At 30.5% G+C, this 53,644-nt stretch carries 53 protein-coding genes and 1 other annotated feature (1 of these 54 running past the window's edge); of the genes, 51 read left to right on the top strand and 2 right to left on the bottom strand.

Going from position 1 to position 53,644, the window contains the following annotated elements:
- The 17 genes from DW911_RS02345 to DW911_RS02425 form a co-directional block, all read left to right on the top strand.
- A protein-coding gene (locus DW911_RS02345; protein WP_118432624.1) for a ribose-phosphate diphosphokinase crosses the window boundary here: on the top strand, positions 1-611 show its 3' portion. Its footprint begins 346 nt before the window's first position; 611 of the gene's 957 nt are visible here — the last part of the coding sequence; its start codon lies off the left edge, out of view; its stop codon occupies positions 609-611.
- A 198-nt stretch (positions 612-809) separates the two neighbouring features.
- Positions 810-1,541, top strand: coding sequence for an NEAT domain-containing protein (locus DW911_RS02350; RefSeq protein WP_118432625.1), 732 nt, complete (start codon positions 810-812; stop codon positions 1,539-1,541).
- 50 nt (positions 1,542-1,591) lie between these two features.
- Entirely contained in the window at positions 1,592-2,464 is an 873-nt protein-coding gene (locus DW911_RS02355) for a heme-binding Shp domain-containing protein (protein WP_118432626.1), read from the top strand.
- Positions 2,442-3,329, top strand: coding sequence for a heme ABC transporter substrate-binding protein IsdE (isdE, locus tag DW911_RS02360; RefSeq protein ID WP_118432627.1), 888 nt, complete (start codon positions 2,442-2,444; stop codon positions 3,327-3,329). Before DW911_RS02355 ends, isdE begins: the two co-directional genes overlap by 23 nt.
- Positions 3,316-4,293 (top strand): FecCD family ABC transporter permease, encoded by a 978-nt coding sequence (locus tag DW911_RS02365; protein WP_118607416.1) that lies wholly within the window; start codon positions 3,316-3,318, stop codon positions 4,291-4,293. The genes isdE and DW911_RS02365 overlap by 14 nt, the downstream gene beginning before the upstream one ends.
- On the top strand, positions 4,283-5,056 hold the full coding sequence (locus tag DW911_RS02370; RefSeq protein ID WP_118432629.1) for an ABC transporter ATP-binding protein: 774 nt from the start codon (positions 4,283-4,285) through the stop codon (positions 5,054-5,056). The genes DW911_RS02365 and DW911_RS02370 overlap by 11 nt, the downstream gene beginning before the upstream one ends.
- 225 nt (positions 5,057-5,281) lie before the next feature.
- Positions 5,282-6,040: a TatD family hydrolase gene (locus DW911_RS02375; RefSeq protein ID WP_118432630.1), complete on the top strand. Its 759-nt coding sequence runs from the start codon at positions 5,282-5,284 to the stop codon at positions 6,038-6,040.
- Positions 6,041-6,051: 11 nt separating this feature from the next.
- Positions 6,052-6,981, top strand: a complete 930-nt coding sequence (locus tag DW911_RS02380; protein WP_118432631.1) for a G5 domain-containing protein — start codon at positions 6,052-6,054, stop codon at positions 6,979-6,981.
- A gap of 94 nt (positions 6,982-7,075) precedes the next feature.
- Positions 7,076-7,693 (top strand): RpiB/LacA/LacB family sugar-phosphate isomerase, encoded by a 618-nt coding sequence (locus DW911_RS02385; RefSeq protein WP_118432632.1) that lies wholly within the window; start codon positions 7,076-7,078, stop codon positions 7,691-7,693.
- 80 nt (positions 7,694-7,773) lie between these two features.
- Complete coding sequence (gene mnmG, locus DW911_RS02390) at positions 7,774-9,648, top strand: tRNA uridine-5-carboxymethylaminomethyl(34) synthesis enzyme MnmG (RefSeq protein ID WP_118432633.1); 1,875 nt, start codon at positions 7,774-7,776, stop codon at positions 9,646-9,648.
- On the top strand, positions 9,638-10,342 hold the full coding sequence (gene rsmG / locus DW911_RS02395; RefSeq protein WP_118432634.1) for a 16S rRNA (guanine(527)-N(7))-methyltransferase RsmG: 705 nt from the start codon (positions 9,638-9,640) through the stop codon (positions 10,340-10,342). Before mnmG ends, rsmG begins: the two co-directional genes overlap by 11 nt.
- 11 nt (positions 10,343-10,353) lie before the next feature.
- Positions 10,354-11,115, top strand: a complete 762-nt coding sequence (gene noc, locus DW911_RS02400) for a nucleoid occlusion protein (RefSeq protein ID WP_118607417.1) — start codon at positions 10,354-10,356, stop codon at positions 11,113-11,115.
- 132 nt (positions 11,116-11,247) lie between these two features.
- Positions 11,248-12,573 carry an MATE family efflux transporter gene (locus tag DW911_RS02405; protein ID WP_118432636.1) on the top strand — a complete coding sequence of 442 codons (1,326 nt, stop codon included), beginning with the start codon at positions 11,248-11,250 and terminating at the stop codon, positions 12,571-12,573.
- Between the two features lie 81 nt (positions 12,574-12,654).
- Positions 12,655-13,008, top strand: coding sequence for a CidA/LrgA family protein (locus DW911_RS02410; RefSeq protein WP_118432637.1), 354 nt, complete (start codon positions 12,655-12,657; stop codon positions 13,006-13,008).
- Positions 13,008-13,700, top strand: coding sequence for an LrgB family protein (locus tag DW911_RS02415; protein ID WP_118432638.1), 693 nt, complete (start codon positions 13,008-13,010; stop codon positions 13,698-13,700). Before DW911_RS02410 ends, DW911_RS02415 begins: the two co-directional genes overlap by 1 nt.
- A gap of 82 nt (positions 13,701-13,782) precedes the next feature.
- The gene (rfbD, locus tag DW911_RS02420; protein ID WP_118432639.1) at positions 13,783-14,646 is read left to right on the top strand and encodes a dTDP-4-dehydrorhamnose reductase; all 864 of its coding nucleotides are present in this window, start codon (positions 13,783-13,785) and stop codon (positions 14,644-14,646) included.
- On the top strand, positions 14,627-15,892 hold the full coding sequence (locus DW911_RS02425; RefSeq protein WP_118432640.1) for a dicarboxylate/amino acid:cation symporter: 1,266 nt from the start codon (positions 14,627-14,629) through the stop codon (positions 15,890-15,892). The genes rfbD and DW911_RS02425 overlap by 20 nt, the downstream gene beginning before the upstream one ends.
- Positions 15,893-15,925: 33 nt before the next feature.
- On the opposite strand, the gene DW911_RS02430 is transcribed toward DW911_RS02425, so the two are convergent.
- Both DW911_RS02430 and DW911_RS02435 read right to left on the bottom strand, forming a co-directional pair.
- Entirely contained in the window at positions 15,926-16,207 is a 282-nt protein-coding gene (locus tag DW911_RS02430) for a GIY-YIG nuclease family protein (RefSeq protein WP_199589091.1), read from the bottom strand.
- Positions 16,170-16,682, bottom strand: coding sequence for a dUTP diphosphatase (locus DW911_RS02435; protein ID WP_118607419.1), 513 nt, complete (start codon positions 16,680-16,682; stop codon positions 16,170-16,172). Before DW911_RS02435 ends, DW911_RS02430 begins: the two co-directional genes overlap by 38 nt.
- 185 nt (positions 16,683-16,867) lie before the next feature.
- On the opposite strand from DW911_RS02435, the gene trhA reads away from it, so the two are divergent.
- The 34 genes from trhA to DW911_RS10950 all read left to right on the top strand — a co-directional run bounded on the left by trhA (position 16,868) and on the right by DW911_RS10950 (position 53,420).
- A complete protein-coding gene (trhA, locus tag DW911_RS02440; protein WP_118432643.1) occupies positions 16,868-17,542 on the top strand; it encodes a PAQR family membrane homeostasis protein TrhA in 675 nt (224 codons plus the stop codon).
- 195 nt (positions 17,543-17,737) lie between these two features.
- Positions 17,738-19,915 (top strand): anaerobic ribonucleoside-triphosphate reductase, encoded by a 2,178-nt coding sequence (nrdD, locus tag DW911_RS02445; protein ID WP_118432644.1) that lies wholly within the window; start codon positions 17,738-17,740, stop codon positions 19,913-19,915.
- A gap of 272 nt (positions 19,916-20,187) precedes the next feature.
- Positions 20,188-20,919: a hypothetical protein gene (locus tag DW911_RS02450; protein WP_118607420.1), complete on the top strand. Its 732-nt coding sequence runs from the start codon at positions 20,188-20,190 to the stop codon at positions 20,917-20,919.
- A 147-nt stretch (positions 20,920-21,066) separates the two neighbouring features.
- Positions 21,067-22,203, top strand: coding sequence for an alanyl-tRNA editing protein (locus tag DW911_RS02455; protein ID WP_118607421.1), 1,137 nt, complete (start codon positions 21,067-21,069; stop codon positions 22,201-22,203).
- 1 nt (position 22,204) lies between these two features.
- Positions 22,205-22,741 carry an anaerobic ribonucleoside-triphosphate reductase activating protein gene (gene nrdG / locus DW911_RS02460; protein ID WP_118432647.1) on the top strand — a complete coding sequence of 179 codons (537 nt, stop codon included), beginning with the start codon at positions 22,205-22,207 and terminating at the stop codon, positions 22,739-22,741.
- A gap of 119 nt (positions 22,742-22,860) precedes the next feature.
- Entirely contained in the window at positions 22,861-23,472 is a 612-nt protein-coding gene (locus DW911_RS02465; protein ID WP_118432648.1) for a CDP-alcohol phosphatidyltransferase family protein, read from the top strand.
- A complete protein-coding gene (locus DW911_RS02470) occupies positions 23,463-24,344 on the top strand; it encodes a phosphatidylserine decarboxylase (protein WP_118432649.1) in 882 nt (293 codons plus the stop codon). The genes DW911_RS02465 and DW911_RS02470 overlap by 10 nt, the downstream gene beginning before the upstream one ends.
- Entirely contained in the window at positions 24,337-25,104 is a 768-nt protein-coding gene (locus DW911_RS02475) for a ParA family protein (RefSeq protein ID WP_118432672.1), read from the top strand. Before DW911_RS02470 ends, DW911_RS02475 begins: the two co-directional genes overlap by 8 nt.
- The gene (locus DW911_RS02480; protein ID WP_118432650.1) at positions 25,097-25,984 is read left to right on the top strand and encodes a ParB/RepB/Spo0J family partition protein; all 888 of its coding nucleotides are present in this window, start codon (positions 25,097-25,099) and stop codon (positions 25,982-25,984) included. The genes DW911_RS02475 and DW911_RS02480 overlap by 8 nt, the downstream gene beginning before the upstream one ends.
- A gap of 95 nt (positions 25,985-26,079) precedes the next feature.
- Complete coding sequence (locus tag DW911_RS02485; protein WP_118607422.1) at positions 26,080-26,466, top strand: GntR family transcriptional regulator; 387 nt, start codon at positions 26,080-26,082, stop codon at positions 26,464-26,466.
- Positions 26,453-27,289, top strand: coding sequence for an ABC transporter ATP-binding protein (locus tag DW911_RS02490; RefSeq protein WP_118607423.1), 837 nt, complete (start codon positions 26,453-26,455; stop codon positions 27,287-27,289). The genes DW911_RS02485 and DW911_RS02490 overlap by 14 nt, the downstream gene beginning before the upstream one ends.
- Before the next feature lies 1 nt (position 27,290).
- Positions 27,291-27,953, top strand: a complete 663-nt coding sequence (locus DW911_RS02495; RefSeq protein ID WP_118432653.1) for an ABC-2 transporter permease — start codon at positions 27,291-27,293, stop codon at positions 27,951-27,953.
- Positions 27,954-28,060: 107 nt separating this feature from the next.
- Entirely contained in the window at positions 28,061-29,899 is a 1,839-nt protein-coding gene (locus tag DW911_RS02500; RefSeq protein ID WP_118432654.1) for an acyltransferase family protein, read from the top strand.
- A 108-nt stretch (positions 29,900-30,007) separates the two neighbouring features.
- Entirely contained in the window at positions 30,008-30,577 is a 570-nt protein-coding gene (locus DW911_RS02505; RefSeq protein ID WP_118607424.1) for a DUF2232 domain-containing protein, read from the top strand.
- A gap of 59 nt (positions 30,578-30,636) precedes the next feature.
- Positions 30,637-32,598 (top strand): DHH family phosphoesterase, encoded by a 1,962-nt coding sequence (locus DW911_RS02510; protein WP_118607425.1) that lies wholly within the window; start codon positions 30,637-30,639, stop codon positions 32,596-32,598.
- Positions 32,599-33,045 carry a 50S ribosomal protein L9 gene (rplI, locus tag DW911_RS02515; RefSeq protein ID WP_118432657.1) on the top strand — a complete coding sequence of 149 codons (447 nt, stop codon included), beginning with the start codon at positions 32,599-32,601 and terminating at the stop codon, positions 33,043-33,045.
- Positions 33,046-33,056: 11 nt separating this feature from the next.
- Positions 33,057-34,430 carry a replicative DNA helicase gene (gene dnaB / locus DW911_RS02520; protein WP_369831768.1) on the top strand — a complete coding sequence of 458 codons (1,374 nt, stop codon included), beginning with the start codon at positions 33,057-33,059 and terminating at the stop codon, positions 34,428-34,430.
- Positions 34,431-34,440: 10 nt separating this feature from the next.
- Positions 34,441-35,034 carry a thymidine kinase gene (locus tag DW911_RS02525; RefSeq protein WP_118607426.1) on the top strand — a complete coding sequence of 198 codons (594 nt, stop codon included), beginning with the start codon at positions 34,441-34,443 and terminating at the stop codon, positions 35,032-35,034.
- 155 nt (positions 35,035-35,189) lie between these two features.
- On the top strand, positions 35,190-35,966 hold the full coding sequence (locus DW911_RS02530) for a YoaK family protein (protein ID WP_118432660.1): 777 nt from the start codon (positions 35,190-35,192) through the stop codon (positions 35,964-35,966).
- A gap of 83 nt (positions 35,967-36,049) precedes the next feature.
- A complete protein-coding gene (prfA, locus tag DW911_RS02535; protein WP_118432673.1) occupies positions 36,050-37,126 on the top strand; it encodes a peptide chain release factor 1 in 1,077 nt (358 codons plus the stop codon).
- Complete coding sequence (gene prmC, locus DW911_RS02540; protein ID WP_118432661.1) at positions 37,126-37,992, top strand: peptide chain release factor N(5)-glutamine methyltransferase; 867 nt, start codon at positions 37,126-37,128, stop codon at positions 37,990-37,992. Before prfA ends, prmC begins: the two co-directional genes overlap by 1 nt.
- Positions 37,985-38,488 carry a GNAT family N-acetyltransferase gene (locus DW911_RS02545; protein WP_233541845.1) on the top strand — a complete coding sequence of 168 codons (504 nt, stop codon included), beginning with the start codon at positions 37,985-37,987 and terminating at the stop codon, positions 38,486-38,488. Before prmC ends, DW911_RS02545 begins: the two co-directional genes overlap by 8 nt.
- A 387-nt stretch (positions 38,489-38,875) precedes the next feature.
- The gene (locus DW911_RS02550) at positions 38,876-41,071 is read left to right on the top strand and encodes a SpoIIE family protein phosphatase (RefSeq protein ID WP_158568185.1); all 2,196 of its coding nucleotides are present in this window, start codon (positions 38,876-38,878) and stop codon (positions 41,069-41,071) included.
- Positions 41,072-41,099: 28 nt separating this feature from the next.
- On the top strand, positions 41,100-42,338 hold the full coding sequence (gene tilS / locus DW911_RS02555) for a tRNA lysidine(34) synthetase TilS (RefSeq protein WP_199589100.1): 1,239 nt from the start codon (positions 41,100-41,102) through the stop codon (positions 42,336-42,338).
- A 23-nt stretch (positions 42,339-42,361) separates the two neighbouring features.
- On the top strand, positions 42,362-42,895 hold the full coding sequence (gene hpt / locus DW911_RS10945) for a hypoxanthine phosphoribosyltransferase (RefSeq protein WP_199589102.1): 534 nt from the start codon (positions 42,362-42,364) through the stop codon (positions 42,893-42,895).
- A 12-nt stretch (positions 42,896-42,907) separates the two neighbouring features.
- On the top strand, positions 42,908-44,860 hold the full coding sequence (gene ftsH, locus DW911_RS02560) for an ATP-dependent zinc metalloprotease FtsH (RefSeq protein ID WP_118432664.1): 1,953 nt from the start codon (positions 42,908-42,910) through the stop codon (positions 44,858-44,860).
- Between the two features lie 138 nt (positions 44,861-44,998).
- Positions 44,999-45,883: an Hsp33 family molecular chaperone HslO gene (gene hslO / locus DW911_RS02565; protein WP_118432665.1), complete on the top strand. Its 885-nt coding sequence runs from the start codon at positions 44,999-45,001 to the stop codon at positions 45,881-45,883.
- A 189-nt stretch (positions 45,884-46,072) separates the two neighbouring features.
- Complete coding sequence (dusB, locus tag DW911_RS02570) at positions 46,073-47,071, top strand: tRNA dihydrouridine synthase DusB (protein ID WP_118432666.1); 999 nt, start codon at positions 46,073-46,075, stop codon at positions 47,069-47,071.
- Between the two features lie 197 nt (positions 47,072-47,268).
- Complete coding sequence (locus DW911_RS02575) at positions 47,269-48,555, top strand: O-acetylhomoserine aminocarboxypropyltransferase/cysteine synthase family protein (protein WP_118607427.1); 1,287 nt, start codon at positions 47,269-47,271, stop codon at positions 48,553-48,555.
- A 202-nt stretch (positions 48,556-48,757) separates the two neighbouring features.
- Positions 48,758-49,141, top strand: a complete 384-nt coding sequence (locus tag DW911_RS02580) for a hypothetical protein (RefSeq protein ID WP_118432668.1) — start codon at positions 48,758-48,760, stop codon at positions 49,139-49,141.
- A 123-nt stretch (positions 49,142-49,264) separates the two neighbouring features.
- Positions 49,265-50,134: an aldo/keto reductase gene (locus DW911_RS02585; protein WP_118432669.1), complete on the top strand. Its 870-nt coding sequence runs from the start codon at positions 49,265-49,267 to the stop codon at positions 50,132-50,134.
- Between the two features lie 65 nt (positions 50,135-50,199).
- Positions 50,200-50,430: a binding site (T-box leader), on the top strand.
- Positions 50,431-50,464: 34 nt separating this feature from the next.
- Positions 50,465-51,955 (top strand): lysine--tRNA ligase, encoded by a 1,491-nt coding sequence (gene lysS, locus DW911_RS02590; RefSeq protein ID WP_118432670.1) that lies wholly within the window; start codon positions 50,465-50,467, stop codon positions 51,953-51,955.
- Positions 51,956-52,057: 102 nt separating this feature from the next.
- Positions 52,058-53,173, top strand: a complete 1,116-nt coding sequence (locus DW911_RS02595) for a Fic family protein (RefSeq protein WP_118432671.1) — start codon at positions 52,058-52,060, stop codon at positions 53,171-53,173.
- Entirely contained in the window at positions 53,082-53,420 is a 339-nt protein-coding gene (locus DW911_RS10950) for a DUF1016 N-terminal domain-containing protein (protein ID WP_233541846.1), read from the top strand. The genes DW911_RS02595 and DW911_RS10950 overlap by 92 nt, the downstream gene beginning before the upstream one ends.
- The last annotated feature ends 224 nt before the right edge of the window (positions 53,421-53,644 follow it).

A 53,644-nucleotide genomic window follows, 5' to 3' on the forward strand; every position in this document is an offset into this window, starting at 1 on the left:
TACTTACAACTGCAGGAGTTAACAGAGTTGTTACTGTTGATTTACATGCAGCTCAAATTCAAGGTTTCTTCAATATTCCAGTTGATGAAATGCAAGCATTACCATTAATTAGTAATTACTTTAAAAATAAAGGTGTTGAAGATATTTGTGTTGTATCTCCAGACCATGGTGGAGCTACACGCGCTCGTAAATTAGCCGTTGCCTTAGATGCTCCAGTTGCTATTATTGATAAAAGAAGACCTAAACCTAATGTTGCTGAAATCATGGGAGTATTAGGTGATGTTAAAGGTAAAAACTGTATTATGATTGATGATATGATTGATACTGGTGGTACAATTGTTGCTGGTATTGATATGTTATTAGAAAAAGGAGCAAAAGATGTATTCGTAGCATGTACTCACCCAGTATTCTCTGGACCTGCTGTAGAAAGATTAAAAACATCTGCTGCTAAAGAAGTTGTTGTTACAGATACAATTATTCTACCAGAAGAAAAAACATTCGATAAATTACATGTTGTATCAGTAGCTGCATTACTTGCTAAAACAATTGAAAGTATTGAAAATAACTTACCAGTAAGTGATGTATTTAAAGAATTTGATTTCGAAAAATAATAGATATGAAAAGTCCAGAATTTCTGGACTTTTCTTTTTTTAAAATATGTTTCATTCACGAAACATATTTTTTTATTACAGATTATTAATATATGAGTAATTTTGTTACATATGTGAAACAAAATCACTCATTGAAATATCTATTAAGGATGATAAACTGTCTATAGTTAGTTTACGCTAACTGTAGGGAGGAAGAAAATGAAAAAATTATCAAGTCTTATTTTATCATTCATGTTGATGTTTGGTATACAATTAACAAGTTTGAATACTGTTTGTGCAGCAGTAGATTTAACTAAAGAGGGAACTTATACAGTAGATGTGGATTTATGGAATGAAACCAAAGATCAAGCATCTATGGCTGCAGGAGCTTTAGAAAAACAAGCTAGGATAGTAGTAAAAGATGGAAAAACTACAATGTACTTAACTGGTAAGGAAATGAGGATGGGGACAATTACTGCTTGGTTACAAGAATTATACATAGGATCAATGCAATCTAATTATCATGACCATAGTGCAACCGTGGAAAGTCGTGATGAACAAGGAAATCCAACATTGTGGTCATTTGAATTACCACATCAAGAAGAATATATTTCAGTAGTGATGAATCCACATGTAGCAATGATGGGAAATATGGATTTAGGTGCTCGAATTAAAGTTAATTATAATACTTTAAAATATGTTGAATCGGTGAATCCTGAAGAACCAGAACAACCTCATCAACCAACAACAGAACCTAAAAATGAGCAAACAAATAAAACTGAAGAGAATCCAGTAACACCTACAACAGTAGGTCAACAATCATCCACTGTTAATCAAAAATCAAAAGCAGTACAAACTGGGGATCAACAATCAATTGGATTATTTATCAGTTTAATGCTAGTATCATTAGTTTTTGCAGGATACACAATAAAAAAAGAATTATGTAAATAGGATAATGGGGCATAACAAAATGCCTCATTGTTTATTTGAATGGAGGAAAAATGAAAATAAAAGTCGCATCTTTATTATTTATATTCATGTTACTTATGCCAACACCAGTCTATGGATTCAATGATGGTGCATATTTAGTAACACGTACAACCAGTTATGTTAATCCACTTACAGGTCAAACTGAAGATGGAGGAACAAATATTACGTTAGGTGATAGTATGGTCTCAAATATTGTTGAAAATCAACTTTTAATTGAACAAACAGGAGAAAAATACTATATCACCATTGGACTAGGATTAGCGTCAAATGTAAAAAATGTTCGTTTTAAAATCATGAATAGTCTAGGAACATTTTCTTCTGTGGGGAGTAGTCAAACTGGAAGTTCTAGTGCTAACGGAGATACTGTCAATCATTATCGTATTCAAGTAAGCTCTTTAGATGTATATATTAGTCCTATTATTTATGTTTCACCAATGGCAAGAGATGTTCAATTTTTTATTAAGCCACATATTGAATCGGCAACACCGGGAACAGGAATTTATAAAAGTCAAATGATACCATCAAATCAAAATACAAGCTCAACTGAGGCAATACAACAAAAGACAAACAATGAAACAAGTACGAAAAATACAAATTCTGTTAATAAAAACACAGATACAGTTCAAGAACAACAAACAGAAAATCAAGTTGAACATGTAACAGTTGGGACTATCTCTAAAGAATCCTTATTAGAAGGACAAGGCTTAAAAAGTTATTTATTTGATCAAAATGGTAAAATAAATACCAAGCTAAAGTTAACACAAAAGAACTTGAAGAAATCCAAGCAAGAATCTAAACAAAAATCATTTCATTATGAATGGCTGATAGGAGTTGTACTTGTTATTATGGGAGGAATTATTTATGTTAAAAAAATTAAAAAATAGTTTACTCATATTATGTTTAATGATCGTAACAACAGGTTGTGTCAACCAAAATCAAGAAACTCACAGTCAACAAGTAAAACTTGTTTCAACATCAATAGCTATCAGTGAAATATTAGTATCTTTGAATATTTCTAAAGACCAAGTTGTAGGTATCCCTGAAACACAGTCATATAGCATACCTAAACGATATCAAAAGGCTACAAAAATAGGAACAGCAATGTCACCGGATATGGAAAAGTTGTCTCAATTAAAGCCAGATTTAATATTAAGTCCACAATCATTAGAAGGGGATTTAGCAAAGAAATATAAAAAATTAAAGTTAAATTCAAGTTTTGTTAATTTAAATAGTCTATCAGGAATGTATAAAAGTATTCAAGAATTAGGAAAACTATTAAATCATGAAAAGCAAGCATATCAATTAATTAATGAATATGTTGATTATATGACAGCTTTTAGAGAAAAACATCAAGACCAACAAAGCCCTCGAGTTCTTATTTTAATGGGGTTACCAGGAGGAAGTTATGTCGTTGCTACTGAATCAAGTTATGTAGGAGATCTTGTTAGACTAGCAGGGGGAACGAATATATATGGTAGTGGTGATGGTCAAGACTTTATTAACGTCAGTGTTGAAGACATGTTAAAACAAAATCCAGATATTATATTAAGAACCTCACATGCTATGCCACAGCAGGTTCAAGAATACTTTAAACAAGAATTCCAAAATAATGGAGCATGGTCACAATTTGAAGCAGTTAAAAATCAAAAAGTTTATGATTTAAATCATAAATATTTTGGAATGAGTGCTAATTTTAATTACCAAAAAGGATTAGAATCATTAGAGGATATACTATATGAAGCAAATTAAAAGACATCCTTATTTATTAATGACAATACTATTAATAGTATTGATTGTATGTTTTTTTATCGCTATTAATTTAGGCTCAATTAAAGTTTCGTTTGTTCAGTTGCTTAAAGGATTATTTATCGAATACGATCAACAAGTTGCCAGTGTATATCAAATTAGATTTCCTAGAATCATTGTGACTATATTATCAGGATGTGCCTTAGCATTATCGGGTTTATTATTTCAAGTTGTTTTAAAAAATCCACTCGCTGATCCGGGATTAATAGGTATGAGTAGTGGTGCTTATTTAGCTCATTTATTAGTAGGAATAATCTTACCTGAATTATATACAATCAAACCTTTACTAGCAGGACTTGGAGGATTATTAGCGTTTATTTTGATTTATGGATTATCGTGGCGAGACGGATTGAATACAACAAGAGTCATTTTAATTGGGGTGGCTATTCATTACTTTTTTAACGCAATAATTCAAGTGATTGAAAGTATGACATCTTCATCAAGTTCTGTATCTACCGTTACCCTTTATTCTTGGCATGATGTTTGGCTATTGTTCATTTATTTATTACCTTTAATGATTATGATGATGTTTCTAGCCAAGGCTTGTGATTTGATGAACTTTTCAAATCGAACATTACTATCATTAGGTGTTCCTGTTAATACATATCGTTTGGTTTTATCGTTAATAGCAGTCATGATGTGTAGTATATCGGTTGCTGTTGTAGGAATTTTAGGATTTATTGCTTTATTGGTACCACATCTAGCAAGATTACTTGTTGGCAGTCAACATCGTTATCTTATTCCAACATGTAGCATGTTAGGTGCAATTGTCCTATTGTTAGCTGATACAATAGGAAGAGTCATTATCGCTCCTTATGAAATTTCCCCATCATTTATTATGGCTATTATTGGTGCCCCATTATTTATTATCTTGTTAAAAAGGAGTCATGAATTACATGGAGATTAAAAAAGTATCATTTAGCTATAATCAAGAACCTTATATACAAGATTTATCATTATCAATATCTAAAGGGAAACTAACGACCATTATTGGAGCAAATGGCAGTGGAAAATCTACACTCCTTATGTTGTTAGGGCATATTTATAAAGTACAAAAAGGACAAATCGTTTTAGATAATAAGAATATTGATGATTATAAGTTAAAAGAATTTGCTAGAAACGTGGCTATAGTTCACCAAAAAAACGAACTATCAAGTGATCTTGATGTACGAACCATAGTGGGTCAAGGTCGTTTACCCTATTTAAATTATTATCAAAATTTAGGATCTAAAGATAATGAAATCATTGATTGGGCTATAGAAATTACAGGCTTAAAATCAATAGAAAATGAATTATTAAGAAATTTATCTGGGGGTCAGCAACAAAAAGTATGGTTAGCCATGGCATTAGCTCAAAAAACACCTTATTTATTACTAGATGAACCGACAACCTATCTAGATATTAAAGCACAAATAGAAATTTTAAATTTGATTAAGACAATAAATAAAGAATATCATATTACGGTTATTATGGTTCATCATGATATTAATCAAGCTATTTATTATAGCGATGAAATCATTGCTATGAAAAAAGGTAAGATTTTATATCAAGGAAAACCACAAGAAGTGATTCATCAACAATCATTGAAAGAAATATATAATTATGATTTAAAAATTATTAAAGATGATACCCATATGTTTATATTAAATTATGAAGACAGCATGAGATAACAATGCTGTCTTTTGACATAATAAGACATATATAGCATAAAATGATAAAGAATACGATAATCTATGTTTAAATTTCTCTTTTGTCTAAAAATAAAAAATAATTATAAAACAAAAATAAAAAACATGTCGATTTAATCAACTTAAATTTATTATGGATGATTGTGTGAACTTTAGAAATTTGACAAAACCATCTAGATTTGTTAGGATGTCAACCGAGGTGATTCTATGTACTTTGATACACATTGTCATTTAAACAGTGACGAATTATATGTTGATCACGATATGTTTATCAAAAATGCTTTAGCTAATGATGTTAGATATATGATGGTTGTTGGCTATGATTTAACATCATCGAAAAGAGCCGTTGAACTCGCACATGAATATGATTTTATTTATGCTGCTGTAGGAATCGGTCCTAATGATTGCAAAGACACAACAGATCAAGATTTAAACATAATCGATAAGTATTTAGAAGATCCACGTGTTTTAGCATTAGGAGAGATTGGTCTCGATTATTATTGGGATGATGTTACTCCTGAAAAGCAAAAAGAAATCTTTGATAAGCAAATGATATTAGCAAAGAAACATCAAAAACCAGTGTTAATTCATTGCCGCGATGCTTATGAAGATACTTATGATATGTTAAAACACCATGGACATCCAGGAGTCATGCATTGTTATAGTGGATCGGTAGAAATGGCTAAAAGATTTATTAACTTAGGGTTCTATATTTCTTTAGCTGGACCAGTTACATTTAAAAATGCCAGAGTTCCTAAAGATGTGGCAGCAAATATTGGTTTAGAACATTTATTAATTGAAACCGACTGTCCTTATTTAACACCTCACCCATATCGAGGAAAGTTAAATGAGCCTGCAAATGTTGTGTATATTGCCCAGGAAATAGCTAAGCTAAAGAACATGGAGATAGAAAACGTTGCAAGTGCGACAACGTTTAATGCTAAAAAAGTTTTTGGCATTAAATAGGAGGAAAATTAATGAACAAAATTAAACAAGCAGTTATTAAAGCGGACCCTCGTTTGAAGGGGTTATTAGTGGTGATGATTGCTTATATTGGGATTATGACAACGATGTTAGTATCGGGGGCTACATCCCAAATTGATCACTATCAAGAAACAGTAGCAATCGAAGTACAGGATGGTAGTGATGAACAAAAAGATTATTTAGTAAGACAAAATACTGTAAGAAAAGTTTTAAATGAATTAAATATTCATTTAAATCAAAATGATACAGTCAATAAAGATTTTAATTATATTGTACAAAATAAAGATTATTTAAAAATTAATCGTGTTTCAAAAGAAAATATTGATGAAGTTGTCACAACGCCATCTTCAACGATTAATACAACAGGATTACATCTTTTTACAACAGAAGTCAGACAACAAGGAAGCAATGGACAAGTTAAAAATACTTATCAAGTTACTTATCAAAATGGGCAAATCGTAAGTAAACAACTTGTCTCATCAACAGTAGTATCACCAGTAAGTGATACCATTATAGAAACAGGAGTTGTTCAACCAGGAGCATATTTTACTGGTAAATTAACAACTTATGGAGGAGATTGTGCCGGAGGTAGTGGTATCGGTGCATCGGGTGTTTCTTTAAGTCCAACAACAGGAGTACAAGGATCAAATACAGCTAAATTACGTTTTAATGGGCAAAGTTATTATTGTTTAGCTGCAGATCCATCAATACCATTTGGAACAATTATTGAAATTAGAAATCATAATTTAAGTATTGAACCAGTGGCTTATGGAATTGTTGTAGATCGCGGTGGAGCTATTAAGAAAAATCATATTGATATTTTTAATGGAACAGAAGCAGGAAAGTATTTTAAAGGTGGTTCTTCTAACCAAACAGAATTTAAAATTATTTCTGTAGGCAGTGGGAAAAACTTTTGGAAATAGTCGTCATGGATATGATGACTATTTTCTTTTGTAAAAGAGAATAGGTTGTAGTAAAATTCAAATAGAATTTACTACAAAAAAGGGGAATCAGAAAATGAAAGTAGGAATTATTCAAGCAACAAGTCAAATTAGTAAAAATAATTTATTGTATCAATATACTAAGGAATACGTAGAAGAAGTAGTTAATTTTGGTTGTTTTGAAGGAGAAAATAATTATTCATACGTAGAAATTGCATTAGAAATAGGATTATTAATATCAAGTCAAGCAGTTGATTTTGTTGTTACGGGATGTTCATCAGGTCAAGGAATGATGATTGCTTGTAATAGTTTACCAAATTTAATATGTGGGTATCTACCAACGCCACAGGATGCTTATTTGTTTGGAAGAATTAATGATGGAAATGTAGCCTCATTACCATTAGGATTAAATTATGGATGGGCTGGAGAAATTAATTTAAGGGCAACATTACAACAATTATTTTCTGAACCATTTGGAATAGGTTATCCTTTAAAAGATTCAAAACGAAAAATAGCTGATACGCAATTAATAAAGCAATTAAATAAACAAAGTAAAAAAGAAATGATAACTTTTTTAAATGAAATTGATCCTCAAATTATTTCTAAAATTATGCAAAAGAAAGACGTGATTAACTATATTGTTCATCATGGCAAAGATGAGCGTATTGTACAATGGGTAAAAAGTAAGATTTAGAACACTTTTGAAAATAATCTTTTTCTCGAAAAATAATAACTGTTGTAGTACAATAGTAAAGACTGAAAGGGGCGTTTATGATGTATGATGTAATAGTTGTTGGTGCCGGACATGCAGGGATTGAAGCATGCTTAGCGCCAGCTCGTATGAATAAAAAAACCTTATTAATCACGTCTAATTTTTCTAATGCTGGTTCAATGCCTTGTAATACATCAATAGGTGGTCCAGCAAAAGGAATCATAGTGCGTGAAATTGATGCATTAGGAGGACAAATGGGGTTAACAGCTGACCATACATATCTTCAAATGAAGATGTTAAATACAGCTAAAGGACCAGGTGTTCAATCGTTAAGAGCACAAGCTGATAAAAAAGCATATCCTCACTATATGCAAAAAGTATTAAAAGAACAAGAAAATTTAGATATTGTAGAAGCAATGGTTGAAGATTTAATCATTGAAGATCAAACTGTAAAGGGTGTTATTTTAGAAGATGGGACTCGTTATGATGGAAAAACAGTTGTTTTAACTACAGGAACATATTTGAAAGCTGAAATTTTGGTAGGACATGAAAAACACGCTAGTGGGCCAGATCAACAAAAAGAATCAAAGTTTTTATCTGATAAACTCAAAGATGCTGGCTTACATATACAAAGATTAAAAACAGGAACACCACCAAGAGTTGAAATTAATAGTATTGACTATTCAAAAACATCATTACAACCAGGTACAGATGATGAATTAGCGTTTAGTTTCCAAACAAATCATTATGTTCCTATTGAAGAACAAACACCATGTTATTTAACTTATACTAATGAAAGAACACATAAAATTATTCATGATAATCTAGAAAAATGTGCTATGTATAGTGGTTTAGTTAAAGGAATTGGTCCACGTTATTGCCCTTCTATTGAAGATAAAGTTGTTAAATTTTCTGATAAACCACAACATCAAATCTTCTTAGAACCAGAATCAAAAGAAATGAATACTATCTATGTACAAGGATTTTCAACATCAATGCCTCATGATATCCAAGAACAAATGATTCGTACTTTACCAGGACTAGAAAACTGTAAAATATTAAAATATGCTTACGCTATTGAATATGACGCTATTGATCCTTTACAATTATGGCCATCATTAGAAACAAAAGTATTACATAATTTATTTACAGCTGGACAAATTAATGGAACAAGTGGTTATGAAGAAGCAGCGGGACAAGGATTAATTGCTGGTATAAATGCAGCATTAAAGGTAGAAGGAAAAGAACCACTTGTATTAAAAAGAGATGAAGCATATATAGGAGTTATGATTGATGATTTAGTTACTAAAGGAACAAAAGAACCTTATCGTATGTTGACAAGTCGAGCTGAATATCGTTTATTATTGCGTCATGATAACGCTGATGAAAGACTTATGAAGCATGGACATGATGTAGGTTTAGTTAAAGATAAAGTGTACAATCAATATCTTGATAAGATGCAAGGCATCTATCAAGAAATAGAAAGATTGAAAACAATTCGTTTTACTCCTAAAGATGAAATTAATACGATGTTAGTAGAAAATCATTCATCTCATTTAAAGGAAGGCATTAGTGCAAAAGAATTAATTCAAAGACCAGAAATCACTTATCAAATGATTAAACCATATATTGAATCTGCTCATCTTTCTAAAGAACAAGAAAAAAGAGTAACTATTTTAATTAAATATGCTGGTTATATTGAAAAAGCAAAAAGACAAGCAGCAAAACAAATTAAAATGGAAGAAAAGAAAATACCAAGTGATATAGATTATGATTTAGTTAAGAATTTAGCTTTAGAAGCTAAACAAAAACTATCTAAAGTAAGACCACTAACAATAGGTCAAGCTTCAAGAATATCAGGTATTAATCCAGCAGATATTTCTGTTTTATTAATTTATTTAAAACAAAACTATAGTGAGGATTCATATGACAAATAATGAATTTAAAGAAGCATTAAAAGAAAAGAATATTCATTTAACTGATGAACAAATGAAACAATTCGATATTTATTATCATACATTAGTAGAATGGAATGAAAAAATGAACTTAACAGCAATTACTGATCAAGAAGGTGTTTATTTAAAACACTTCTATGATTCTATTAGTATAGCTTTTAACTTTCCTTTTTCTAATCAAAGTATTGTTGATATTGGAGCTGGTGCTGGCTTTCCTTCTATTCCTTTAAAAATTGTTTACCCAGATTTAAAAATAACCATTGTAGATTCATTAAATAAACGAATCACTTTCTTAAATCATTTGTTTAAAGAATTAAATTTAAAAGATTGTCAAGCCATTGCAATGCGTGGAGAAGATTATGCTTTAAAGCATCGTGAACAAGCTGATGTAGTCATGGCAAGAGCAGTAGCTAGACTTAATATACTTGATGAAATCTGTTTACCATTAGTTAAAAAAGACGGTTATTTCCTTTCATTAAAAGGAAGACAAGGTCATGAAGAATTAGATGAAGCAAGAAAAGGAATTCAAATACTAGGCGGACAAGTCGAAAGTATTCATGATTTTACACTTAGTGATGACGATGATCATCGAAGTCATATTCTTATTAAGAAAGTAAAATTAACACCGGCTAAATATCCAAGACAGTTTGCTAAAATTAAGAAGAAACCATTATAAAAGGAGTTTATATGTTAGAAAAAGTATATAAATTAATTGATATAAAAAAGATTTACGCTAATGAAAATCAACCAAGAAAAGTCTTTAATGATGAAAAGATAGAAGAATTATCGACATCAATAAAAGAAAATGGTTTAATTCAACCTATTGTTGTAAGAAAAACAAAAGAAGGATATCAAATTATTGCCGGTGAAAGAAGATTTCGTGCATGTAAACTTGCCGATATGACTAAAGTACCTTGTATTATTAAAGAATATGATGATAAGCAAGTAGAAACACTTTCGGTTATAGAAAATATTCAAAGAGAAGACTTATCTCCTTTAGAAGAAGCTAAAGCTTATAAATCATTACTTGATACTTATCAATACAGTCAACAAGAATTAGCTAAAGTAGTAGGGAAAAAACAATCTACAATTGCAAATAAATTAAGATTATTAAAACTATCAGATGGTGTAAAAGATGCATTAGATAATCGTACTATTACTGAGCGACATGCTCGTGCCATGGTTGGTTTAGATCAAGAAAAACAAGAAACTGTTTTAAAAGAAGTTATTCAAAAACATCTTAATGTTGCTCAAACAGAAAAGTTTATTGATAAAAAACCTAAACCTAAAAAGGTAAGGCCAAAAAAAGCAGTATCACAAAATGTTAAAATTGCTTTAAATACGATTAAACAAGCGACATCAATGATTGAAAAATCAGGCGTTACATTAGTACAAGAAGTAGCAGATGAAGAAGATCAATATATTATTACTATTAAAATAAATAAATAAATCCTCTACAACTCTAATTGACATTTCAAAGTGAGTGAATATAATAGAATACGTGACCGGAGGGTATAGAGATATGCTGGATAAGGTTATGGGAAACCATAATTTTATCCAGCTTTTTTTAGGAGGAAGAACATGAAAAATGATTTATTAAAAGGACATGTAGGAAAAACTCTTTTAGCGTTTGCTTTTCCTTTTATGCTATCAAATTTATTACAAGTCTTATATGGTTCTGCTGATATGTTTGTTGTAGGAAAATATGCTAATACTTCTGCCGTATCAGGCGTATCGACTGGTAGCCAAGTTATGACTTTAACTACTTATTTTGTTTTAGGATTAACAACAGGAATTACGGTTTTATTAGGACAATATTTTGGAGCTAAAAAAGAAAGAGAATTATCAAAAACCATTGGAGCCGGTATTGTTTTATTTGGATGTATTGGCATTGTTCTTACAATAATGATGTTGTTATTTAACCACCAAATTGTATCTTTAATGAATACGCCTCATGAAGCAATAGCAGCAACAAGATCATATATTTATATTTGTTCGATGGGCATTATCTTTATTGTTGGTTATAACGTAGTCAGTAGTATTTTAAGGGGGTTAGGTGATAGTACGACACCTCTTGTATTTGTGTTTATTGCTTGTGTAATTAATATTATTGTTGATTTTGTTTTAGTTGGATATGTCCATTTAGGTGCTGCGGGTGCTGCTATAGCTACTGTATCTGCTCAAGGGATTGCCTTTTTATTTTCATTAATCTATTTATATAAAAAAGGTTTAGGTTTCCCATTTTATATAAAAGATATATGCTTTTCTCAGCATATTATGAAAGTATTAAAAATAGGTTTTCCTTTAGGATTACAAAATGCCCTTATTAATATTTCTTTTTTAATTATTACTATTATTATTAATAAAATGGGTCTTGTTGCCAGTGCTGCAGTAGGGGTCAATGAAAAATTAATTGAGTTCTTTATGCTTCTTCAATCAGCTATGCAAAATGCCATTGCGACGATGGTAGCTCAAAATAGAGGAGCCAGACAAAATGCCAGAGCTTATGAATCATTAAAATGGGGTATGTTCATGTGCTTTAGTTGTGCTATTGTCATTGTTGGATTAGCTCAATATATGCCCACTTTCTTTACAAGTATTTTCTCGCATGATCCAGATGTAATTTATCAATCTTCATTATACTTACAAACTTATTCCATTGATTGTCTTCTTACAAGTCTCGTATTTTGCTTTAACGGATATTTTAATGGATGTCAAAAGACAGTATTTACTATGATCCATAGTTTAATTTCTACATTTATTGCCCGTATTCCGATTACCTTTTTGATGTCTACTTTAACAGGAGTAACATTGTGGCATATGGGTATTGCTTCTCCGGTATCAACGTTTTTATCCCTTATTATGTGTATCTTTTATTTAAGAAAAACAAAGAAAGAATTGCAATAAATAATGTAAGTGCTTTATCTTGATAAGGGTCATTGATTAATTAAAGACAAGTGGTATAATGGGAAAAAATGAGGGGACATTATGAAGTATATTAATCAAATTTTAGTTATTTTAGGAATCTCTTTTATAGGAGAATTATTAAGTCAATTTTTACCATTACCAGTACCAGCAAGTGTTTATGGATTATTTATTATGTTAATATGTTTATTTACACATATTATTAAATTAGATCAAGTTGAAGATGTAGGTAATTGGCTCATACTGATTATGCCAGTGTTATTTGTACCATCAGCAGTAAGTTTAATGAATGTTAAAGACGCTATTATGAATGATTTATTTGTTATCGCTTTAGTTACTTTTGTTAGTACAATTGTAGTCATGGTTGTTACGGGGAAAGTAGCCCAAATCATTATAGAAAGGAAGGAGAAGAAGTAATGAATGATGTATTTGTTGAAACTCTTTATTTTGGATTGGTTTTATCTTTATTATCCTATTGGGTAGCAGTCCAAATTAGAAAATTACTTCCTTATCCTATATTTAATCCTTTATTAATAAGTGCTATTATCTCTATTGCTGTTCTTGTATGTTTTGGTATTGATTTTAAAACATATAATCAAGGAGCTCAGTTTATTACGGTTTTACTGACACCAGCTACCGTATGTTTAGCGATACCATTATATAAACAAGCAAGATTATTACAAAAACATTTTGATGCTATTTGTATTAGTTTATTAAGTGGTGTGATTGCCGGAATTGTAGCTATATTTGTCATGTGTTTAGTGATGAAGGTGGATCCTGTTATTTATCATTCTTTATTACCTAAATCTATTACAACAGCTATTGCTATAGGGATATCTAATAAAATAGGTGGTAATTCTACAATAACTGTAGGAGTTGTGATTGTAACCGGTATTTTAGGAGCAGTGATTGCTAAATCTATATGTAAATTATTTAAAATTAATCATCCTATTGCCGTAGGATTAGCTCTTGGTAATAGTGCTCATGCTATTGGAACAAGTAAAGCTTTAGAATTTGGTGAAATAGAAGGAGCGATGAGTTCTTTATCTATCGTTATTGCTGGATTATTAACTGTTATTATTGCTCCAATTGTAGCTGTGCTTCTTTAATTTGCAATTCAATATAAAATTATGTAAAATGTAAAAGATGTCGAATATGACACCTTTTTTTTGTGCAGAGAGGATGGAAAGAATGAATGAATTAAGAATATGGGTAACAGGTGCCCATGGTAAATTAGGACAAAACTTAGTGAGTTATTTAAGTGAAAATGAATATATGGTTTTACCAACTGATCAAGAAGTAGATGTATGTCGTTTAGAAGAAGTCATGCATTATGGAGAAAGTCAAAGACCAGATGTCATTATTAATTGTGCTGCCATCACAGGTATATCTAAGTGTGAAAGACATGAATTGGATGCTTATAAAGTAAATACTTTAGGAGCACGTAATATGGCTTTGGTAGCTCAAAGAATTCATGCAAAACTTATTCAAATATCAACAGATGATGTATTTCAAGGTGAAAATGATCAAAAACTTAATGAATTTGAAAAACCACAACCAACAACAGTATATGGTAAATCAAAATTAGCGGGAGAAGAATTCATTAAAGAATTATATCCAAAACATATTATTATTCGTAGTTCTTGGTTATATGGTAACCAACCAGGTAACTTCTTATATGATTTATTTAAACAAGTAGTAAATAATCAACAAGTAGAAGTATCTAAGGAACAATTCAGTTCACCAACAAGTGTTTTATCATTATGCAAAGTCATTGAAGTATTAATGAATGGAAATGAATATGGTTTATTTCATGCTTCATGTGAAGGACAATGCAGTCGTTATGAATTTGCAAGACGTGCATTAGAAATTGCGGGATATAGTCCAGATCATGTTATTTCTGGGCATAATGAATATGGACAAACAGGAAATTTTGTTTTAGAAAACTTAATGTTAAAAATGACAGATATTTATACTATGCCATCATGGCAAGATGATTTAAAAAATTTTATTGAACAAATTAAGGGGGATTTAAATGAAAAAGAAGAAGTTTAATTTAACAACAAGAATCATGCTATCCCTGATATTAGGGGCTATCGTTGGATCAATACTATATTTTTTACCAGCTAGTTCATTTAAAACAGATATTTTAGTAAATGGTATCTTTTATATTGTAGGGAATGGTTTTATTAGAATGATGCAAATGCTTGTCGTACCATTAGTATTTGTATCTATTGTATGTGGTAGTGCTGCTATTGGTGATACCAAAACATTAGGAAAAGTAGGAGTAAGAAGTTTGATCTTCTATTTATGCACAACAGCGATTGCTGTTGTAGTAGCCATTGGTGTAGCGAATATTATTAATCCAGGAATTGGTGTGAAGATGGCAAATATTGTTAAAACAGCAACATCTGCTACTTCATCAACGAAGTCAGTTTCTTTTGCTGAAACAATTTTAAATATTATTCCTACTAATCCGATTGAATCATTATCTAATGGAACCATGTTACAAATTATTTTCTTTGCTTTATTATTAGGAATTATTCTAGCAAAACTTGGAGATCGTGTTGATAGTGTAAGTCAATTCTTTAATCAATGGAATACAATTATGATGGAAATGACAAACATTATTATGTTAGTTGCGCCAATTGGTGTTTTTGCTTTGATTGCTAAGACATTTGCTACCCTTGGTTTCGATATGTTTTTACCAATGCTTAAATACATGGGATCAGTAGTTGGTGGCTTAGGTATTCATTGTATTGTTGTCTATATGGCATTATTAAAGATTTTTACAGGTTTAAACCCAGTTCGTTTTATTAAGAAGTTTTTCCCAGTGATGACTTTTGCTTTTTCTACAGCAACATCTAATGCTACAATTCCCTTATCAATTGAAACATTAGAAAAGAAAGTGGGAGTATCGAAAAAGATTTCTTCTTTTACAATTCCTTTAGGAGCAACTATTAATATGGATGGGACAGCTATTATGCAAGGAGTCGCTGTTGTCTTTACTGCTCAATTATTTAATATTAATTTAAGTGTAGCAGATTACCTTACTGTTATTGCAACAGCAACACTGGCTTCAGTAGGGACTGCAGGTGTTCCTTCAGTAGGTTTAATTACTTTATCAATGGTCTTTTCTTCAGTAGGTTTACCAGTAGAAGGTATTGCTTATATTATGGGTATTGATCGTATTTTAGATATGTTAAGAACAGCGGTTAATATTACAGGTGATGCTGTATGTACAACGATTGTCGCTCATCAAAATAAAGCATTAAATAAAGAAGTATTTTATCAAGAATAACTAAAAAGAGTAATGAACATAAATGCATGTTTATTACTCTTTTTTATTTTTGATAAGTGCTTCTTTTTCTTTACGAGTGAGTTGTTTAATTTGATACTCTCGTTTCATGGCTTCACTTTTAGAACTAAAGGTTTCATAGTATTCCAATTTAACAGGTCTTCTTGCTTTTGTGTATTTAGCACCTCGCCCCTCATTATGATCTTTAATTCTTTTTTCAAGATGATTTGTCCAACCGGTATAAAGGGTTTGATCATGACATCTTACAATATAAACATAATTATTTTGTTGTTGATCCAAAGCCACCATTTCTTTCATCAGTGACATCATCATCTTCAACAATACCGTATTCAAAGAAAATGCCTTGAACAATACCTTGACCTGCTTTTACAGTCACTGTTTTATCTTCATTACTATCATTCGTTAATTTAACAAATATATGTCCTTCATTATCACTATTGTAATAATCGCTATCAATAATACCAACAGTATTATTTAATTGAAGACGATACTTAAATCCCAATCCACTACGTGGATAAAGTCCTAGTATCCAAGAAGAATCAATATAAACACGAATACCTGTAGGTATTTTAATAGTTTCTCCTGGTTTTAATTCAATATCAATAGGTGTATAGAAATCATAACCTGCAGATCCTTTGGTAGCTCTTTTAGGTAATGAAATAGATTCATAAATATTTAAAATAGTATTTTCATCATATTGAGGAAATGAATCTTTAAAATCATTTAAGAATTGTTCTTTTGATACTTTATAAAATTTTGCTATTTTTTTCATTAGTTATACCTCTCTTTTTACATTCATTATAAAGAAAAGATATTTATAAAGGAATAGTAATTATAAAAATATTAAATATAGTATTAAAAACTATATTTAATAGAATAAAATAACTTATTTTGTGATAAATGTATTTACCTTTATGACATTATTGAGTATAATAACCGTAGTTGGAGGTGAAAACTATGAAAAGAACAAAATTAGCTGATCGTGTTTTACCTGAATATACTAAGGGAGAAGAAGTATTTAATATGGTCACACATATTGTAGGAGGGGCGCTAGGAATAGCAGCTTTGGTATTATGTATTGTTTTTTCGGTTAAACACCATAATGGTTATGGATTGTTTTCGGGGATTATATATGGGATTTCAATGATACTCCTTTATACTATGAGTAGTATTTATCATGGATTATCACCAAAATTAAAGGCAAAGAAAGTATTTCAAATTATGGATCATTGTTCTATCTTTGTTTTAATTGCTGGAACATATACACCTATTTTATTATGTTCTATTCGTCCAATTGATCCATTTTGGGGATGGTTATTATTTGCTGTAGTATGGATTGTAACAGCATTAGGGATTACTCTTAACGCTATAGATATTAAAAGATATAAGACTTTTTCCATGGTTTGTTATCTAGCGCTAGGATGGTGTATTATTTTTAAAATCAATCTTTTACCACCATCTATTGGTTATCAAGGAATTGTCTATTTAGTGGCAGGGGGACTTGCTTATACAATAGGAACCATCTTTTATGGCTTACAAAAAAAACATCGTTATATGCATTCTATTTGGCATTTATGGATTTTAGTAGGAACAGTATTACATTTTTTATGTATTATTTTATATGTAATTTAAGGGCTTGGAATCAAGCCTTTTTTCTTTTTTTAGAAAAAGAAAAAATATTAGATACAAAACAATGTTTTTAGGTTATAATGGAATGGATGCATAGACATATGCATTTATTGTTTTAAAAAATAATAAATGCATATGTCTTGCAAGTAGTAATGATTATTAATAATATAAAATTGAAATATATAGGGAGGAATTACAATGAAAATAATTAAACGTAATGGGACAGAAGTTCTCTTTGATGAAAGCAAAATCACAGCAGCAATTCAAAAAGCAAATAATGAAGTTGTAGAAACAGAAAGATTAACAGAAGAAGAAATTGATAATATTACAAATAATGTTAAATACCAATGTGGTAAAATGTTAAGAGCATTAAGTGTAGAAGAAATTCAAAACTTAGTAGAAGATGAAATTATGAAATTGAATGCTTTTACTGTAGCTAGAAAATACATTACATATCGTTATAAAAGAGCTTTAATTCGTAAATCTAATACAACAGATGAACAAATTTTAAGTTTAATTGAATGTGATAACGAAGAAGTAAAACAAGAAAATTCTAATAAAAATCCTACTGTTAATAGTGTACAAAGAGATTATATGGCTGGAGAAGTCAGTAAAGATATTACAAAACGTTTATTATTACCAGATGACATTGTTAAAGCACATGAAGAAGGAATTATTCATTTCCATGATTCTGACTATTTTGCTCAACATATGCATAACTGTTGTTTAGTTAACTTAGAAGATATGTTACAAAATGGAACAGTGATTAGTGAAACAATGATTGAAAGACCAAAAAGTTTTTCTACTGCTTGTAATATTGCTACACAAATTATTGCTCAAGTTGCAAGTTCACAATATGGAGGACAAAGTATTACTTTATCTCATTTAGCTCCTTTTGTTGACGTTTCACGTCAAAAATTAAGAAAAGAAGTTAAAAAAGAAATGGAAAGTACAGGTATTCATTTAAGTGAAGAAGAAATTAATAAAATTGCTGAATTACGTGTACGTGAAGAAATTAAAAGAGGTGTTCAAACAATTCAATATCAAGTTGTTACTTTAATGACAACAAATGGACAAGCACCATTCATTACTGTTTTCATGTATTTAAATGAAGTACCAGAAGGACAAACAAAAGAAGATTTAGCATTAATTATTGAAGAAACATTAAAACAAAGAATGATTGGAGTCAAAAATGAAAAAGGTGTCTATGTTACACCAGCTTTCCCTAAACTTATTTATGTTTTAGAAGAAGATAATATTGAACCAGGTAGTCGTTATTATGGTTTAACAGAATTAGCAGCAAGATGTACAGCTAAACGTATGGTACCAGATTATATTTCTGAAAAGATCATGAAAGAATTAAAAGTAGATGATAAAGGTGTAGGACATTGTTATCCATCTATGGGATGTCGTTCATTTTTAACACCTTACATAGACGAAAATGGAGATCCAAAATATTATGGAAGATTTAACCAAGGTGTTGTAACAATCAACTTAGTTGATGTTGCTTGTTCATCTAAGGGAGATGTAAAGAAATTCTGGCAAATCTTTGATGAGAGATTAGAGTTATGTTATCGTGCTTTAATGTGTCGTCATGAAAGATTAATGGGAACTCCTAGTGATGTTGCTCCTATCTTATGGCAATATGGGGCATTAGCTCGTCTTAAAAAAGGAGAAACAATTGATAAATTATTATTTGATGGTTATTCAACAATTTCTCTTGGATATGCTGGATTATGCGAATGTGTTCAATATATGACAGGAAAATCGCATACTGATCCTGAAGCAACACCATTTGCTTTAAAAGTAATGCAACATTTAAATGATAAATGTACAGAATGGAAAGCTAAAGAAAATATTGATTTTAGTTTATATGGAACACCAATTGAATCAACTACTTATAAATTTGCAAAATGTTTACAAAAACGTTTTGGAAAAATCAAAGGTGTAACTGATAAAAACTATATTACAAATAGTTATCATGTTCATGTTACTGAAGAAATTGATGCATTTACAAAATTAACATTTGAATCACAATTCCAAAAATTATCACCAGGTGGTGCTATTTCGTATGTAGAAGTACCTAATATGCAAGATAATATTGAAGCTGTTTTAGCTGTTATGAAACATATTTATGAAAATATTATGTATGCTGAATTAAATACAAAGAGTGATTATTGTATGGTTTGTGGTTATGACGGAGAAATTCAAATCAGAACTGATGAAGATGGAAAATTGATTTGGGTATGTCCAAACTGTGGTAATAAAGACCAAGATAAAATGTCTGTAGCAAGACGTACTTGTGGTTATATTGGAACTCAATTCTGGAACCAAGGTAGAACACAAGAGATCAAAGAACGTGTATTACACTTATAATTTAGGAAATTTTTGAAAAATGAACATTGGTTAAGGGAACAAGAATTAATTCTTGTTCCTTTTTTGTAAAACAAAATTTAATTTCCAAATACAAAAAAGAAAAATAATAAAAATTATATTTTAATTTAAGACTTATGAAAGTAGAGATAGGGAAACTATCTATTTTATTTACATAAATTATGGTAAAATGTGTATATAAATACCCCGCTCAAAGAACGGGGTTTTATGTTCGATATTTAAAAAAATAATTTTGAAAGATGAGGAATAGAATTGTGAGTATTAAAAATAAAGATATTAAAGATGAAGTAGTAGATGAAACTGCTAACGAGACATCGAAAAAAGAGAAGAAACATAGTAATAAGAAAACCGTTTTGATGATTCTTGGAATAGTTGTTATTGCTTGTTTGGCAATTATCCTTATTAGAGGAGGATGGAATCCATTTAAAAGTAAAACTGTTGAAAAAGAGGCTATTAAACAATATGAAGAATCAGCTACAGTTGCTAATGATTTATGGACTACTTTAAACCCTGAAGATGCTGAATTAGATGAAAATAGTTCTTATTACAGGGAACTACAAGCAGAATTTGGACCAAATGGAAAATTTCCTTATGGTTTCCAAATTCTTGAAGATAATGGTAAAGAAGGGAAAAAAGGCGTTTTAAAATCAATGATTACAGCAAGTAGCGAATATGACAGTGCTTATGGATTTGATTACACTGTTTATTACATGATAAATGACGATTATGCAAATGAAAAATATAATCAATTAAAACATGGAGATACTGGTGTTAATGATTTTAGAAAAGAATATTCATTTTCTAATGGAAAAATTACAATCGCAAGAAGCGGTGAATTGGATTTGGTCCTTTTTTACATTAAAGTAGGAACAGTAGTTTATCAAATGGATGGTCGATGTTCAACGTATACAGTTGATAAAGTCCAAGCGTTGTTTAATAAACTTAATATCCAATATACACCTATAGAAGTAAAAGATATGCAATAAAATGAGAGATACTTGAATTTTAATATGTTTGTCATTAAAATGTAATGGTGAAGAATTTATTTAAAAAATAGATAATTTGTCTTTAATGAAAATGGAATATAAAAAAGAGATTTTATCTCTTTTTTTATATAGAATGGATGGGATAAAATGACAAAGAAATTATATGATGAAAATGCTTATCAAAGTGAATTTACAGCTGAAGTAGTCAGTTGTAATCCATGTCAAAAGGGATACGATGTATTACTGGATCAAACTTTGTTTTTTCCTGAAGAAGGAGGACAAACATGTGATCGAGGAACATTAAATGATATAGAAGTAAAAGATGTTCAAATTATCGATCAAGAAATACATCACTACGTTGAAAAACCACTAACTGGAAAAGTAAAGGGTAAGATAGATTTTGCTTATCGTTATTCAAATATGCAAAATCATAGTGGTGAACATATTATATCTGGGATAGTAAAATCATTATTTGGTTATGATAATAATGGTTTTCATTTAAGTGACCATGAAATTACAACAGATTATAATGGTTATCTTAGTCATGAACAATTAGCTACTGTTGAACAAATGGCAAATCAAGTTATTTTGGAAAATCATACTATTCATTGCTTTTATCCTGATTGTCCTGGTGATTATGATTATCGTAGTAAAAAAGAAATTAATGAAGCGATTCGTCTTGTTGAAATCGAAGGAATTGATTGTTGTGCCTGTTGTGCGCCCCATGTTCATTCAACAAGTGAAATTGGTATCATTAAAATACTTAAAGTAATCAAAAATAAAAAAGGTATAAGAATTTATTTTGTTTGTGGTCATCGTGCATACCAAGATTATCTTCTTAAACATGATCAGGCTATGTACATTTCTAAGCAACTTTCATTACCACCTTTACAATTAACAACAGGAATTGAACGTATTATTCAAGAAAATAACCAATTAAAACAAGAAATATCATCATTAAAAAAGCAAATGATTGATAATCAAATTCAATTACTTTATCATAAAACTACTCATATTGTTTTTATTGATGAACTAGACCGTTCATTACAACAATATTATTTAAATCAATTAAGTATATATAGCGATAAATTAGCTGCTGTATTTGTAGGAAGTCAAGATCAATATCGTTTTATGATGTTAGGTGAGATGGCTCATACGACTTTACAACTATTAAAAGTCTCTTTTGAAGTAAAAGGTGGCGGGAAAGATATTGTTCAAGGGCAAATTATTGGTCAAGAAAAACTTATTAAAGAATGTATTGAACAAAGTGAAAGAGGGAAATAGGATGAACTATGCAACAATAAAAAAATGTGATATTGCAAATGGTACAGGAGTCAGGGTTTCTTTATTTGTCTCTGGATGTCGGCATCATTGTTTAGGATGTTTTAATGAAGAAGCATGGGATTTTCATTATGGACAAGTATTTAATGAAGATACGATTCAAGAAATTATGGATGCTTTAAAACCAAGTCATGTTGAAGGATTGACTTTACTTGGCGGAGAACCTATGGATTTAGATAACCAAGAAGGAATTTTACCATTATTACAAAGAGTAAAAAATGAACTACCAGACAAGGATATTTGGGTATATAGTGGTTATATTTTAGATGATTTATTACCTGGCGGTAGAGCTCATAGAGAGATTACAGATGAAATCTTAAGTTATGTTGATGTTTTGGTTGATGGACCATTTGTACAAGATTTAAAAGATATTTCATTAAGATTTAGAGGATCTTCTAATCAAAGATTAATTGATTTAAAAGAAACATTGAAACAAAAAGAAGTGATTTTATATCAAGGAAAAGATTTTTACAGGAAATAATCGATGATTATTTCCTTGTTTTATAGAATGAGGAGAAAAAGTAAAATAGTGAAATAATCTATATAATTTAATATATTTATGATATAATGTGTGCGTTATATAAAAAAGGGAGAAAAAATATGATTGGTTTTTATAGTTATACTGTAATCCTTACATATTTGTCATTGGTTTTTGCCATGGCTGGAATCCATTTATCATTTAACGGATATTACCAATGGGCTTTTATTTGTTTAATTATGTGTGGTATCTGTGATACTTTTGATGGAATGGTAGCACGTAGTAAAAAGAATCGTACAGAAGAAGAAAAAAAATTTGGTATTCAAATTGATTCATTATGTGATTTAGTTGCCTTTGGGGTATTTCCAGCAATATTAGGATATAATGTAGGATTATCTTCAGTGGGATGGTTAGCTATTGAAATATTTTATGTATTAGCTGCTGTCATCCGTTTAGCCTATTTTAATGTTACTGAAGAAACAAGACAACAACAAACAACAGAGAAAAGAAAATACTATCAGGGATTACCTGTTACATCATCATCTTTCATTTTGCCATTAGCATTCGCATTTCGTTATGTGATTTTTGGCCTTGATTATTTATATGGGACTTTAATGTTAATTACTGGTTTATTATTCATTATTGATTTTAAAGTACCAAAAGTTCAAGCTAAAGGTATTGCTGCATTAGGCGTACTTGTAGTTGTAGAATTAATCCAAATCGTATGGTTTTAGTTAAAGATCGTCAAGGGAATTTAGTTCAACAAGGAAAGAAACAAGATAACTTATTAAAGATATTATATGGCACATCGCTTGGAAGATGTGCCTTAAAGTTCTTGATTTGTAAGCCAGTAAGTGATTTGGCTGGTTTATATATGTCAAGTTGTATATCAACTGTCCATATTGATTCGTTTATTAAAAATAATCACATTGATATGAGTCAATATGTTGATAAGAAATATAAAAGTTATAATGATTTCTTTACAAGAAGAATTAAACCTGGACAAAGACCCTTTGAACAAGATGATGAAATATTAATGGCGCCAGCCGATAGTAAAGTATCTTATTATCAAATAAGAAAAGATAGTTGTTTTACAATTAAAGATACACCTTATTCTTTAAGTGATTTATTACAGGATGAAAAATTAGCTAAAGAATATGAAAATGGGATATGTCTTGTTTTTCGTTTAGCAGTAGATGATTATCATCGATATAGTTATGTTGATGATGGAGTTATTAAAGCAAGAAAGCATATTAAAGGCGTATTTCATACTGTCAATCCAATCGCTAATGATTATTATCCAATTTATAAAACAAATAGTAGAGAATATAGCATTATTGAATCAAAGAATTTTGGTGAAATGATTCAAATGGAAGTAGGAGCAATGATGGTAGGAAAGATTGTTAATTATCATCATCACTTAGCAACCAAAGGTCATGAAAAAGGATATTTCAAATTCGGTGGTTCAACTGTTGTTTTAATATTTAAAGAAAATCAAGTTATGATTGATCAAGACATCATTGATCGTTCAAAAGACATGATTGAAACAAAAGTGCGTTTAGGAGAGAGTATAGGACATAAGATGGGAGTGCATGAAAATGTCTAGAGTAATCGCAATAACAAATCAAAAAGGTGGCGTAGGAAAAACAACAACAAGTGTTAACTTAGCTGCTGCCCTAGCAAAGAAAAAATTAAAAGTATTATTAATCGATATGGATCCTCAAGCTAATGCTTCACAAGGTATTGGTATTGATCGTGATCATATTGAATTATCAACATATCATGTTTTAACTGAAGAAAGAGATTTAAGCGAAGTGATTATTCCTTCATATATTAAAGGGCTAGATGTTGCTCCGGCTGATATTGATTTAGCAGGTGCTGATTTAGAATTGGCTAATGTAAAACGTGGTAGAGAAAAAAGATTAAAGAAAGCTTTGGATAACATTAAGGATAGTTATGATTTTGTCATTATTGATTGTCCACCAGCTTTAGGATTATTAAATACGAATGCTTTAACAGCATGTGATTCAGTGCTAATTCCAGTTCAATGCGAATATTATGCTTTGGAAGGATTAACACAATTATTAAATACAATTTTATTAACACAAGGAACATTTAATCGTAAATTAACAATTGAGGGCGTATTACTTACTATGCTTGATCAAAGAACAAATTTAGGATTAGAAGTTTCTCAAGAAGTACGTAAATACTTTAAAGAAAAAGTTTATAAAACAGTGATTCCTCGTAATGTTAAATTATCAGAAGCACCAAGTTCAGGTGTATCAATCTTTGATTATGATAATAATTCTGAGGGAGCTAAAGCTTATCGTGCCCTAGCAAAGGAAGTGATTAGTAGAAATGTCTAATACAAAGAAAACGGTTAAGAATAAAAAATTAAATAAAGGATTAGATGCTATTTTTGGTGGCGATATTACCAGTATTATTGATGATATTGAAAAAAACGCTCCAGAATCAAGTCAAGAAAAGATATCTTTAGAACAAATTAGACCTAATCCATATCAACCACGTAAACTATTTAATGAAGAAGCATTAAATGAATTAGCTGTTTCTATTAAAGAACATGGTATTTTTCAACCAGTTATCTTAAAAAAATCAATTCATGGCTATGAAATTGTAGCTGGTGAAAGACGTTGTCGTGCAGCTAAAATTGCTGGATTAGAAGAAGTTCCTGCCATCATTGTAGATTTTACAGATGATCAAATGATGGAAATTGCCTTGCTAGAAAATATTCAAAGAGAAGATTTAAATGCTATTGAAGAAGCCCAAGCTTATCAAACAATGATGGATCGCTTTGAAATAACGCAAGCAGAATTAGCAAAACGTATTGGTAAATCAAGAACATATATCACAAATACTTTACGTTTATTAAATCTACCTGAAAAGATTCAAGAATATGTTTTACAGGGAATGCTAACAATGGGTCATGCTCGTGCGCTGATTACTTTAGATAAAGATAAAGCTTTAAGCATCGCTAAAAGAGCAATTGATGAAAAACTTACAGTAAGAGAAGTAGAAAACATTGTTAAAGGAATAGAATTACAAAAAGCACGTAAAGAAAAAACTAAGGTAGAAAAACCTAAAGAATATGAATATGTAGAAGGATTATTACGTAAGAAATATCGTACACGCATTAAAGTAGATGATAAATCCATTACAATTAAATATACAGACACTGATGATTTAAATCGTTTATTAGAATTAATGGGTGTTATTGAAGAAAGTTAAAGCCAGATTAAATCTGGTTTTTTTTATATTTAAAAAGATAATTGACAAACTGTTATATACTGTTATATACTGTTTGTGGATGGAGGAGAAAAACTATGCGCATTATTATCAATAACTCATCTATGGTTCCAATCTACGAACAAATAGTAGATCAAATAAAAAAACTAATTAGTCAAAATGAATTAAAGGCAAATGATGCTTTACCTTCAGTTAGAGCACTTTCAAAAGAACTAAAGATTAGTGCTTTAACAGTTAAAAAAGCATACGATTTTTTAGAAGAAGAAGGACTAACAAAAACGATTCATGGCAAAGGAACATTTGTTTTAGATACAAACAAAGAAATAATCTTAGAAGAAGTGAAGAAAGAAATTGAAAATTTATTAGAAAAAGCAATTGAAAAAGCACATCATGCAGGTGTTGGAGATGATGAACTTCATGATATCTTTGATTTATTGATGGAGGAAAAAAATGATAGAAATTGATGGTATAAAAAAGACATATAAGGATTTTACATTAGATTGTTCATTAGCGATACAACCAGGCACGATTACTGGCTTATTAGGACAAAATGGAGCAGGGAAAACTACTTTATTTAAAGCTATCATGGATTTGATTCATGTAGAAAAAGGAAAAATATTGATATTTGGAAAAGATCATCAAGAATTAGACAAGAATCAAGTAGGTTTTGTTTTATCAAATACATGTATATGTGAATATTTAAAGTTAAGGGAATTAATTCAAATGCTTAATGCAGTTTATGATCATTTCCATTTAGATCACTTTATTGAACAATGCAAAGCACATCATTTACCTTTTGATAAAAAGATTAATGAATTTTCAACCGGGATGAAAGCTAAATTAAATATCTTAATTGCTTTAAGTCACGAAGCTAAATTATTATTGTTAGATGAACCTACTGCAGGGTTAGATGTTGTCGCTAGAGAAGAAATTTTAGATTTAATCAGGACGTTTATGGAAGAAGATGAAGAGAGATGTGTACTTATAAGCTCACATATTTCTTCTGACTTGGAAAGCTTATGTGATGATATTTATATGATCGATCAAGGACATATTATTTTACATGAAACAAATGATTGTTTATTAGATGAATATGGATTATTAAAAGTCACTAAAGAACAATATCAAGATTTAGATTTAGAATATATTTTGAAAACAAAAGAAGAAAATTACGGATATGCTTGTCTTAGCAATCATAAACAGTTCTACAAAGAGAATTATCCGGATATCGTTATTGAAAAAAATACATTAGATATTCTATTTTCAATGATGTTAGGGGGACATTAAAATGAAAGGGTTATTTATTAAAGATTATTCTTATATTAAACAAAGTAAATTTTTATTTCTTTTCTTAATTATATTTGGTTTAGGTTTTTCATTTATATACGATTATCATACTTTTGTATATGGATATTTTAGTGTATTTCCTAGCATTATGTTAATGAGCACTATCAATTATGATGATTATAATCATGGTTTTACCTCATTACTCTCTTTACCTATTAGTAAAAAGGAATATATTAAACAAAAGTATTGTTTAGGTTTAATTCTAGGATTATTGTTTTTAGCTATTGCCTTTATCATTTCATGTTTATCATATTATAGAAGTTTACATTCTTTCCAATTTTTAAATAGTGATTTATTTTGTGGTTGTATTATGTCATTGATGTTTGCTTATTTTATTATTGCATTAGCTACACCTGTTGCTATCTATTTTGGATCACAAAAAGGACAACTAGCAATGATGGTTATTTTTGGCGGAATCTTTGTTATGGGATTTATCATCTATTTCATCTTTAATTTATTGGGAATAGATTTAAAGGCATGGATTGATACGATAGCAAGCAGTTCAATTCCGTTTATTACTTTAGGAATTGTTGTGATAACAGCTATTTTAAACTTTATTTCTTATCAAATCAGTATCAAGATATTTAATAAAAAAGAATATTAAGCAGATACCTTGGGTGAAAACCTAAGGTATTTTTTATAAGTATTATCATGTGATTATTTTGTTAATTTTGTTATAATATAGATGTTATTTGAGGATGAGGTAAAATTATGGAAAAGAAATATATTAAAGGATTAGATGGACTTAGGGCCCTTGCAGTAATTATGGTTATAGGATATCATTTAAAACTACCTTTTTTTAAGGGTGGTGTTTTAGGGGTTACTGTCTTTTTTGTCATTTCTGGCTTCTTGATTACTCGTCTATTACTACAGGAATTACATGAAAATAATAAAATAGATTTAAAAAGATTTTGGGTCAAGCGTATAAGACGAATTTGGCCGGCAATGTTGTTTATGGTATCAGTTGTGATTATTGTTACAGCGATATTTAATCGCCCACTTTTTACAAAAGCAAGTAAAGATTTTGTTTCGGTTATTTTTGGTTTTAATAACTGGTATCAAATATTTAATAATATGTCGTATTTTGATCAAGGAGGAGCAGCCTCACCATTACTTCATTGTTGGTCTTTGGCGATAGAAACACAATTTTATTTAATTTTCCCATTGGTAATTGTTTTATTTAGTAAATTAAATGAACCGGATGCCAAAAAGAAAAAACACTTAATGCTGGTAACATTACTGTTGATTATTGTATCATCGTTATTGATGTTTATTTTATTTGATCCAACAGGGGATCCAACTCGTATTTATTATGGGCTAGATACGAGAGCATTCTCACTATTGGTAGGGGCAATGCTTGCGATGATCCACTTTTATTATCCACGTCTTAGATTGAGTTACCAATTTAGTACAATCATCAGTATTGCTTCATTGTTAGGTATCTTTATTATGGTAGCCCAAGTAGCAGGTTATGAAGCTTTCCTATATAAAGGTGGGTATTTACTTGCTTCTGTTTTAACAGCCTTTGTTATTGCGGGAATATTAAAACAAAAAGGATGGCTTACTTATATTTTTTCATTACCAATATTAGAATGGATTGGAAAACTATCATATAGTATCTATTTATGGCATTATCCACTTATTATTTTATTAACAGGTGGTAAAAAAGCATCTGTAGGAATGATGATTTTAGAAGTTGTTCTTACTTTTGTAATGGCTAGTTTTTCTTATTACATTATTGAAACACCAATTCGTTACCATTTATTTTCAAAGGTATTACAAGCAATGAAAGAACATACTGTATTTGCATCGAATAAGACAAAAAAACAATTTTCAATCGCATGCCTTGTTGTTTCTCTATTTGTTGTGAGTATTGTTTCAGTACGTTTTGTACCTAAAGAAAGTATGTCAGAACGTATGAGTATAGAAGCAAAAGTCAAAGAAAAAAAGAAAAAAGTTGTTCAACCAAAAACAGAAGTAACAAATCAAGAAACAGATGAAGAGATATTAAATAGATTAAATATCTTTATGGTAGGAGATTCAGTATCTTTGGGAGCTCAATCTGCTTTACAGAATGTATTTCCTAATGGTCGTTTTGATTGCAAGGAATCTCGTCAATGTCAACAAGGGGTAGAGATGATACAAAATGAAATTAATCAGAATCATTGGCAAGGAGATGCTATTATTTTTGCTTTAGGAACGAATGGACCTATTAGCGATGAACTAGATCAATTACAAAAACTAATTAAAAGCAATCAACATTTATTTATTTTAACTTTACATGATCCTTATGTTGATTGGATTGACGCTAATAATCAAAAAATAAAAGCAATATGTAAAAAATATAAAAATATTCATTTGGTTGATTGGGATAGTTACTGTACAGGACATAATGAATGGTTATATAGTGATGAAACACATATTAAACCAGATGGAGCAAATGAATATGCTAACTGTGTTAAACAAAGTGTATTAGAAGTTTATAAAAAACAACAAAAAAGTGATAAGCAAAATAAAAAAACGCAACAGGTTAAAGAAAAACAAAAATAACGATTTATGAAAGGCAATAGCCTTTCATTTTTAATATCCAAAAAAGGGAAATATAAATTAACTATACAAAAATAAATGAAAGTTGTATGATGAAAACTAGGTGATGATATGAATAGAAAAAAAACAGATATGATGGTCAAAGGAGCGATGGTAGCGTCCTTGTTTGGTGCGTTGGGCGTTGTTAATGTTTATACAGGAACGATGTTTGATATTATTTTTTCGTATGTCATGGTAGTCTTTATTGTTTGGTATACAGTGAAATACGATTATCGTTACGCATTGTTAGTGACATTGTGTACGGGTGTCATTTTATTTTTAGTAGGAGATTTATATTTTACATTTTATTCTACTTTAACTTTATTATTGGGTATATTTTATGGTTATGGTTTAATAAAGCATAAGAGTGATCGTTATATTGACTGGGGTCTACGTTTATTATCTGCCATTAAAAATGGAATTGTGTTTATCTTGCTTGGGGGATTACTGGGCTTAAATGCTTATCAAGATTGTATAGAAATCTATCAAGATATTTTACATTTTATTCCTTTTGTTAAAAATGTGATTTCACCACATGTTGCCTTTGTATTATTAGGGATGGCATTAATATGGAGTGAAAGCTATATTATAAGGTGGTATTCTGACTTTTTTATGGTGAGAATTGCAAAAATAAAGAGTTGAAACAATGAATTATACGAAGATATCATGTATAATAATGAATAATAGAGGAGGAGTTATTAATGGTAAAAAAATTAATCCAGTTACGAAAGATACTCATATCACTATTATTACTGGAATTTATTTTTTCATTATTAGGTTATCTGTTTTTTAAATCAGAAGTTTCTTTTTTCTTGGCTGTTTATGTATTTATCAAGAACACGATTTGTATTCTTGTCATTTTATACGCTTCTTCTGTTATTAATGATGCAAATTATAGTGTCCAAGAAGCTTTAAATAAAGAAACAAAAAATGCCCTTATATTTGGTGGGGTTGGTTTAGTTAAATATGATGAAAATCGTAATATTGTATGGATGAGTGATCTTTTACATGAATTAGGTATTCGTCAAATAGGACATAAATTATTAGAATGGCAACCTTTATTAGCTTCTTTATTTGATGATGATGATGTAAAGGTGATTGACATTGAATCGCGTAAATATGAGGCTTATAACAGTAAAACATCAAGACTGATATTCTTAAAAGATGTGACTGATTATGAAACAGTAGCTAAAGAATATGAAGATCAACAATTATGTGTTGCTTACTTAACAATAGATAATTATGATGAATCTATTGAATATGCTGATGAACAAAAAGCAGCCTCTATCCAATCAACGACAAGACAAATTATTTTAGATTGGGCTGTCGCTAATGGAATTATTTTAAAAAGGTATAAAAGCGATGGTTATATTGCTATCTTTAATGAAAGAATCTATCGTAAACAAATTGAAGATCATTTTAGAATATTAGATGATTTTAAAAACAAAATAGAAGAATTAGGTGAAGTCATGGCTTTATCTATTGGAATTGGTCGAGGATCAACTGTACTTCGTGAATTAGAAGAAATGGCAATCAGTGCCATTTCCATGGCTTACTCTCGTGGTGGTGATCAAGTTATTGTTAAATCTAACAATGAAGATATTCGTTACTTTGGAGGTAATAGCGAAAGTAATGAAAAAATCAATCGTATTCGTGCCCGTGTTATTGCACAATCATTATCAGCTTTAATTAAACAAGCAGACAATATTATGATTATGGGACATAAACAATCAGACTTTGATTCTTTTGGAGCCAGTATAGCGATGCTTGCTATATCAAGAGCTTATGAAAAGAAAGCTCAAATTGTGATTGACTTAGATTCTATTGAAGAAAAAACTAAACAGATTGCGACTGAATTAAAAAGTGATAAGCGTTATAATGATGTGTTTGTTTCACCAGCAAGAGTAAATGAGTATGTTCAACCGGGAACATTACTTATCAGTGTTGATAATCATAAACCAAGTCTAGCTATATCGGAAGCTTTACTAGATATGGTAGAAAATAAAGTCGTTATTGATCATCATCGTCGAGGTGAAGAGTTTATTGATTTACCATTATTGACATATTTGGAACCGGCGGCTTCTTCAGCAGTGGAGTTAATTGTTGAATTATTCAATTATTTAAGAGAAGATATTACGGTAACTGAAAGAGAAGCAACGATTATGTACGCTGGTATGTTAATTGATACGAATTATTTCAGAACTCGTGTTGGGTCAAGAACATTTTTAGCAGCAGCCTCATTAAGAGATATGCAAGCCAATGTAGCAAGAGCTTATGAATTTTTACAAGATGACTATAAAACAACGATTGAAAAGCTCTCTATTAGTGAAAACTGTTATCAATTTGGTAATGATATTCTTATTGCTTATGGTAAAGAAGATGAATTTTATAGTCGAACATTACTTGCTAAAGCAGGTAATGAATTGATGAATATTGCAGGAATTAAAGCAGTGTTTATTGTTGGTAGAGTAAGTAAAGAAACTATTGCCATTTCGGCTAGAAGTAGAAAAGAAATAAATGTTCAAATAATTATGGAACAACTTGGTGGTGGAGGTCATTTTTCAATGGCTGCTTGTCAAATCAAGGAAGATAATTTAAAGAATGTTTTAAATAGTTTAGAAGAAGCAATTAATCAGTATTTAGATGAAAGGAAGTTGGATTAAATGAAAGTTATTTTATTAGAAGATGTAAGAAAAGTAGGAAAAAAAGGAGAAACTGTTAAAGTATCTGATGGTTATGGACAAAACTATTTAATTAAAAATGGTTTAGCTGTTATGGAAACAGCAGGTTCTAAAAAGATTGCTGAAGCGCAAAGAGAAGAAAAAAGATTACAAGATTTAGCTGATAAAGCCAAAGCAGAAGAATTAAAAGAAGAAATTGAAAAATTAACTTTAGAATTTTATTTAAAATCAGGAAAAGATGGAAAAACATTTGGTAGTATTTCTACTAAACACATTGTTGAAGAATTAAGAGAAAAATATGGTATTCGTGTTGATAAAAGAAAATTTATTGATGCTAGACCAGTAGGGGCGCTTGGTTATACAAATATGAAAGTAGAATTATATAAAGGAGTTGTCGCTACAATTAAAATTCACTTACAAGAAAAATAGGAGGTGGTTTGATGCCTAGAGAATTTCCTCATGACATTGAAGCAGAAAGATCATTATTAGGTTCAATGATTATTTCAAAAGAGAAATGTATTGATATTTTAAATAAAGCGATTGAATCTGATTTTTACGAAGAAGGACATCGTTTAATCTTTCATGCTATGAGTGAATTAAATACTCAAAATGTACCCATCGATGTGACAACCATCACTTCTTATTTATTAGATCATAATCAATTAGATAAAATGGGAGGAGTCGAATATTTACTCCAATTAGTTGATTCGGTACCAACGGTAGAACATAGTGATTTTTATTTAAAAATATTACATGATAAGGCTATATTAAGAAAAATCATTCGAGAAACAACTAAAATAGCTGAAGAAGCTTATGGCGATATAACGAATATTGATGATTTTATTGATGAAAGTGAAAAAACAGTTTTATCTATTACAAGAGATCGTAGTGCCGGAGAATTTGTTGATATCAAAAGAGTTATTAAAAATGTAACCGATCGTTTAAATTTACTTCAACAACATGATGGACATATTTCTGGTGTTAAAACAAACTTTGTCGATTTAGATAGAATTACATCAGGATTTCAAAAGGGTGATTTAATTATCTTAGCAGCTCGACCTGCGATGGGAAAAACAGCATTTGCGCTTAATATTGCCCATAATGTAGCCTATAAATCAGAAGAACCAGTGGCCATTTTCTCGTTAGAAATGCCTGCTGAACAGTTAGTACAAAGAATTATTTGTTCAATGGGAAGTATTGAAGGTTCAAAAATGCGTACCGGTGAAATTTTAAAGACAGATGCTAATAAATACTATGCAGCAGCAGAACATGTCAGCAAGTGTAATTTATACATTGATGATACACCAGGTATTAAGATTAATGAAATTATTGCTAAGAGTAGGAAGTTAAAACAGGAACATGGATTAAAATTAATTGTTATTGATTATCTACAATTAATTACCGGATCTTCACAAAATAGAGAATCAAGACAACAAGAAGTATCTGATATTTCTCGTCAACTTAAAATGTTAGCCAGAGAATTAGAAGTACCTGTCATTTCACTTTCTCAGTTATCACGTTCAGTAGAACAACGTCCTAATAAACGTCCAATGATGTCGGATTTACGTGAATCTGGAGCTATCGAACAGGATGCAGATATTGTTTCTTTCATTTATCGTGAGGGATATTACAAAGATCCTGCAGAACAAGGACAAGAAGATAATGGTTTAACGGAGATTATTATTGCTAAACATAGAAATGGGGCAACCGGTGAAGTTAATTTATCTTTCCAAAAGAACTTTAGTCGTTTTTCAAATTTAACAGATATTAACGCACCAGAGAGTGGTCCGGGTATTAAAGATATTAGAAGCTAGAGGTGAAACAATGTATCATCAATATCAAAAAGGATGGTTAGAAGTGATATGTGGATGTATGTTTGCTGGTAAAACGGAAGAACTCATTCGTCGTCTACATGTATTAAGTTATGCTAAACAAAAAATGGTTGTTTTTAAACCTAAAATAGATGATCGTTATTCAGATCATGAAATCGTCTCTCATTCAGGAATGAAAATTCCTTGTTATGTGGTTGAACAAGCTAAAGAAATTTTACCAATGATTGAAGAAGATATAGAAGTTGTTGCTATTGATGAAGCTCAGTTCTATGATCGTTCAATAGTAGATATTTGTGATTATTTAGCGGATAAAGGCATTAGAGTCATGGTATCGGGACTAGACACAGACTTTAGGGGTGAAGCTTTTCCGGTCATGGCAGAGTTGTTAACTCATGCAGAGTTCGTTACCAAGTTAACAGCAGTCTGTGCCAAATGTGGAGCTCCGGCAACACGTACTCAAAGAATTATTGATGGGGAACCGGCTTCATTTGATGATCCTGTTATTCTCGTTGGAGCTAATGATTACTATGAACCACGTTGTCGTCATTGTCACGAAGTGACGCATAAACCTAAAAAAGAAGCATAAGTTCACAATAAATTAACAAAACTATATTATGATACAAGTGAAGTTAGTAGTAAACCTCCCTTAAGAACATAAATGAAAAAGGCACAAGTTTAACTTGTGTCTTTTATCATATTGAAACAAAATATGAATGAGACTATAATAATGACGGTGATTTTATGGAAAAGGAAAATGAAGTAGAAAAATTAGAGGATGAACTTGAGGAAGTTGAAGAAGAACTTGAAGAGGAAGAGGAAAGTTATCTTGAGTGTGAAAGATGGCATTGTTTCTTACTATTAATTACAGTAGGTGGATTTTTTGGAGCTTATACTTTTGCTCAAAAAGGGGGTATCTTCTGCAATGCCCAAACAGCCAACATTGTTTTATTTGGGATGGCATTAGGAAGAATGGATTGGTCTCAGGCACTTTATTTAATTATTCCTATTAGTGCTTACTTTATAGGAACAATGTTTTCAGAATATACAGCATTAAAAATAAAGAAATATCGTAAATTAAGATGGGATACGCTTTTAGTGGGTATTGAAATTATCACAGTTGTCATATTAGGACTTTTACCAAGTAGTGTACCTGATCAAGTATTCCAAGTAACAATTAACTTTATTTGTGCAATGCAGTTTAATACTTTTAGACAGGCAGAACATATTCCAATGGCTACAACTTTTGTTACAAATCATATTAGACAAACAGGAAGTTTTTTTGTTCGTTGGTTAAGAAAAAGAAGTGAAAAGAAATATTTATTTAGATCGATGAGACATCTATGTATGATTTTATGTTTTATTGCTGGAGCGATAGTCTCTACAATTTTATGTCATTACTTTAAAGATCAGGCTATCTTTGGGGCACTTGTTTTCTTATTCATCTTACAAGGTGATTTACTATACGCTGATTTAGTCAAAGAAAAAGAAATGTTGGATAAAGTTCCAAGTGGGCATTAATGCCCATTTTTTCTTGTTTAAATCATGTATTTCATGTATTATTAATGTGCTATGAGTATAAAAATATAATGGAGGTAAAAGCTATGAATGAAAGTATGTTAGATAGATTGAAATCAATGGAAAATAGATTTGAAGAATTAGGACACATGTTGATGGATCCTGATATTGGTAGTGATATTAAAAAAATGACTGAAGTAACGAAAGAACAAGCCTCTTTACAAGCTGCCTATGATTTATTTCAAGAATATAAAAAAGTAGAACAAGGAATCAGTGAAGCTAAAGAATTAGCTAAAGAAAATGATCCTGAAATCAAAGAAATGGCAAAAATGGAATTAGAAGAATTAGAAACAAGAATGCCAGAAATTATTTCTAAATTAGAAGTAGAGTTAATTCCAAAAGATCCAAATGATAATAAAAACGTAATTATGGAAATTCGTGGTGCTGCTGGTGGAGATGAAGGAAATATCTTTGCTGGTGATTTATACCGTATGTATGTCAAATACTGTGAAAGCCAAGGATGGAAAATTGATGTTTTAGAAGCAGACGAAGCTGAAGCCGGTGGATATTCACTTATTTCATTTAATGTTATTGGTGATGATGTTTATGGTAAATTAAAATACGAATCAGGTTCACACCGTGTTCAACGTGTGCCAAAGACGGAAACTCAAGGTCGTGTCCATACTTCTACAGCAACAGTTCTTGTTATGCCAGAAATGGAAGAAGTTGATGTTCAAATTAATAAAAATGATTTAAGAATTGATACTTATCGTGCAAGTGGTGCCGGAGGACAACATATCAATAAAACTGATTCAGCAGTCCGTATTACCCATTTACCAACCGGTATTGTTGCTGCCAGCCAAGATGGTCGTAGTCAACATGACAACAAAGATAAAGCAATGAAAACATTAATTGCCCGTGTTTATGATTATTATCAATCTCAACAAACAGAAGCTATTGATAGTGAAAGAAAAAGTAAAGTAGGTACTGGGGATCGTGCTGAAAAGATTAGAACTTATAACTATCCTCAAAACAGAGTGACTGATCATCGTATCGGTCTTACTATTCAACAATTAGATCGTATTATGGATGGTAAATTAGATGATATTATTACTGCATTAATTAATGAAGATCAAAGACTTAAATTAGAAGGACAAAAATAATGAAAACAGTAAAACAACTTATTAAAGAAGCTGAAAGTCATTTAGATGATGAACATAAAGATGTCAATGTAGCTAAAGTATTATTTTATCATTTAGCTAAAAAAGAGCCTCATGAACTTTATTTAATGATGGATGAAGAAGTTGATCCTGAATTGGAAAAACAATTTCTTGCGGGAATGGAAGAATATTATAATGGAAAACCAATTCAGTATATTAAAGGATATGAAACATTTTTTGGCAGAGATTTTGATGTCAATGAAGATGTTCTTATTCCTCGTTATGAAACAGAAGAATTAGTAGAAAATATTTTATATCGTATAGATGATTACTTTAGTGATTATCAAGATATTCATTTATGTGATGTGGGAACTGGAAGTGGGGCTATTGCGATTACTTTGGCTCTGGAAGAACCTCGTTTAAAAGTGATTGCTACTGATATTTCTGATGATGCTTTAACAGTGGCTAAGCATAATGCTAAAAAGTTAGGAGCAAATATTGAATTTAGAAGTGGAGATATGTTAGAACCTTTATTAAAAACAAATGAAAAGGTAGATATCTTTGTTTCTAATCCACCTTATATTCCTAATGATCAAGAAATAGAAGCAATGGTTAAAGACAATGAACCTCATGTTGCTTTATTTGGAGGAAATGATGGTTTATATTTCTATCGTAAAATATTTAATGAAGTAAAACCATTACTTAATGATCGTGCATTATTAGCTTTTGAAATGGGATTTGATCAAAGAGAATTAATGGAAGAAGCAATTCATCAATTCTTTGGCGATGTTCCTTTTGAAATAATTAAGGATATTAATGGTAAAGACCGTATGTTATTTATTTACCATCATTTAAAAGATCATGATTAATACAGATAGATTAATTATTGAACCATTAAGTTATGATGATGCCAAGAGATTTAGTGAATACCGTGATAAAAAAGAAGTTGCAAAATATCAATCATGGCATCGCTATTCTTATAATCAAGCAAAAAAAAGAATTAATCAATGTTTAAAATACCCACTTACTAATAAAGTAGGAAACTATCAATTAGGTATCTATACCAAATATGATCATTATTTAATTGGTGATTTATATATAGAAGTTGATGGCTATACAACCTTTTCATTAGGTTATACATTAGATAGCCATTATTGGCATTATGGATATGGTAGTGAAGCAGTAAAAGCAATTTTAAATTATATGTATGAAACATATCAGTTTAAAAGGTGTTTATGTCGTGTTTATCAAGATAATAGGCGTTCTATTCATTTATTAGAAAAACTAGGGTTTAAACGTATTAGTCAATCAAAATTCTTTCAAGATGCACTTTATGCTAAGGATTTAAATGATAATATAAAATAATGTCATTATATGGATGGTAAGCAATGATTAAAAGCAACAGATACATGTCATGTGTATTTGTTGTTTTTTGTTAGAGAGCGAATTATCAAAGATGGTATGATTCTCATTAATATATAAGTCGTAAAGTGATTATGGAGTTGTTGCGAAATAATAGTAAATAATTAAACTTAGTTGGAGACAAAAAATATGATTTTATGATATAAAGTAGTAAATAACTCACTGTTTTTTTAAAAACCAGTGAGTTGTATTCTATACAATTCACTAAATTTAAAAAAAACAGTGAATAATTAGTTGTTGGTTAAAGAAATCTTCAAGATTTTATCATTACTCTTTTTAATGACAAATTATGCATTTTCACCCCTATATAATATAGCCGAGGTGGGGAAAATGGAGTTTATTATATCAAAACGTAAGAAACAAACAACCAATATGATGATGCCCGTCAGTTTGTTTTTAGTAACGTTAGGCTTATCATTAATTCTGATCGATCATACATCAGTATGTTTTGTTTTACCGATTCTACTCGTTGCTTTAAGTAGTGGGTATTTATATGTTTTTATCTATTTAGTGGCTTTAGCGATGACTTTGTTATTTGTAGAAAATAGTATGATGACGCAATACATATCATTAACAGGACTTATTGTTTTTTATTTGTTGAGTTATTTTCATTTCTTTAAAACAAAGTATATGCCACTTGTTTTAACTGCGATTACAGCTATTTTTTTATATGTTTTTCATTACACTTGGATTCAAATAGGGGTGATTTCATCAGTGACACTCATGAATAGTTATTTATACTTACAACTGGTACCAATTATCATGCATAATAAAGCAGATGTTTATACACCTGATCGACTGATGATTATCAGTATTATCGTTTTAACGATGATGACGAGTCTGATGCCTTTAAATGTAGCGTATATGATGATCCTGATTCGTTTTTATTTATTGATCACTATTTATTATCTAACAATTCAAACAATTGTACCAGCTATCTTTTATGTTTCTATTCTATTAATCTTGATGTCTTTACAAATGCAAAATGATGTCTTGGCTTTAATTTTGCCATTAAGTTTTTATTTATTATATCAACCTAAAAATAAATATATTTTTACAGGTTATTATTTATTAAGTCATATTATTCTTCCTTTTTTTATTACTTATCAGTATCAATATTATACGTTAATTATTGTTATTTCAGCGGGGTTGTTTGTGTTAACACCCCAATTTAAAAATAGAAAGATCATAGTATCTGATGATTATCATGATATGACAAAACAAAATCGTTTAATGAGTAAGGCTGATTCATTTGCAGCACTATTTCAGCAGCTCACAGACGTTTTCATGGATAACACCAAAAATTCTTATTTATCACAATATATAGGTTATGTTTATGAGGATGTTTGTAGTCATTGTTCATCTTGTGAATATTGTTTTTATTCTAAAGATGGTGTGAGTCGTTTAGGTAAATTATTATCTAAAGGAATGAAAGAGGAATTTAAACAAGAGGATTTAGATTATATTCAAAAGTATTGTGTTGATCCCATCAATTATCAAGAAACTATTAAAAGATATCGTCGTAGTTATGAAAATATGATGAAAGTTGAAAATGCCAATAGACATATGAGGAAAGATTTATTTAAAGAATTTTCGATGATAAGTCATGTCTTTTCAGATTTTTCAAAAACAATCCAAAGACTTCCTCAACAATTAGAAAAGAGTCTTATTGAACATCTAAAGGCTTATCAATTTGATATTGTTTATTTAAAAAAACATCAAATTGATCAATCGACCTATACTTTAGAAATAGGTTTAAGAGATGTTAAAAAGAGTGTTATTGAAGAAGAACTCATTCCTATATTAGAAAACTTTTTAAATCATTCTTTAGAAGTTCTTTCTATTTATGATCATCCTCATTATCTAGGTTATACTTCTATTGTATTAAAGCATCAATTATTATTTCATATTCAATATGGTTACCAACAATTTTCATTAGATCAAAATGATTGTGGAGATAGTTACTGTTCATTCCATCATGACCAACATTTCTATATGGTTTTATCTGATGGGATGGGACAAGGTTTACAAGCGGCTAAAGAAAGTCGTTTAGCTTTAGAAATCTTTACAAAGCTCATTAAAAACGGAATTGAATTGAAAGATACTTTAAGATCATTAAATAGTTTATTAAAAATAAAAAATCAAGGAGATATGTATACGACTCTTGATTTATGTGATTTTGATTTAGTTTCTGCTAAATTGAAAATGATTAAATATGGTGCTTTTGAAAGTTATGTCATGAGAGACCATAAAATAGAAACCATCAAAGCCTGTTCATTACCTATGGGAATGGCTTCTAAACTAAAAATGATGTCCTATGAAATGAAATTATGTCCTCATGATATCATTATCTTAGTCAGTGATGGGGTTGGCAATGAATTTATTGATATACTTGAAAGAAATAAAGAGGAGATTGCTTTGTTACATCCAAGTGAAGCAGCAACACTCTTAATGTCTGAAGTTTTAACCTTACATCATTTAGATGATATGAGTATTATTGTTTTAAAGGTTGAAAAAAATAATTAGTTTCTTTTATAATAATTGTGGTGATACTATGAATGAAGCATTATTAGATAAAAAATTAAAATATATTGTAGGGGTATCGGGAGGAAATGACTCGATGGCCCTTTTAAATATGTTAAACGAGAAAGGCTACTTGATCTATGTTTGTCATGTTAATTATCATATTCGCCATGATAGTAATGAAGATCAAGTATTGGTAGAAAAGTATTGTAAAAGCCACCAAATCCCTTATTTTATAAAAGAAGTTGATTTACATGATTATCACGAAGATAATTTAGAAATGAAGGCGCGTCTTATACGTTATGATTTCTATCGTGAAATAGGAAAACTACATCATATTCATCATGTCATTTTAGCTCATCACTTAGGCGATATTTTAGAAACAATGATCATGCAATTACAGCGAGGAAATGTAAAAGGATACCTAGGAATTCAAGAAAAAACAGTGATTCAAGATATGGTTATTGTACGTCCTTTATTAAATACAACCAAACAAGAACTAAGAGATTACTGTGCATTACAACACGTAGACTATCACGAGGATTATACTAATCATGATGATCATTATCGTCGTAATGCAATTAGATTGCATGTTTTACCGACTTATAGTCAACAACAAATCAGTTTGTTGTTGAAACAAATGAAAGAACATAACCAAAGAATTGATGAACAAAATAAACAATTACAACCATTATTTGATCAATATGATCAAAAGCATTATTTATCATTAAAGGATATTCAAGAAGAACAATTGCCATTAGTGATTTATTATATGTTAAAAAAAGTCATTTACCCGCCACTCATTAGTGATGCTTTAATTCAAGAAATAATCAAACAAATTCAATCTTGTAAACCAAATATTCAAATGCAGTTACCAGTTAATTTTCTGTTCATAAAAGAATACGATAATATCTATACTTCAAATAATATGAACACGAGGGAATATTGTATAAAGTATGAACATCTTGTTTATGATAGACATGAGGCATTTTATTTAGCTAAAGAGGGTCATTTAAATGAAGGTGTTTATTTAAGTGAAAAGGATTTTCCTATTGTCATAAGAAGTTTTCTACCAGGAGATAAAATTAAAACAAGTGGTGGTACTAAAAAAGTATCTCGATTATTTATCGACGCGAAGATTCCAAGTCACCAAAGAAAAACATGGCCGATTGTTGTAAACAATCATCAAGAAGTTGTTTTAATTCCTAATCTAGCTAAAAATATCAAGTATTTAACTACAAAACCCAATATATTTGTGGTAAAATTATAAACATCTTGGTGAGGTGAAATGCAATGCATAAAGATATAAAAGAAATATTATATACAGAAGAACAAATTGAACAAAAATGTGAAGAATTAGCTAATCAAATTGATCAAGATTATGCTGGTGAAGAAATTTTATTAGTTGGATTGTTGAAGGGATCAGTTCCTTTTTTAGCTGAACTTGGAAAACACTTAAAGAGTGATGTGACTTTTGATTATATGAAAGTAAGTAGCTACAGTGGTGTGGAATCAAAAACTTTAGTAGTTCAACAAGATTTAAAAGAAGATATTAGAGGAAAAAATATTTTAATTGTTGAAGATATTTTAGATACTGGAAAAACACTATATAATGTTAAACAAATGCTTTTAAAACGTGGTGTAAGAAGTGTTAAAATCGTAACATTATTAGATAAAGAAGAAGGTCGTGTATTTGATATGAAAGCAGACTATTCAGGATTTAAAATCCCTAATGCTTTTGTTGTTGGATATGGTTTAGACTTTAATGAAAAATATCGCCAACTTCCTTATGTAGGAATATTAAAAGAAGATTGTTATAAAAAATAGTAAGGAGATTGTATGAATAACAAAAAAGGTTTATTAAAATCTTTATTACCTTGGCTTATTTTATTAGCTGGTTTAAGTGTCATGATTCCCTTTTTAAATCAAGGAAACAGTCATGAAATTAAATACAATGAATTTGTTAAGGTAGTACAAGATGAAAAGGTACAAAGTGTAAAGATTACACCTTCTTCATTAGTGATTGATGTAGACGGGGTATATACTAAAAAAGTAGATGGTCAAAAGAAAGAAGTTTCTTTCTCTACTACAATTCCTAAAACTGATTCTGAATTAGATTCTTTAATTAATCTATTAGATGAAAAGAATGTTCAAATCAAAATGATCGATCAAAATGATCGTGGCATTTTTATGGAAATTGTGATGACATTATTACCATATGTTCTTATCATTGGCGCAATGTTCTTTTTAGTAAGAATGATGTCCAATGGTGCTGGTGGTAACGCTAAAGCCTTTGAGTTTGGAAATTCAAGAGCTAAACTTGAAAAGAATTCAAAAACACGTTTTAGTGATGTTGCCGGAATGGATGAAGAAAAAGAAGAAGTAAAAGAACTTGTTGATTTCTTAAAAACACCTAAGAAATTCTCTGATATGGGTGCTAAGATTCCTCGTGGTGTTTTATTAGTTGGACCACCAGGAACAGGGAAAACATTATTAGCGAGAGCTGTAGCTGGTGAAGCAAACGTACCATTCTATTCTATTTCCGGTTCTGAATTCGTGGAAATGTTTGTCGGTGTTGGTGCTGGACGTGTGCGAGACATGTTCAAAAAAGCTAAACAAACAGCACCATGTATTATCTTTATCGACGAAATTGATGCAGTAGGACGTCAAAGAGGTACTGGTATGGGTGGTGGACACGATGAACGTGAACAAACTCTTAACCAATTATTAGTAGAAATGGATGGTTTCTCTGGAAATGAAGGAATTATCGTTTTAGCTGCAACAAACCGTGCTGATGTTTTAGACCCAGCTTTATTAAGACCAGGTCGTTTTGACCGTCAAATTCAAGTAGCAAATCCAGATAAAGCAGCACGTGCTAAAATTTTAGCAGTTCATGCTCGTAATAAAAAATTCACTCCAGATGTTAATTTTGAAAATATTGCTCAAAGAACACCAGGTTTTTCTGGGGCTGAGTTATCAAACGTATTAAATGAAGCAGCTTTACTTGCAGTAAGACAAAATCATGATTTGATTACAATGGCAGATATTGATGAAGCTGTAGATCGTGTTATGGGTGGACCTGCTAAGAAGTCTCGTAAATATACTGAAAAAGAACGTCGTTTAGTTGCCTACCATGAAGCAGGACACGCTGTTATTGGTTTAACATTAGAAGACGCTAATAAAGTACAAAAAGTAACGATTGTTCCTCGTGGACAAGCTGGTGGTTATAACTTAATGACACCAAAAGAAGAAACATACTTCCAAACTAAATCACAATTAAAAGCAACTATTGCTGGATTTATGGGTGGACGTGTTGCTGAAGAAATTTTCTTTGGTGATGTAAGTTCCGGTGCTCATAACGATATTGAACAAGCAACAAGAATTGCTAGAATGATGGTGACTGAATTAGGTATGTCTGAACTTGGACCAATTCAATATGATTCAGAAAATGGACAAGTATTCTTAGGTCGTGATTACACACAACGTAGTAATACTCACTCTGGACAAATTGCTTATGAAATTGATGTTCAAGTACGTAAACTTATTGATGAATGTTATAATCAAGCTAAAGAAATTATTGAAGAAAATCGAGATAAATTATCTTGTATTGCAGAAGCATTATTAGAATATGAAACTTTAGCTGGTGAAGATATTGAATCATTATTTAATACAGGGAAAATGTTAGAACATCATAATGGAACTATTGATGAAACAAAAACAGAAGAACCTGTAGAAACTGAAAAAAAAGAATCATTAGATGATGCAGATGATTTATTAGATGAAATGAAATAAAAGCGTTCCAACGCTTTTTTTCATTTAGGAAAGGAGAAAAATATGAGTACTAAGGCAAAAAGAATATTTATTTTCTTTATCATAGCGTGTATGATTATCCCAATTTTTTCTTCCGTACTCTATTTATGGTAAAGAACAATGAAAGATTATTTAGTAAGAGGATTAGTAAATAGTAAAAATTGTCGTGTTTTTGCTTGCTCAACGACACATCTTGTTGATGAGGCAAGAAAACATCATGGTTTATGGCCAACAGCATCAGCTGCCCTTGGAAGAATGATGTCGGCTTCGTTGATGATGGATGCGATGAATAAAAATAATGAAAAACAAACCATTACGATTAACGGTGGTGGACCTATTGGTACGATGATGACAGTATGTCAAGGCAATGGTAAAATTAAAGGGTTTGTTGGAAATCCAGAAGTGCATTATACTTACAATGATACTGGACATTTGGCTGTAGGTGTGGCTGTTGGTAAGGAAGGAACATTACAAGTCATTAGAGACATGGGATTAAAAGAGCCATTCTGTGGAACTGTTCCTTTACAAACAGGTGAAATAGGTGATGACTTTTCATACTATTTTATGGCCAGTGAACAAACGCCATCAGTTGTTTCTGTTGGGGTATTAGTAGAAGAAACAAATGAAGTGATTGCTTCAGGAGGTTTTATTATTCAATTATTACCAGAAGCAACAGAAGAAGATATTTCTTATATTGAAGATAAAATGAAAGATTTTCCACCTATTTCTTCATTAATTCATGAAGGAAAAACGCCGGAAGAAGTCTTAAAAATGATTTTTGAAGATGTAGAAATTACAGAAACAAGAGATTTATTCTTTGAATGTGATTGTTCAAAAGAGAAGATGAGCAATGCCTTATCTACTATTGGTGTTAAAGAATTAGAAGATATGATTAATGAAGATCATGGTTGTGAAATTACTTGCCAATTTTGTAACAACAAATACCAATTTAGTGAAGAAGATTTAAAAAATATTGTAGATAAAATAAAACATGGACAAGATTAACTTGTCCATGTTTTTTGTTGGGGGGAATCCAACTTTGTTTAGGAATATAACTAGATAACTTACATCTATTTTGGGGAGGAAAATAGAGGGGGATTGGTAAGTTATCTAGTTATACTATTGACAGTGATCATTTTTTTATTCATTATTTTTTATAATTCGTGTAAAATAAAAACAGTAAAGGATGATAAAATGTTTAAGATTAGAGATATAGTAATAGAAAATGATGTAGTCATGGCACCGATGGCGGGTATTACCAATATGGCATTTAGAAAAATAGTGAAAGAATTTGGTGCTGGATTAGTATACTCAGAAATGGTGAGCGATAAGGCACTATGCTATGGTAATACTAAAACAATCGATATGTTACAGGTGGATGAAGCAGAACATCCTGTTAGTATTCAATTATTTGGTGGTGAAGTGGATACGATGGTGAAAGCTGCTATGTATATAGATCAACATTCTAACTGTGATATTATTGATATTAACTGTGGTTGTCCTGTTAATAAAGTTTTAAAAGCCAATGCTGGGAGTAAATTATTACAAAATCCTCAACTTATATATGAAATTGTTAAAGGAATAGTAGACCATGTTTCTAAACCGGTAACTGTAAAGATTAGAAGTGGTTTTGATCATGATCATATTAATGCAGTTGAAGTGGCTCAACTGATTGAAAAAGCTGGCGCAAGTGCTATAGCAGTTCATGGAAGAACACGTTCACAAATGTATGAGGGTAAAGCAGATTGGGATATTATTAGACAAGTTAAAGAAGCGGTCAGTATTCCGGTTATTGGTAACGGTGATATTCGTAGTGTGGCAGACGCTAAAAGAATGTTGGCTCAAACTGGATGTGATGCCATTATGGTAGGAAGAGCAGCACTTGGTAATCCATGGCTCATTAAACAAATTGTTGATAGCTTAAATCATCACGAAGATGTAAAAGAACCGACTTACCAAGAAAAGATTCAATTATGTTTACAACATGCAAAAAGATTAATGAAGATAGAACCTGAAAGAATTGCAATGTCCCAAATGCGAGGTCATGCACCTTGGTATATTAAGGGATTGAAATCTTCAGCTCAGGTAAAAAATGAATTATCAAAGGTGAATACTTATCAAGAATTAGAAACAATTCTTATGGATTATCAAAGAACTTTGGATGATTTAGATCAAGATGATAAAAATGTTTAATCAATGATTGACATTTTTTCTTTTTACTGTATAATCATAGTTAACAAGTAGGAAATAGGTGGAATTAAAAATGGTAAAAACATTAATTAAACAACTTAGAAATAATTTCCGTAATGGACGAATGTAAAACTGATTTATATTTATCAAACACAATTAAATAAAAATCAAAATAAACATTAAGAAAAGAGGAAATTAAAATGACAAGAGAATATAGATTTGAAACAAAACAATTACACGTAGGACAAGAAAATCCCGATCCAGCTACTGATTCAAGAGCTGTACCAATTTATCAAACAACATCTTACGTATTTAAAAATAGTGCTCATGCAGCAGCAAGATTTGGTTTAGCTGATGCAGGAAATATCTATGGAAGATTAACAAACTCAACACAAGGTGTTTTTGAAGATCGTATCGCTGCTTTAGAAGGTGGAGTTGCAGGTTTAGCTGTTGCTTCTGGAGCTGCTGCTATTGCTTATACAATTCAAGCGCTAGCAAGTCAAGGAGAACATATCGTTGCTCAAAAAACAATCTATGGTGGAACTTCTAACTTATTAGCTCACACATTTACTCAATTTGGAATTACAACAACATTTGTTGATGCTCATAATTTAAAAGAAGTTGAAGATGCTATCCAAGAAAATACAAAAGCAATCTACTTAGAAACTTTAGGAAATCCTAATAGTGATATTCTTGATGTAGACGCTATCGCTGAAATTGCTCATAAACATGGTTTACCAGTTGTTGTAGATAATACATTTGGAACTCCATATTTATTTAGACCAATTGAACATGGTGCAGATGTCGTTGTTCATTCAGCAACAAAATTCATTGGTGGACATGGTACAAGCTTAGGTGGTGTCATCGTTGATGGTGGTACATTTGACTGGGCTAAAAGTGGTAGATACCCATGGATTAGTGAACCTAACCCAAGTTATCATGGTGTAAAATTTACTGAAGCTGCTGGACCAGCTGCTTTTGCAACATATATTAGAGCCATCTTATTAAGAGATACTGGAGCTACTATTTCCCCATTCAATGCTTTCTTATTATTACAAGGAACTGAAACATTATCATTAAGAATTGAACGTCATAATGAAAATACAAAGAAAGTAGTAGAATACTTATCTAAACATCCATTAGTAGAAAAAGTAAATCATCCATCATTACCTGATCATCCAGATCATGCATTATATGAAAAATATTTCCCTAATGGTGGTGGATCTATCTTCACATTCAATATTAAAGGTGGAGAAAAAGAAGCACATCAATTTATTGATCACCTAGAAATCTTCTCATTATTAGCTAACGTTGCTGATGTTAAATCATTAGTTATCCATCCAGCTACTACAACACATTCACAATTAACAGAAGAAGAATTAGCTGATGTAGGTATTCAACCAAATACAATTCGTTTATCAATTGGTACAGAACATATTGATGATATCATTGAAGACTTAGATAATGCATTTAAAGCAGTAAAATAATAGATTAGAGGATTACAGAATGTAATCCTTTTTTAATAAAAAAAAGTGAAAAAAAGATTATATTCGATATTTAATGACACAATTTATGATATAAAACGAGAAAATTATTGATATAATCAATAAAATTCTTTCTTTTTGTGAAAAAATGGATATAATAATGCCAAGGAGGAAAGTAGAAACAAATAAGTTTTGAAGTATAGCAATGAAAACAACAATTGAAATTCAACATAAAGAATTAAATATCAAAGATGTTAATATTGATAAATATATTAAAGAACAATTAAAAGAAAAAGGAGTAAAAGCAACAGATGTAGATACATTAAATGTTTATTACATTCCTGATCAATTAAATGTTTATTATGTAGCAAAGAAAAAAGACGGAACAGAAATCAAAGATTCATTTGATGCTCATTTAGTTCCTGAATATCCAGAAGCACCTGTAAAAAAAGCAACACGTAAAACACCAGTTAAAAAAGCTGAAAAACCAGCTGCTAAAGTAGCCGCTAAACCAGTTGTAAAACCTGTTGTTAAAGCTGCAGCTAAACCTACAGCTAAAGCTTCTAAAAAAGTTGCCTTAAAAAAATAATAAAGTAAACTTAAGTCTTTGACTTAAGTTTTTTTATGCTTAAATTGTATGATAAATCATATAAACAAAGTATTTGATAATTATTAGACATGGGTTAAACTAATAAGTTAGGAGATGATTATAATGGAATACGTAACTTTAAATAATGGTTTAAAAATGCCAATGGTTGGGTTTGGTGTATTTAGAGTGCCAGATAAAAAAGAATGTGAAGAATCAGTATACCAAGCTATTAAAGCAGGATATCGCTTAATTGATACAGCTGCAGCTTATACAAATGAAGATGCAGTAGGTGCAGCAGTAAAAAGAGCCATCAATGATGATATTTGTAAAAGAGAAGACTTATTTATTACTTCTAAATTATGGGTTCAAGATATGATGGACTATGATAGTGCTAAAAAAGGAATAGAAGCTTCTTTAAAAAAGAGTGGTTTAGAATACTTAGATTTATATTTATTACATCAAGCATGTGGCGATTATTTTGCTGCATGGAGAGCGATGGAAGATGCTTATCGAGAAGGATTATTAAAAGCAATTGGGGTTTCTAATTTCTATTCTAATATTTTGACTAACTTCTGTGAAGTTGTAAAAATTAAACCTGTTGTTAATCAAGTAGAATTACATCCTTACTATACACAAGAAAAAGCATTAGAAACAATGAAATACTATAATGTTATTCCTGAAGCTTGGGCACCTCTTGGTGGTGGAAGATACAATCCATTTGAAGATGAAATGTTAAAAGATATGGCCAATCATCATCACAAATCAGTAGGACAAGTTCTTTTAAGATGGAATTTACAAAGAGGCGTTGTTGTTATTCCAAAATCAACACACTTAGAAAGAATTAAAGAAAATATTGATTTATTTGATTTTGAATTAAGTGAAGAAGAAATGAATAAAATCTCATCATTAGATATGGGGTATACTGGTTCAAGAGCAAAACACTTTGATCCTGAATTTGTAAGAATGGTATTAAATAATAAGATTCATGATTAATTAAAGGTTATTTTTATTGCCTATATTGACAATAATTTTGATTTAAGTTAAGATTAACGCGATGAATAAAGGCAATGAATAGAGGAGTAATAACAATCATTCATTTCTAGAGAGTCTTGGTTGGTGGAAAAGACAATGAAGATGTTATGAATAAAGACTAGGAGCCGCATCTTGGATTTAATTGATAAGATGACGTTAGCCACGTTACAGGCAAGACTATTTATGGATAGTTAATAAGGTTAATAGAGTAATCTATTAATGAATTTGGGTGGTAACACGATACTCTCGTCCCTTGGGATGGGAGTTTTTTATTTAGAAAAGGAGAAAACAATGGAAGAAAGAAAATTTAGCGAACAAGAATTAGTTCGTCGTGAAAAAATGCAAGAATTAATTGATCAAGGAATTGATCCATTTGGACAAAGATTTGATGTAACAGCTTATTCAAAAGAAATCAAAGAAAAATATGGTGATAAAACACATGACGAATTAGAAGAAATGGCTGTAGAAGTATCTATCGCTGGTAGAATTATGACAAAACGTCGTAAAGGTAAAGTATGCTTTATGCATATTCAAGATCGTGATGGACAAATTCAATTATATGTAAGAAAAGATACAATTGGTGAAGAAGCTTATGAAATTGTAAAAAAAGGTGATATTGGAGATATCATCGGTGTTAAAGGAACAGTGTTTATGACAAATACCGGAGAATGTTCAGTAAAAGTATCTGAATATACACATCTAACAAAAGCATTACGTCCTTTACCAGAAAAATTCCATGGTTTAACAGATATTGAAGAAAGATATAGAAGAAGATATGTAGATTTAATTATGAATGAAGAAGCAAAGAAAATTGCTTTCACTCGTCCTAAAATCATTCGTTCAATTCAAAATTATTTAGATAACAAAGGATATGTTGAAGTAGAAACACCTGTATTAAATCCAATCTTAGGTGGTGCTGCAGCAAGACCATTTGTTACTCATCATAACACTTTAGATACTGATTTCTATTTACGTATCGCTACTGAATTATCATTAAAAAGATTAATCGTTGGTGGTATGGATGCAGTATATGAAATTGGACGTTTATTTAGAAATGAAGGTATGGATAGAACACATAACCCTGAATTTACAACAATTGAAGTATATAAAGCATTTAGTGATTTAGAAGGAATGATGGATTTAACAGAAGGTATCATTTCTAATGCAGCTATGACTGTAAACGGTACATATGAATTAGACTATAAAGGACATCATATTTCACTAGCACCAGGATTTAAACGTGTATCTATGACAGACGCTATTAAAGAAAAAACAGGAATTGACTTTAACGAACATATGTCATTTGAAGATGCTAAAAAATTAGCTGAAGAACATGGTATCGAAGTAGAGGCACACTTTGGTTATGGACATATTATTAATGAATTCTTTGAAAAATATGTAGAAGAAACAATTGTAGAACCAACATTTGTATATGGTCATCCAATTGAAATCTCACCACTTGCTAAAAAGAACTTAGAAGATCCACGTTTTACTCAACGTTTTGAATTATTCATCTGTGGAAACGAATACGCTAATGCCTTTACTGAATTAAATGATCCAATTGATCAATATGAAAGATTTGCTGATCAATTAAAAGAAAAAGAATTAGGTAATGATGAAGCTAATGAAATGGACTTAGATTATGTTGAAGCCCTTGAATACGGTTTGCCACCAACAGGTGGAATGGGTATGGGTATTGATAGATTAGTTATGTTATTAACTGGACAAGAATCTATTCAAGAAGTTATCTTATTCCCTCAAATGAAACCAAAAAACAAATAAAATACGGATAAAATCAATATTTTTTAGATTTTGAATTTGTGCATACCATCTGGACAAATTAGGTAAGATAGAATTATAAGACTATGAAACGAGGTAGTGAATATGGAAAAAGATCCGTTTAAGGAATATTTGAGGGAGTCTGAACCGGATAAAGCTCATAAGGGTTATGCTTGGAGTACGGCAATTGGACTTCAGGCGGTGGACGGACTCAAACCATCTAAATATTTGATTGATACCGCCATTCAGAATATTGAAGGTAAAATCACGATGAAGGAAGCACAGAGTCTTATCGACAGTTACTATGAGGAAAGACCTGTCCATTTGTCCGATGACGAACGTACTGAAGAAGCTGATAAAGTTTCTTCTCGTATTGCTGAAATTCTTTCTGAGACAGCGTTCTCATTTTCTCCGAATGAGTATATCTCTATTCACCGCAAACTCTTTCAGGGGATTTATAAACATGCCGGAAAGATTAGAGATTACAACATTACAAAGAAAGAATGGGTGCTTGATGGGGCAACTGTTATGTATGGTAGTGCTTCAGAATTGAGATCAACACTTGAATATGATTTTTTGCAGGAGAAGGATTTTAGTTATAAAGGGCTTTCAATGGACGAGATTATTCATCATCTAGCGGTATTCATTTCAAGATTATGGCAAATTCATATCTTCGGGGAAGGCAATACGAGAACAACGGCAGTGTTCTTCATCAAATATTTGAGGACACTTGGGTTCTCTGCAACCAATGATATTTTTGCGGAAAATGCGTGGTATTTTAGAAATGCACTTGTCCGTGCAAACTATACGAACTTGCAAAAAGGTATTCACGAAACAACAGAGTATCTGGAAGCATTTCTTAGAAATCTACTTTTGAATGAGAAAAATGAGCTTCATAATCGAAATCTTCATATAAGTGAACTGTTGAATGAAGAAAAAGTGGACATTGGGGACACAAAAGTGGACATTCAAGACAGAAAAGTGGATATTGAAAGTGTACTTTCTGAAAAAGGCAGTGATTTCTCATTAAAAACGACGGTTCATATCCATAGACTTTTTGAAAAGTTTGGCTTTGATGAGGTATTTGGAAGAAGTGCAGTTATGAACCTTCTTGAACTGAAAGGTTCAGGTGCTTCAAAACTTCTTTCCAATTTGGTGCAGGCAGATATTATTGAACCAGTATCTGGTCACGGAAAAGGAAAATATAAATTCAAGAAGTAATCTATATCATTATTTGAAATTTTATAAAATCTTTCCAAAGATTGTCGACACAGTGTGTCGACAATCTGGTGCTTTACTTTCGTGGTCGCATTATAGAACTTTATTACAGGTCAAAGATTCTGAAGCTCGTGATTGGTATGAAAAGGAAGCTATAGAACAAACTTGGAGTGTTCGTACTTTACAAAGAAATACTTCTTCTCAATATTATTATCGTATGCTTCATGCGCAAAAAAAAAGAAACTTGTAGAAAATGAGATGAAAGAACTCACATCAAAGTATCAAAATGATAAGTTTGAGTTTATCAAAAATCCGGTGGCTACAGAGTTTTTATGGTTTTTGCAAGATACAGAATTTGGATACAGATGACATAGTTCGTTACTCCATAAAGTAAGTTCAATCAAGGTACATGGTGTGGCTATGGGTAACCAAATAATTTAGGGGGAAAGCCAAATTATTTAGGGGACAACTTTA

Source organism: Erysipelatoclostridium sp. AM42-17, assembly GCF_003480255.1.
Classification (GTDB): Bacteria; Bacillota_I; Bacilli_A; order Erysipelotrichales; family Coprobacillaceae; genus Faecalibacillus.

Bases quoted from the DNA above. Each gene is read 5' to 3' on its own strand.
- DW911_RS02350 (WP_118432625.1), top strand. From the start codon at position 810: ATGAAAAAATTATCAAGTCTTATTTTATCATTCATGTTGATGTTTGGT.
- DW911_RS02355 (WP_118432626.1), top strand. From the start codon at position 1,592: ATGAAAATAAAAGTCGCATCTTTATTATTTATATTCATGTTACTTATG.
- isdE (WP_118432627.1), top strand. From the start codon at position 2,442: ATGTTAAAAAAATTAAAAAATAGTTTACTCATATTATGTTTAATGATC.
- DW911_RS02365 (WP_118607416.1), top strand. From the start codon at position 3,316: ATGAAGCAAATTAAAAGACATCCTTATTTATTAATGACAATACTATTA.
- DW911_RS02370 (WP_118432629.1), top strand. From the start codon at position 4,283: ATGGAGATTAAAAAAGTATCATTTAGCTATAATCAAGAACCTTATATA.
- DW911_RS02375 (WP_118432630.1), top strand. From the start codon at position 5,282: ATGTACTTTGATACACATTGTCATTTAAACAGTGACGAATTATATGTT.
- DW911_RS02380 (WP_118432631.1), top strand. From the start codon at position 6,052: ATGAACAAAATTAAACAAGCAGTTATTAAAGCGGACCCTCGTTTGAAG.
- DW911_RS02385 (WP_118432632.1), top strand. From the start codon at position 7,076: ATGAAAGTAGGAATTATTCAAGCAACAAGTCAAATTAGTAAAAATAAT.
- mnmG (WP_118432633.1), top strand. From the start codon at position 7,774: ATGTATGATGTAATAGTTGTTGGTGCCGGACATGCAGGGATTGAAGCA.
- rsmG (WP_118432634.1), top strand. From the start codon at position 9,638: ATGACAAATAATGAATTTAAAGAAGCATTAAAAGAAAAGAATATTCAT.
- noc (WP_118607417.1), top strand. From the start codon at position 10,354: ATGTTAGAAAAAGTATATAAATTAATTGATATAAAAAAGATTTACGCT.
- DW911_RS02405 (WP_118432636.1), top strand. From the start codon at position 11,248: ATGAAAAATGATTTATTAAAAGGACATGTAGGAAAAACTCTTTTAGCG.
- DW911_RS02410 (WP_118432637.1), top strand. From the start codon at position 12,655: ATGAAGTATATTAATCAAATTTTAGTTATTTTAGGAATCTCTTTTATA.
- DW911_RS02415 (WP_118432638.1), top strand. From the start codon at position 13,008: ATGAATGATGTATTTGTTGAAACTCTTTATTTTGGATTGGTTTTATCT.
- rfbD (WP_118432639.1), top strand. From the start codon at position 13,783: ATGAATGAATTAAGAATATGGGTAACAGGTGCCCATGGTAAATTAGGA.
- DW911_RS02425 (WP_118432640.1), top strand. From the start codon at position 14,627: ATGAAAAAGAAGAAGTTTAATTTAACAACAAGAATCATGCTATCCCTG.
- DW911_RS02430 (WP_199589091.1), bottom strand. From the start codon at position 16,207: ATGAAAGAAATGGTGGCTTTGGATCAACAACAAAATAATTATGTTTAT.
- DW911_RS02435 (WP_118607419.1), bottom strand. From the start codon at position 16,682: ATGAAAAAAATAGCAAAATTTTATAAAGTATCAAAAGAACAATTCTTA.
- trhA (WP_118432643.1), top strand. From the start codon at position 16,868: ATGAAAAGAACAAAATTAGCTGATCGTGTTTTACCTGAATATACTAAG.
- nrdD (WP_118432644.1), top strand. From the start codon at position 17,738: ATGAAAATAATTAAACGTAATGGGACAGAAGTTCTCTTTGATGAAAGC.
- DW911_RS02455 (WP_118607421.1), top strand. From the start codon at position 21,067: ATGACAAAGAAATTATATGATGAAAATGCTTATCAAAGTGAATTTACA.
- nrdG (WP_118432647.1), top strand. From the start codon at position 22,205: ATGAACTATGCAACAATAAAAAAATGTGATATTGCAAATGGTACAGGA.
- DW911_RS02465 (WP_118432648.1), top strand. From the start codon at position 22,861: ATGATTGGTTTTTATAGTTATACTGTAATCCTTACATATTTGTCATTG.
- DW911_RS02470 (WP_118432649.1), top strand. From the start codon at position 23,463: ATGGTTTTAGTTAAAGATCGTCAAGGGAATTTAGTTCAACAAGGAAAG.
- DW911_RS02475 (WP_118432672.1), top strand. From the start codon at position 24,337: ATGTCTAGAGTAATCGCAATAACAAATCAAAAAGGTGGCGTAGGAAAA.
- DW911_RS02480 (WP_118432650.1), top strand. From the start codon at position 25,097: ATGTCTAATACAAAGAAAACGGTTAAGAATAAAAAATTAAATAAAGGA.
- DW911_RS02485 (WP_118607422.1), top strand. From the start codon at position 26,080: ATGCGCATTATTATCAATAACTCATCTATGGTTCCAATCTACGAACAA.
- DW911_RS02490 (WP_118607423.1), top strand. From the start codon at position 26,453: ATGATAGAAATTGATGGTATAAAAAAGACATATAAGGATTTTACATTA.
- DW911_RS02495 (WP_118432653.1), top strand. From the start codon at position 27,291: ATGAAAGGGTTATTTATTAAAGATTATTCTTATATTAAACAAAGTAAA.
- DW911_RS02500 (WP_118432654.1), top strand. From the start codon at position 28,061: ATGGAAAAGAAATATATTAAAGGATTAGATGGACTTAGGGCCCTTGCA.
- DW911_RS02505 (WP_118607424.1), top strand. From the start codon at position 30,008: ATGAATAGAAAAAAAACAGATATGATGGTCAAAGGAGCGATGGTAGCG.
- DW911_RS02510 (WP_118607425.1), top strand. From the start codon at position 30,637: ATGGTAAAAAAATTAATCCAGTTACGAAAGATACTCATATCACTATTA.
- rplI (WP_118432657.1), top strand. From the start codon at position 32,599: ATGAAAGTTATTTTATTAGAAGATGTAAGAAAAGTAGGAAAAAAAGGA.
- dnaB (WP_369831768.1), top strand. From the start codon at position 33,057: ATGCCTAGAGAATTTCCTCATGACATTGAAGCAGAAAGATCATTATTA.
- DW911_RS02525 (WP_118607426.1), top strand. From the start codon at position 34,441: ATGTATCATCAATATCAAAAAGGATGGTTAGAAGTGATATGTGGATGT.
- DW911_RS02530 (WP_118432660.1), top strand. From the start codon at position 35,190: ATGGAAAAGGAAAATGAAGTAGAAAAATTAGAGGATGAACTTGAGGAA.
- prfA (WP_118432673.1), top strand. From the start codon at position 36,050: ATGAATGAAAGTATGTTAGATAGATTGAAATCAATGGAAAATAGATTT.
- prmC (WP_118432661.1), top strand. From the start codon at position 37,126: ATGAAAACAGTAAAACAACTTATTAAAGAAGCTGAAAGTCATTTAGAT.
- DW911_RS02545 (WP_233541845.1), top strand. From the start codon at position 37,985: ATGATTAATACAGATAGATTAATTATTGAACCATTAAGTTATGATGAT.
- DW911_RS02550 (WP_158568185.1), top strand. From the start codon at position 38,876: ATGGAGTTTATTATATCAAAACGTAAGAAACAAACAACCAATATGATG.
- tilS (WP_199589100.1), top strand. From the start codon at position 41,100: ATGAATGAAGCATTATTAGATAAAAAATTAAAATATATTGTAGGGGTA.
- hpt (WP_199589102.1), top strand. From the start codon at position 42,362: ATGCATAAAGATATAAAAGAAATATTATATACAGAAGAACAAATTGAA.
- ftsH (WP_118432664.1), top strand. From the start codon at position 42,908: ATGAATAACAAAAAAGGTTTATTAAAATCTTTATTACCTTGGCTTATT.
- hslO (WP_118432665.1), top strand. From the start codon at position 44,999: ATGAAAGATTATTTAGTAAGAGGATTAGTAAATAGTAAAAATTGTCGT.
- dusB (WP_118432666.1), top strand. From the start codon at position 46,073: ATGTTTAAGATTAGAGATATAGTAATAGAAAATGATGTAGTCATGGCA.
- DW911_RS02575 (WP_118607427.1), top strand. From the start codon at position 47,269: ATGACAAGAGAATATAGATTTGAAACAAAACAATTACACGTAGGACAA.
- DW911_RS02580 (WP_118432668.1), top strand. From the start codon at position 48,758: ATGAAAACAACAATTGAAATTCAACATAAAGAATTAAATATCAAAGAT.
- DW911_RS02585 (WP_118432669.1), top strand. From the start codon at position 49,265: ATGGAATACGTAACTTTAAATAATGGTTTAAAAATGCCAATGGTTGGG.
- lysS (WP_118432670.1), top strand. From the start codon at position 50,465: ATGGAAGAAAGAAAATTTAGCGAACAAGAATTAGTTCGTCGTGAAAAA.
- DW911_RS02595 (WP_118432671.1), top strand. From the start codon at position 52,058: ATGGAAAAAGATCCGTTTAAGGAATATTTGAGGGAGTCTGAACCGGAT.